Origin of the sequence: Streptomyces dysideae (assembly GCF_001514305.1) — a bacterium.
GTDB classification, from domain to species: domain Bacteria; phylum Actinomycetota; class Actinomycetes; order Streptomycetales; family Streptomycetaceae; genus Streptomyces; species Streptomyces dysideae.
Window position 1 is genome coordinate 1 of sequence record NZ_KQ949109.1, and the last position, 55,750, is coordinate 55,750.

A 55,750-nucleotide genomic window follows, 5' to 3' on the forward strand; every position below is an offset into this window, starting at 1 on the left:
GGAGGAATCGCATCCTCGTGCTCGCGGCGCGGAGCGCTGCGGTATCTCTATGTATGTCCGGCCGCGCAGGGGCCGAGTGCCGCTTCTGGCAGACCGGGGCGAGGTGTGCACGCGATGGCCCGTTCACTCGGTGGGGTGATGGGGTGAGAACGTGTGGTGGAAGGTTGTATGGGTGTGTAACGATCGCTGATCGTGAAGCTTGTGGTGCAAGTCAAACTCCTGCCGACGCCCGTGCAGGCGCCCGCACTTGAGGCGACCCTGCATGCCTGCAACGAGGCCGCCTCCTGGGTGGCAGAGGTCGCCTTCGAGCACGGGAAGTTCAAGAACTTCGCCCTGCGCAAGCACACCTACGAGCAGGTCAAGGACCGATGGCGGCTGGGGGCGCAGGCCGCCCAGCACGTGATCAAGAAGACCTGCGACGCCTACACCACCCTCAAGGCCAGCCTGAAGGCCGGAAACCTGGGCCGCCCCGGCTCCAAGCGCTACCGCCGGGCCACCGAAAAGCCTCTCGCGTTCCGGCCCCAGGGTGCCCAGCCTTACGACGACCGGATGCTCTCGTGGCAGATCGCCGATCGTACGGTGTCCATCTGGACCACCGGCGGCCGGATGAAGCAGGTGGCGTTCACCGCTTCGCCCGAGCAGCTGGCCACGCTCGCCCTGTACCGCAGGGGTGAATCGGACCTGCTGCAGCGGGACGGCATGTGGTTCCTGCTCGCGACCTGCGAGGTCCCCGAAGCAGGGCTGAACACCGATCCGGTGGACTTCCTCGGCATCGACCTGGGCATCGTGAACATCGCCACCACCAGCGACGGTCAGATCATGGCCGGGCGTGAACTCAACCGCGGCCGCCTTCGTGAGCGTGGCCTGCGCGCGAAACTACAGAAGAAGAACACCCCGTCCGCCAAGCGCCGCCTGAAGAAGCGGCGGCGCAAGGAGGCCCGGCGGGCCAGGGACATCAACCACAAGATCGCGAAGCATGTGGTGGCCGAGGCAGAACGCACCGGTCGCGGAATCGCCCTGGAAGACCTGGGCGGTATCCGTGAGCGGGTACGGCTTCGCAAGCCCCAACGGGCCACCCTCCACTCCTGGGCCTTCGCCCAGCTGGGGAACTTCATTGCGTACAAGGCCCGCAAGGCCGGGGTGCCGGTGGTGTATGTCGATCCGGCGTACACCTCCCGCACCTGCGCCGAGTGCGGGCACACAGACAAGGCGAACCGGGTGTCCCAAGCCTGGTTCGCGTGCCGGTCCTGCGGATTCGTTGATCACGCAGACCGGAACGGCTCCCGCAACATCCGCGCACGCGCATGGGAGTTGTGGCGACGCGGGGCCCAGTCAACGGCCCCCGCCCCCCGGGAACCCTCGGGTGAGGCCGGACGCAAACGACACGTCACCACCAGTGACGCCCGTTGTGCAAGCCCGGGACTTCAGCCCCGGTGTAGTTGACGGACTCCCAGGAGAGCAGCAGGCGGTCCTTGCCGTACGGGGCGAGGCGGACGTTGACGTGCTCCGTGCCCGGGGAGTTGGAGAGGCGGATCGCCTTGCCGGGGCCGGAGCTGCGGCTCTTCAGGAAGGCGACGGCCACCTGGTGGGTGCCGGTCTGCGGCTTGACCGTCCAGCCCCGGCCGGTGGAGTCGTCCGGGTTCTTCTTGGCGGAGGCGGCGCCGCGGGAGGCGAAGGCGGTGGCGTAGCGGCCGGTGGACGACTTCACGAGGTGCCGGTGCGGCTCGCGAACGTGCCGCCGCAGTAACCCGCCCAGCACTGCTCGCGCTGCACGACCGGCGCGTTGTCGGGGGCGCCGATCCCGGTCGACACGAACAGGCCCGAACGCCAGTCGTCGAAGCAGAGGGAGGTGAAGGCGCCGGCCTTCTCGGCGTGCAGGGCGATGCCCTCGTTGTGGCTGCACCCCCAGCTCCAACCGCCGCTCAGCTCGGCGCCCTTGGCGCTGACGTACGCCAGCTTGTCGCCGAAGTGCCCGTCGGCGAAGCCGCCCGCGCCGTGCACGACGAAGTACGCGCCGTACTTGGTGCCGTTCCAGGTGAGCTGGCCGTCGAGGAGCGGGGCGGTGTCGTTCGTGGCGGTGCCGGTGAGCTTGGTGCGGAAGGTCTGCTTGCCGCCCGTGTAGCGGACGATCGCGGCCGCCGTCTCCTTCCACTTGTTGGTGTCCGCGACCCGCGTCAGCAGCGCGAACCCGTCATTGTGCGCGACCAGACCGCCGACCTCCTTGGCACCCTTGACGACGGTGTCCGCACCCGACCGCTTCCCGGCCGACGTCAGCGGCGTGACATGGATGCCGTCGGATGCGGGCCAGGCCACGCGGAGCGTGCCGTTCGGCGCCACGGCCGTCGCCTTGCGCGTCCACTCACGGGTTTTGTTGTAACCGGCCGACAGATAGGGGAACTTGGCTGGCAGGCTCACCGTGGTGGAGGTGGAGGTGGAGGTGGAGGTGGAGGTGGGGGCGAGGCTGGGAGCGGCTGTGGGCGCGGCGCCCGCCGTGGCATACCAGGCGCCGACCAGGGCGGCGGTGGCAGCGAGGCCGGCGATCACGGGCTTGCGGGCGCCGCGGATACGGCGGTGGGCGGCGCGGCTCGCGGAGGGCGCGGGGGGCGTGCGTCGTGCGGTTGTCATGCCTGCTGGTCACCGCCGGGGGCCGGAAGGTTGCCGTGAAGATCGCATGACCCGGTGTACGCATCGGTTCGGCCGCTACCGAACGGTTCCGCCCCTACCGTTCCCCACATGACCGCCTTCGCCGACCTCCACCACACCGACCGGCCCCTGCTCCTCCCCAACGCCTGGGACCACGCCTCCGCGACCGCCCTCGCGGCCCGGGGCTTCCGCGCGATCGGCACGACGAGCCTCGGGGTCGCCGCGGCCGTGGGGCTGCCCGACGGGGCGTCGGCGGTCCGCGACGAGACCCTGCGGCTCGCGCTGACGCTGGGCACGGAGCCGTTCCTGCTCTCCGTCGATGCTGAGGACGGTTTCAGCGAAGATCCGGGCGAGGTGGGGGAGTTCGCTCGGGAACTGTCGGTCGTCGGGGCCGTCGGCATCAACCTGGAGGACCGCCTCGGCCCGCCCGCCCGGCACGCCGCGAAGATCACCGCGGTCAAGTCGGCGGCCCCGGACCTCTTCGTCAACGCCCGCACCGACACGTACTGGCTGGGTGACGGCGAAGGGGCGATGGCGCGCCTCGACGCCTACCAACAGGCGGGTGCGGACGGCGTGTTCGTCCCGGGCCTGACCGACCCGACCAGGATTGCTGCCCTGGTACGCCACCTCGACGTCCCCCTCAACATCCTCTACTCACCGACCGGCCCCACCGTCCCCCACCTCGCCGACCTCGGCGTACGCCGCGTCAGCCTGGGCTCGCTGCTGTACCGGCGGGCGTTGGGCGCGGCGTTGGAGACGGTGGCGGAGATCGCGGCGGGTGGGACTCCGCAGGGCAGCGCACCGTCGTACGCCGATGTCGTGGCCCTCAGTCGCCCCGCGACCTCAGCAACGACTCCGCGAGCCGCTCGGCGAACGTGACGGGATGCTCCACGGCACCGATGTGTCCGCCGGGGAGCTCGACGAAGTCGCTCTTCGTCTGCCCGGCGATGAACTCGGCGGTGCGGTGGAGGAGTTGGCCGCGTGAGTCGGCTCCGGCGGCGAGGGTGAGGTGCGCGGAGGAGAGGGCGGCGAGGTCCGGGGCGTATGACGTGAACGGGCGCAGGACGTGGGCGAGGAAGATGGCCATGGGGTTGGTCAACTCCTCGTCCCGGGACATGGGTTGGCCTTGGCCTTGGTCTTGCGGACGCTCCTCCGGCACCGTCTCCGTCAGTACGGCGCTCATATGCGTGGCAGCGGCCTGTAGCCCCGCCGCACGGTAAGTGCCGTACACCTCACCGAACATGGCCTGCCATCGCGTCCCGTCGGGCAGCACCCCCACACACGGCGGCTCGTGCACGACGACGTGCCGCAGCCGCCGCGGATGCCGGGCGAGCAGGTCGAGGGCGGGGACGCTGCCGGAGCTGGTGGCGAAGACGTACGCCGACTCGCCTTCGGGAAGCGCTTCTTGGAGCACACGGTGTGCCCCGTCGCTCCAACCCTCCACCCGCTGGTCGGCGACGGGCAGCCCGAGCCGGCCGTGCGCGAGGCCGAGCGGGTCGTAGGTGACGACGGTGAACCGGTCGGCGAGGGCGTCGGTCAACGGGCCGAGCGCCATGGGGTGTCCGGCACCGCCGGGGAGGATCAGGAGCACGGGGCCGGTGCCTTGGACGTCGTAGTGCAGGTCAGTCAACGCTGTTCTCCTCGCGGGGCCAGTTCTGGAGTGCGACGTGCAGGGCCTCGACGGCGCGGTCCCAGGACCGCTGTACGTCGCGCGGGGCGCCGAAGCCGCCGGTGGACTCCAGGGCGCAGTAGCCGTGGAAGGTGCTGCGCAACAGGCGTACGGCGTCGGTGAGATCGGGTTCCTCCAGGCCGTAGGCGCGGAGCATGCCGTAGGTGATCTCGGCGGTGCGGCGGAAGGCCGGGGCGTCGGTCACCAGTGACTGGTCGATACGGATCTGGGTCGCCGCGTACCGCCCGGGCCGCTCCAGCGCGTACTCCCGGTAGGCGCCTGCGAAGGCGGCCAGCGCGTCCTTGCCGGCGCGACCGGCGACCGCCGCGGCGATCCGGTCGATCATCTCGCCGCCCGCGAGCAGTGCGAGGCGGGTGCGCAGGTCCTGGAGGTTCTTGACGTGCGAGTACAGGCTGGCGTCCTTCACACCGAAGTGGCGGGCCAGCGCGGACAGGGTGACGTTCTCGAACCCGACCTCGTCGGCGAGGTCGGCGGCGGCCGCGACGAGGCGGTCGGCGGTGATGCCTGCGCGGGCCATGGGGTCGTCCTCCGGAAAGAGAAACCTAGGGTGTCTAGGTTACATGCTAGTGGATCAAGGTTCCGGGGCGGGAAGGATCCGCGTGGCTGTGCGAGGATGCGGCGACATCCCTCTGTATCTCTCGGAAGGTACCGCCCTGCTGTGGCGGGGCGACTTCCCCAACCCCCGTCAGCTGTTGCGGGCGATGGGGCGCCGTATCGACCGGAAACCTCCCCGGCGAGGTGACAGCCCGGCCGAGTGCTTCCACTTGTACCGCCGGGCTCGCGGTCGCCGTGCCCGCGTTCTGGGCAGGCTCCTGCCCAGCGGGTACGGGCCGACTAGTGACAGCCACCCCGGCAGGTCCACCTACGCACGGATGGTCCCGGGTGGCTCACGGCCAGGCGTGCCGCAAGCCCTCCTCGCCTTCTCCATGAGCGTCACCCGCTGTTTCCGTCACCGCCTCGCTGAACACCGCGTCGATCAGCTCCAGATCCGTGTCTGTCGTGGCCCGAGAGCGGGAGCGGGCGTACGCGATCCACAACCCCGCCGCGAGGACGACCACCGCCCACACCGCGCCCGACGCACCGCCGGCGACGCCCTCAGGGCACGCCCCGACCCGCACGGGGAGGCCCCCGTGATACGTGGGGCCCGCGCACTGCGCCGACGCGGGCGCAGACGGGCCGAGGACAAGGAGCGCAGTGGCGACTGCGAGGGCGGACAGCCGTACAAGACGGAAGCCGTGTTTCACGAGAGCCCCTTCCGCGCCGGGACCTCGGAAGTCCCTGAGGTTCCTCCCAGCCCTTTCAAGTCGATTACTTTCTCCCGGAGTTGCTGTTCGTCGGGTATGAACGAGTCGGCACCGACGCGCTCCCGGTGCCAGCGCTGCGTGGCAAGGTCGAGCTGAGCCTGCTGGAAGCGGACGAGATGCCGCAGGCCGGCCGTGCCGTCGCGGCGCCACACCCTCATTTCCAGGAGCAGGCGGCGGGCCGGGGAGAGCAGCAGCGCGACCTCGGGGCCGGTGACCGCCGCACCGCCGGACGGGCCGGACGCGGCCTCCGCGTGCAGGGCGCGGGCCAGCCCTGCCGCCTGGGCTCTGAGGCCACGCCGCAGGATCAGCACGTACAGGGCGACGAAGACGCCCGAGGTGATGACGGTCATCAGCGGGATCCCCAGCAGCAGACTCAGGGTCTCGTTGTGGGAGAACCACTCCCCCCGGCTCTGGTCGAGCCGCATCAGCACCACGTCCGTCTCGAAGTGCCCGCCCACCGCGGCGAGGAGCCCGCCGCCGACGGCCACCCACCGGTCCCTGCGCTCCGGCAGCCACCGAGCCGCGCCGAACCCGGCCCCGGCGAGCGCGCTGAACGCCACGTGCGCAGCCATCAGGCCGACCACCTGGCGGTCCCAGAACTGCGCGGGGTGGTGTTCCGGGTTGACGAACCCGAGGTAGTGGACGGTCTCGGTGAGGTTGTGGCCGAGGCCGACAGCCGCGCCGACCACCACCCCGGAGACCACGCCGTCGATGTGGCGCCGGAAGAGGAGGAAGAGAACGGCGATCCCGGCGGCCTTGCCGAACTCGGCCACGACGGCGCCGTTGAGGCAGAACAGCGTGTAGATCTCGCGGATGCTGTCCCGCGGGCGCTGGAAGTCGAGGAAGTAGCCGGCGCCGTACCTCTGGAACCAGGTGATCATGACGAGGCCGAAGCCACCGCCGATGAGCACGCCCCAGCCGAAACCGGCCAGCAGCAGCCAGCCAGGCATACGACGGTACAACTGCGCCCGGTGTACGAGGAACAGAGCCGCTCCCGTGGTGGGCAGGCAGAGCAGCAGCTGGGGCAGATTGCTGCCGAGAGCGGCGAGCGGCATCACGGCGAAGGGCAGCACAAGCGCGCCGAGGATCCCGAACTGACAGGCCCGCAGGGTGAGTCGGGGGCGCGCAGTGGCATCGAAACGCGCCATGGGTTCGGCTTGTTCGGAGCCGGTGTCGCCCGTGGGAGCGGCGGTCGCGGCCGTGGCGCGGCGACGGGTGAGCAGCAGAGCGAGCGCGAGCAGGGTCGCGACGCACCAGCCGACGACGAGCAGGACCCTGGTCACCTTGAACGGTGTCGGCTCCGGCAGCAGCCAGATCTTCACCCACGGGGACGGCGAGACGATGTCTGGCGCGGTCCAGTAGAGGATCTGCCCGACGGCGTACGCCACGGACAGCGTGAGCACGACGGCGATCGCGCTCGCCATCCCGTGCCGCGGCACGCGTGGACCCGGGGGCCGATCGGGAGGCGGCGGGAACACTCCGGGGGCGGTGAGGGTCATGAGGCACCTCCGGCCTGCGGTAGCGAGGGCATCTCCGGCAGGCTGGGGAGCGACGGGAAGTCGGTGGGGAAGCTGGGCAGCAGGTCGCTCGGCAGGGCCGTGGGGAGGTCCTCGGTGGGGATGGCGGTCGGGAGGTTGGTCGTGTAGTCGGTCGGGAGGTCGCTGGGCAGCTCGGGCATGCTGGGCAGAGAGGTCGGCAGGTCGCCCGTCGAGAAGTCGCTGGGCAACGTGGGCACGCTCTCCGGCAGTTGCATCACGGGGTCGGTGGAGACGGAGACCACCACGGCGACCGTGGCGGCCACCAGACCGCCCGCGCCGATCGCAGCCATCAGCCGGACGTAAGGCCGAGGACCACGCTCGGGTTCATCCGCGAGGCGGTCCCGGTCCCGGTCCTGCTCCTGCTCCTGTTCGTGGGTCACGGCTTCCTCTCTCGCCGAACGGCCGTGCGGCGCAGGGGACTTGCCGTACCGGCAGCGGACAGACGGCGGCTGCGCCGCCACAGCAGTACGGCGGCCAATGCGACGAGCATCACCGGCAGCAGCACCCGGGGCGCCAACACATCCCGTACGGACAGGCCGGATCCGTCGTCGGCGGCGTCGAATCCGGCTGCTGCCTGACGGGGAGTCGGGGCGCCGAGCCAGAGCGCACCGGAGCCGTCACCGCCGGTCGGCTTGGTCAACGAGGCGTCGATGTCCTTGGTCAGACCCGAGTACCGCGCGTCGAAGGAACTGTCCGAAATCTGCCGCAGCGGCACGGAGGTGAGGTCCACGCCCCCGTACACATAGGTGTACGTGTAGATGTAGTTCCCCTTGGTCACCTTGCGGGTGAAGCGGTAATCGCCCCTCGTGTAGGAGCGGACGTACTGGTCGAAGGTGTCGGTCGGCTTCCAACTCGTCCTGGTGATCCAGGAGTTGATGTCACCCTTGTCGATCAGGTCGCCGTACGTGGTCTGCCGCGCCGCGCTGAGGTCCCGGTACCACTGGGCGGCGACTCGGGCGAGATAGACGCGGCGCAGCTCGGCGTAGTACGAGCCGGTGTTCACGAGCTTCGTGAGCTTCGGCAGGACCAGGCTACGGAAGAGCGCTTCGTTGTGCGCGCGGGTCGCCTGGTCCTCTTGCGGGCAGTCGCCCGCTGCCCCCTGGCCCGCCGGGAGATCGATGTACTCGGACTCCATCCTAACCTTGAGCGGTGCCTTGAGGATGTACAGCTTGTCGCCGTCGCGCCGGACGTCCGCGGGTTCGGGCACGATCCAGACTCGCGACGTCATGCAGGTGCCCTTCCGTCGGGCGTGGTACTCCTTGCCCAGCGCCGTACCCGGGTGGATGAGCCTGCCCACGTCCTTCTTGAGCCGGAGATCCGCCTGGAGCATGATCCGCCCCACGTCCGTGCGGCCCATGTCGGCGTCGACGATGCGGTCGGGTTCGGTCGGGTTGAGGTTCACCCAGAACGTCGAGGGGTCCAGCGCCAGCCACACGAAGAAGGCGTCCGAGGTGAGCCCGGCCGCGTTGACTCCCGTCACCGGGGACGTACCGCCGGTGGTGGAGGTGGGGGCCTGGAACGAGTACTGGAGTCCGCTGCCGTCGCCGGGGTCGGAGAGGTAGCGCAGCTGGAGGGAGGAGAAGTCGATGCCGCCGGGCGCCTGGGCGAAGGGTTCCGACAGCGCCTTCACAAGGCCGCTTTCCGGTATTCCCGCCGCGCCGCCCGCTTTCGCCGCGCCGCCGTCATGGCAGTCCGCCTGCACCGCGCCGGACCGCACGGTGAACGCCGCCTGCTGGCCACGGCCGCCGGACAGCGAGGCCGACGCCGCCTGTTCGGTGCCCGGGGACGCCGGCCCGAGTCCGAGCCCCAGCTGGCAGCTGCCGCCCCCCTCGACCCCCGTCTGGAAGACGTTCTTCGTCTGCTTGGCCAGCCGTGCCCGGCGCTTCGGGTTCGCCACCTTGCGCTCGGCGATCCTCTTGCGCTCCTGTGCGAGTTCCTTCTTGTACTCCTCGTTCTTCTCCGTGGCAGGCTTGGCCGCCTGGATGCGTTCCCTCAGCTCGCTGGATGAGCCCTTGCCATCCTTGACGAGGTAGAAGACGTCCGCGCCTTTCGGAATCCGCGGAGCGCAGGTCGGGCAGGGCGAACGGTCGGTACCCACGGCGAAGACCCGGTCCGGGTTTTCGACTCCTAGGTAGCGTAACTCCCTTATGAGCATGAGCATTTCGGAATGGTTAGCCGGCACGTCACTGGACGCGTCGTTGGACTGCGGGATGACGGCGAACTTCCGGATCTGCGGGCGGTCGACGAGGCCGAGCTGCTCGTAGAGCGCGGGGTTGGTCTTGCTCAACTCGTCTACGTCGACGATCTCGTAGCCCGCGGTGTCCAGTCCCTGCAAGTCAGTGATGTCCACGAATCCGATGGCCATATTCCGCCACGGCTTGTCGTCGAGGCGCCTCGCCTCCCGGCCGACGTACAGCATCCGGCCGATGGGGGTGTCGAAAAAGTCGTCGAGCTGCGTCAACGACTGTCCGGACGGCGTCGGATCCTTGCCCTCGACGATGGCGGAACGCGCCCCCGCCCCCGGTTCCGCCGCCGCGACTTCCGGCTGCAACACAGGAGTCAGCGTCAACAGGACGGCGGTCGTCCAAGCGGACAACCCCAGCAGGACACGGCGTCCCGGACCACGGTAAATGTCAGCGGGCAGCATTGGCTGCGGCTCCTCCCCATGCCCCCGACGGATGTCGCGAAGGTCGTGTCGCGGATGGAACCAGTTCACCCGGGAGGGGTACCCGGCATTGTGCCCCCAAGCGGAGGAGTTCCAACGTGGGCATGTCATATCGCACACAAACGGTTCCCAAGTCCCGCACATGGAAGCCGAGTCACGCACGTGTGCCTACTTCCGGGCCACCCTGAGCCAACCCGGCACATCGACCTCGGCGAGAACTGTCTTGCCGGGTGGCTCGCGGTCCACCACCTCCCATCGGTCGGCTGGGAGCGTGGGTCAGTAACTGTGACTGAGCACGCTGGTTGGCCACTGGGCGCCGTAGTTGGCCATTCCGGCGCCCAGTGGCAAAGAGCACCTGTTCAGTCGAGGACCGCGGTGGCTTCGATCTCGACCAGATGGTCGGGGACGTCCAATGCCGCAACGCCTATCAGTGTGGTCGGCGGGGCCGCGGTGACCCCCAGCTTCGCGGCTGCCCGGGAGATCCCTTCCAGGAGCGGGGGCATCTTGTCGGGGGTCCAGTCGACGACGTAGAAGGTCAGTTTCGCCACGTCGTCGAAGGAGCCACCGACCTCGGCCAGGGCGGTGCCGACGTTGAGATAGCTCTGCTCGACCTGGGCGGCGAGGTCGCCTTCGCCGATCGTGACTCCCTCGGCGTCCCAGGCGACCTGCCCGGCGACAAAGACCAGCCTCGACCCGAATGCGATCGACACCTGCCGGTAGACGTCGATCTTGGGCAATCCGCTGGGGTTCACAAAGGTGATGGCCATGCTGCCTGTCTCCTCGTCCTGAGCGCCTGTGGGCTCGCGTTCGCGCCGACCCAGACGCTCACTCTCTTGTGGTTACTCAGGAACTGTAAGAGAGTGGACGCTGACGTGGAAGAACGCACTTTTCAGTGACTGGAGAACCTTATGGTGACCAAGCAGTTCACAGGCTCGCCCGAGGATGCAGACCTGGCGCGTGCGGGCTCCTTGGCGCGGGAGATCTTCTCCGACGTCGCCAACAAGTGGGCGTTCCTCATCGTCGAGGGTCTCGGTGATCGCACCCTGCGCTTCAGCGAGCTGCGGAACGAGATCGAGGGCATCAGCCACAAGATGCTCACCCAGAACCTGCGCATGCTGGAGCGCAACGGCCTGGTCGAGCGCACCGTGCACCCCACCGTCCCACCGCGGGTCGAATACACCCTCACCGAGCCGGGTCAAGCCCTGCGCGCAACGGTCGACGGAATGTGCGGCTGGACCCACCAGTACTTCGGTCACATCGAGGCCGCCCGCCGCCGCTTCGGCGCCTGACGGCTGGCGCATGCGCCGCCGTGGGCCGGCCAGCTGCTGCTGGGTTCGTGGCCCAGTCGTACGAGCAGCTCGCCGCCACCTACCAGCGCCAAGGCCAGGACGCCGATGCCGGAGCCGTCTTGGTCGCAAAGCATCGCAGTATGCGGCGCACGCTGTCGCCCCCTACTAGGTTGTGGAGCTGCTCCAGGACGCGACGGTGGGCTACGGCTACCGCCCTCTTCGTGCCGCGTGGCTGCTGCTGTGTCTCCTGGCCACCGGAACGGCTCTATTTACCGCCTTGCCACCCACCGCTGTCGGCGACGGCAAGCCACCGCCTTTCCAGCCCGCGATCTACACGCTCGACCTGCTGCTGCCCCTCGTTGATCTGGGACAGGAACGCTCCTACGGTCCGACCGGCATCATGCAGTGGAGCACCGTTGCGCTGATCGGCATGGGCTGGGACGGACACAAGGCCGCGCCATCCACGCGCAGGCGACATCGCTGATCCCCTTCACGCCGCCCGTAGCGCGAAGATCACGTCATTGTGGCGCCTATCAGTCGCCTGAGGCGTATGCCACGAACCCCGTCCAGGCGGTGGGGGAGAGGGCGAGTTGCGGGCCGGTGGTGTTCTTGGAGTCGCGGACGTGGATGGTGGTGGGGCAGGTGGCGACTTCGACGCATTGGCCGGAGTCGTCGCCGCTGTACGTCGACTTGCGCCAGGCGAGAGCCACTTCGATGCATTGGCCGGAGCTGTCGCCGCTGTAGCTGCTCTTGAACCAGTTCAGTCCAGTGGTGCTCATCATGCTCCTCGCATCCGCTCCAGCAGGCTCCGGGAGTCCTCCGGGGTCAGAGCCTGTGAGCGCAGTTTCGCATACCGCATGTGAAGCACACTGATCGTTTTCGGGTTGGTGATGAACTGGCTGTTCTCCTGCCCCTCGCAGTAGGCGAACCACTCGTTCTCGGGGGTCTCCAGGAGCTGGATGGGGCCATCCATGCTTGCGTGGGCGCCGCGCGCCGTCGGCATGATCTGGAGCTCTACATTGCGCGGTTCCGTGGCCTCCAGCAGGTGCTCGATCTGCTCCCGCATGGCGTCCACACCGCCTGTCTGTCGCCGGAGGACATGCTCCTCGACGATGAAGCTGAACGACGTGTTCGGGCGCTCTCTGAGCAGTGACTGGCGCTCCAGACGGGCCGTGACCATCGCCTCGATCTCCGAGTCCGTGAGCACGGGCACGCGCTCGCTGAAGATCGCGCGCGCATACCCCTCGGTCTGCAACAGCCCCGGCACCAACCGGCTCTCGTACGTGTACAGGCTGATCGCCAGCTCCTCCAGCTCCGCCCACTGCCGGAACCACGACGCAAGCCCTTTCTCCCGGGTGGCGTGCCTGTACACCTCCTTGAGGACGCCGAACGCGTCCAGGATCTCCTCCGCGCGTTCGACGAACCGGCGTTGTGGAAACCGCCGACCCTGCTCGATCGACGCGACCGTCGACGGCTGATAGCCGACCAGTGGCGCGTAGTCCTCCTGTGTATGCCCCGCCCGCTTGCGAAAGACCTTGTGCGCCGCCCCGAACGCCTTCAGGCTGTCGGACGGTTCGGGTTCGTTCGAAGCGTTCTCGATGTTGATGGTGCTGTCGGTCATACGGGTTACTCCCGAATGCCTTGGTCCAACCCCGCAAGTCACCCATGGTCACGGACCGTTATCGCCACTGTCCACTCCGTAACTCGTACACCTCGCAGCGTACGAGTTTCGTACCTGGCCGACTGCCGTGCCGTCCGGGACGGTTGAGGCATGCAAGGAGACATCCGGGTCCAACCACCCTTCACCGTCCGTACGTTCACACAGCTCTTCAGCTGCACCCCGCGCGGCGCCCGTCGGGCACGGCAGCTCGTCCCCAGCCGGATGGACGTGTGGGGATACGAGCACGGCGGCGAAGCCAACGAGAACGTGACCCTCGTCGTCGCCGAACTCGCCGCGAACGCCGTGCGGCACGGGCGGGTGCGAGGGCGGGGCTTCCGCGTGCGGCTCGTACTGCGCGAGGGCGTGTTGCGGGTGGAGGTCAGCGACGCCCGAGTCGACAGACTGCCCGTCCCTTCCGTCGCACCGGACGAAGGCGGGCGCGGCCTCCTGATGGTGGCCGCGCTGTCGGAGACGTGGGGCGTGGACCTCCGCCCGGGGGGCGGCGTACAAGACCGTCTGGGCGGAGGTCCCGGTGCGTACGAGCGTCAGCTGATCGGCGCGTACACCACGCCCAGCTTGTCGATCTCGGTGCCCGACCGCCCCGTGAAGCCGACGATCTGCCAACCGGCCGGCGCCGTGAACGTCTGCGTGTCGGACGTCGCCGTACCGGACGACAGCGAGCGGCCCTTGTCCGTGGTGAAGGACGCCGAGAAGATCCGCGTACGCCCGTCCTTCTGACCCTGCGTCAGCTTCACCGAGGTGAGGTGCTCGCCCGACGCGAGGGTCAGGGACGTGGCCGTGCCGCCTGTGCCGCCGTGGGTGAGGGTCGTACCGCCGTCGTGCGTCAGTGACACCGCGTCGAGGCGGGAGGCGCCGCGCAGGGTCAGGGTGCGGGGCGACACCGTGGCCGGGAGGTCGTCCGCGTCGTTGAAGGCCGTGCCGTGCGGGCCGCCGAAGAAGTCGCTTGCCTTCAGGGTGGAGTTGAGGGTGTAGGAGAAGTCGACGGTGTGCGGGAAGTGGTCGGAGAGGTTGCCGCCGGCCGAGTCGAGGAACGACGCCCACTCGTTGTTGTAGCGGGTCGCGGTGAGGCTGAGGAGCTTGCTGCCGCGGTAGAAGACCTTGTCCACGACCTCGCAGTCATTGGTGGGCGCCGTCGTGGGGCACACCAGCGCGTCCGACCCCGACGCGGGCGGCGTACCGCCCTTGACCAGCTTCACCCACGGGTCCGTCAGGCCGTTCTCGCTCACCAGCGTGCGGATGTTGTCGCCGGAGCGGGTGTAGCGGGTGTTCGTGTCGCCCATGACGATCACCGCGTTGCCGGACGAGTTCGCCTGGATGAAGTCCGACAGCTGCTCGATGTTGGCGCGCCGGGCCGCCAGCGCGTCGTCCGTCGAGTCCGCGTTGGTGTGCACGTTGTAGAGGTCGACGAACACGCCCTCGGCGAGACGTACGCGCGCCAGCGAAAAGCCCTTCGGGGTCAGGCAGTTGGTGCCGGTGCAGTTGTTCCACTTCACCCGCTCGAAGTCCTCGAAGGGGAGGTCCGAGAGGGTGTTGAGGCCGTCGCCGAAGGGCACGCCGCCACTCGTCGCGGTGCGGTACGGGTGGTTGTCGCCCGCGTACAGCGCCGCGTGGTAGTTGAAGTCCTCCTGCACGTTGACGATGTCGTACGCCCCGAGGCGCGGGGAGATCAGCGGGGTGTTCTTCTCCGGGTTGCCGGAGCTCAGGCCCTCCGGGAGGCCCGCGACGTTGTAGGTCAGTACGTTGAACGAGCCGGTGGTGGCCGCGGCCGCGGGGGTCGCGCCGGTGGTGGCGAGGCCGGTGACGGCCAGCGCGGCCGCCGCGAGGGTGCCGATCAGTCTTCTCATGGGGAGTGTCTCCGTGTGTCCGGCCGGAGGAGGCGGGGGGTGGGGAAGATGAACGGTGCTCAGGTTCAGTGGCAACCAGTGTGACGTGCAAGGGCCGTTGGGGAAACAGTGAGAGGCGTGACGATCCGACGCGTCCGGGGCGCCCGGCGGACATGCCCCGCTCGTTCACTGTTCATGTCTCGCCTCGATCCTCCACACACGCGGCGCGGATCGCGCGGCGGAAGGCAGCCGCAGAAGGCAGCGGCAACCAGGAGGCTTCGACACCTCCGTGCCCGACGAGGCCCTCACCCCCGAGCAGCAGTCACGCCGCACCCTGCTGCGCCGGGCGGGTCTGCTCGGCGCTGGGCTGGCCGCCGGGAACGTCCTCGGCGGCGCCACGACTGCCGCCGCCGCTCCCGCGTCCGCCGCCGCCACCAACGGCCGTAGGGCGAACGGCTTCCTGTGGCTGGCGGGCGTCCCAGGAGCTCACGGCCCGGGGTTGCGAGGTGCGGCGCGGCCTTCCCGACGTGGCGGGCCGTGCGGTGCGCTACCCGGGGTCCGCCGCGCTGACCGGCACGCTGACGGTCGCGGACGTGCTGTCGCGGTCCGCGATCGACCGCGTCACCGTCCTGGGCGTACCCGGCCGCCCCCGCCTGGACACACCGCTGGTGACACATGATCACGTACGCCCGCAGTGGCAGGACGGCGAGCTCGTCCTGACCGCCATGCCGGCCGTCGGCGGCACCCTCGTCCCCTTCGAGGTGCCGGAACCGACACCGTGCTGCGCGGACCACTGACGCCCTGAACTCCGAGGACACGCCCCGGCGCCCGGTCGGCGCGGCACGCCGGTCCGGGCGGCATGCTGAGCTCCGGTAGGTGGGCGACGGAGGAGGGCGTATGGAAGCGCTGGTCACGCTGGTCGGCGCGGCCGTCGTGATAATCATCCTGCGAGACGTGTTCCACACGTTGTGGCACCCCACCCGCCACGGCGGGCTCAGCAGGATCGTCATGACGGCACTGTGGCGACTGTCCGCCCATGGGATTCCGGGCCGGCGGGCGAAAGGGCTCGCCGGTCCGCTCGGCATGGTGTGCGTGGTGGCGCTGTGGGCGTGCGGGGTGGCCCTGGGATGGGCGGTGGTGTACTGGCCGCACATGCCGGAGGCCTTCGTCTTCTCCGGCGAACTGGAGCCGACCGAGCACTCCCGGCCGGTGGACGCCCTCTACATCTCCCTGGTGATCGTCGCCACCCTCGGCCTCGGCGACATCGCACCCGCGGAGGGCTGGCTGCGGATCGTCGCGCCCCTGGAGTCACTGGTCGGATTCGCGCTGCTGACCGCCACCGTCTCGTGGGTCCTCGGCGTCTTCCCCGCGCTGGCCCGGCGCCGGGCGCTGGCACTGCACATCTGCCATCTGCGCCGCGCCGGTCCCACGGCCGGGCATCTGGACTCCGACGCCGGAGCCGTCCTGCTGGACGGGCTGGCCGCCGAGTTCGCCCGGGTCACCGTGGACTTCGTCCAGTACCCGGAGTCGTACTACTTCCACGACGGACACGGCGATACCTCCCTGGCGCTCACCGTCGGCTACGCCGCCGAACTCGCCGAACGGGCGCGGCGGGCACCCCACCCGGGGGCGAGGCTCTCGGCCACCGCGCTCGACGCCGCGCTCGACGACCTCGCCGCAGTACTCGACGAGCGCTTCCTACGCACGGGGGAGAACCGGCAGACGGTTCTCGCCGCATACGCCCGCGACCATGGCGGGCGGTGAGGCTGTCGGTCCTCATACCCGTACACATCCTGAGAGTTGACTCTCAGGATTTCTGAGAGGACACTCTCACGTCATGGATTCCGGAAACCGTCTCGGCGACATGGAGATCACCGACCCGAAGGCCATGAGAGCCCTGGCGCACCCCGTGCGGCTGGCCGTCCTCGAACGCCTCCAACGGCACGGTCCCGCCACGGCCACCCAACTCTCCCCGCACGTCGGCGCCACCCCGTCCGTCACCAGCTGGCATCTGCGGCATCTCGCGGGCTTCGGCCTGGTCCGGGACGCCGAGGGCGGCACCGACCGGCGGACGCGGCGTTGGGAGGCGGTGGCGCGAGGCTTCCGGGTCCGGGTGCCGGAGGACGCGGAGGGCACCTCGGCGGCTCGGGCGCTGTCCTGGGAGATGTTCGCCCGGGCCGCGGAACTGCCCGAGCGCTGGGCGACCGAGACCGAGCCCGGCCTCGAACCCGCCTGGCGCCGGCTCTCCGGGCTGGCCAACACCCGGATCGTGGTGTCCGCCGACGAACTCGCCGCGATCGGCGACGCGGTGGAGGCCGTACTGGCGCCGTATGTGACACGGGATGCGGGGGAGCGGCCGGTGGGGAGCCGGGGGGTGCGGCTGTTGCGGTATGTGCTGCCGGAGGGCGGTGACGCGGCTGATGGGGCGGTGGACTCCGCCGAGGACTCCGACGGCTCTGGCGCGATCGCATGACGCGCCTGCGTGCGCTCGTCCCGCCGGTCTCCCTCTGGCGTGACCGGCGGTTTGTGCTCTGGTGGGCGGGGGGTGCCGTCTCGCAGCTCGGTGACCGGGTCTCCGAGCTGGCGCTGCCCCTGATCGCCATCGGTGTCCTGGACGCCTCGGCCGGTCAGGTGGCCTGGCTGACCGCGCTCGTCTGGACGCCGAACCTCCTCGCGATCGTGCTGGGCGCCTGGGTCGAACGCCGCGCGGACAAACGGCAGTTGATGATCGCCACGGATCTGGTCCGGGCGGGCGTGCTGCTGACCGTGCCGGGCGCGTATCTGTGGGGGAACCTGACGCTGGGCCAGTTGTACGGCGTCGCCCTGTTGACCGGGCTCGCGAGTGTGGTGGCCGGCTGTGCCTGGCAGCCCTTCTTCACCCGGCTGGTGCCGCGCTCCGCGTACGTCGACGCCAACAGCAAGCTCAGCGCGGCCCGTTCGGCGTCGTTGGTCGCCGGTCCCGCGCTCGGCGGCGGGCTCGTGCAGACGCTGACCGCGCCGGTCGCCGTCCTCGTCGACGCGCTGTCGTTCGTGGTGTCGGCGCTGCTGCTCGGCCGTATCAGGCTCGACGCACAGGCGCCGGCCACCCACCCCGGTACGTCACTCGTGCGCGAGGCCCGCGAAGGGCTGGCCCATGTTCTGAAGGAGCCGATCCTGCGAGCGAGCCTCGGCTGCGCGACGACCCTCAACTTCTTCACCTTCGTCTCGAGCAGCGGCCTGATCGTGCTGTTCGCCGACCGCGTCCTCGAACTCTCCCCGGGCGTCATCGGGTTGGCGATCGGCATCGGAGCGAGCGGCTCCCTGGTCGGCGCCCTGGCGGCACCGTGGCTGTCCCGCCGGATCGGCGTCGGACGCAGCATCGCCGTCGGCGCCGTCCTGTTCCCGGCACCCATCGCCCTCGCCGCCGTGGCCGCCGGACCCATATGGGCCCGTGCCGGGATCCTGGGCGCGGCCCACTTCCTCGTCGGCCTCGGCGTCATGCTGTTCGACGTCAACCTCAACTCCCTGCAGACCGCGGTGATCCCGGACGCCCTGCGCAGCCGCGTGACCGGCGCCTTCAGCACCGTCAACTACGGCGTACGCCCCCTCGGCGCGGTCGTCGGAGGAGCACTCGCCACGGCGATCGGCCTCAGGGCCACCCTCGTCACGGCCGCGGTCGGCGGAACCCTGTCCCTGCTGTGGCTGCTGCCCTCGCCCATACCGGGTGTCCGCTCCCTGGAACGCGACGTCCCGGCCGCCGCCCCCGCCGCGACCTGAGGACGAGGCTCACCGCCCGGTCGTCACACCCGGGTGGTGAGCCTCGTCCTCCGTACGGTCAGCAGCCGGTGGTCCAGGTGTGGGAGTCGCCCCGGTCGCTGGCGGCCGCGTTGTAGGTGACCTCCTCGCCGGGCTTCAGGCAGATGGTGACGCCGCCGCCCTGCCAGGCGCTGGCGTAGACCTTGACGTGGTCCTTGATGCCCGGGCCCGAGATCCCCTTGTTGGCCCACGAGCTGTCCTCGTCGGCGATGTTGCCCTCCCACCAGCCGTCGTCGCCGCTCCAGCTCACGCCCAGGCCGCCGAAGTCCGCGTCGGTGTAGGCGCAGAAATTCCCCTCGGCGCCGCCGAGGTCCGTAAGGTTGCCGGGGCGGTTCGAGGCGCACGGGGGGCGGATGACGTACGAGGCACAGCGGGCCGAGGACCAGGGCAAGCATCAACCCCCGTCCCGCACCCGCCCGTTGTGGCGGCAGCGGGACTTCGGGATCTTCTGGGCCGCGCAGACCCTCTCCGTCCTCGGCGACTCCTTCGCCCTGATCGCACTGCCCCTGCTGGTCCTCCAGGCGACGGGCTCGCTCGCCCGTATGGGCCTGCTGACGGCGGTGGGCGGGGCGGCCTCGGTGCTGGCGGCGGTGTTCGCCGGGGCGGTGGTGGACCGCGTCGACCAGATGCACGCCAAGTGGCGACGCCCGGCCCGACGTCGGCGGAGTGCCGGGAACCCGGCGGGGATGCTCAGCCGCGCGTTGGTCATCATGGGGCGGTGACGAACACCGCTGAGGCTCCCGGCTGGGACGCCATCGATGCCGCGCTCGCCCCGGTCCACCCGGGGGTCGAGCCCTTCCACGTCGGCTACGTGCCGCCCCGCGGCTTCGAGGGCGGCGCCCTCCAGGGCTGCTCCGCCTATCCGGCCGTAGGTCACTGGCACTACGTGACCTACGGGCTGAGCGAGCTCTACACCCCTGGCGAGGACGACGACCCCGAGTGGTCGGGCTGGGGCTTCGAACTCACCCTGCGGGTTCCGCGCGGCACCGAGGAGCGGCCGCCGCAGTGGCCGTACGGCATGCTCCAGGAAGTCGCCAAGTACGTGAACGGCAACTCCGTGCTCCTGGAGGAGGGACACCGGATCGACTTCCGCCAGCCGGTCACCGGCCACCCCCATCTGCCCGACGCCCCTGCCACCGCCCTGACGGTCTTCGCCTTCACCGCAGACCCCCAGCTCGGCACCATCGACACCCCCAACGGCAAGGTCGCCTTCCTCCAGGCCGTCGGAGTCACCGCGGAGGAGAAGGGCGCCATGTTCGAAAGCGACACGGCCCAGGTCCTCGGCACCCTTACGGCCGGCAACCCACTCCTGGTGACGGACCCCGCCCGGGCGCTCTGAACACCGGGCGGGGGGAGCCGCGCGGGGCGCCGTTCAGTCACCCGTTCACGCCCGCGTAGTGCCTCAGGCTCCACCGCCACAGCAGTCGCGAGCCCAGGTACGCCAGTACGCCCAGCAGGGGTGAGGCCGCCGCCAGCCAGTACGGGACGGCGGTGTCGTGGCCGGTGAGGACCGCGGCCGGGAAGTACGCGACGAACGCGAGCGGAAGGCCGAACGTCAGGAAGCCGCCCACCGCCCTGGGCAGCACGTTCAGCGGATAGCTGCCGAAGGTGCCCAGCAGTTCCTCCAGCCAGATCCCCCAGTAGTCGGCGGCCGGAAAGCGCAGCGACGCGGAGGCCACGACCGTGAACAGGGCCGCCTCCAGCAGCAGTCCGCCGAGGATCGCGACGATCAGGTACGTGATCCGTCCCGCCGTCCAGTCGAGGTCGCTGCGGGCCAGCGCGCCCACCATCAGACCCGCCGCCACCGTCAGGTCGCCGATCGCGTTGGTCGGGAAGTACTGCAGCTGGACCTGGCGGTGGACCGGCATCGGCCGCACCAGGTAGATGTCGATACGGCCCTCCTGGATGTGCCGGCCGAGGCCGTGCATCCGCCCCAGGAAGAGCACGAACAGGCCGTGCGCCAGCATCCGCGTCGCCGGGATCAGCAGCACGTCCGAGCTGTCCCAGCCGCCCATCCCGGTGAACCGGGTGAGCAGCACCGTCGCGAACACGATCACCGACACCTGCCAGATCGCACCGATCGCGATCATCAGCAGGAACTCGGAGCGGTACTCCATCTGGGCGCGGAAGTTGAGGCACGTGACGCGCCACATGATCCGTACGGCATGCATGGACATCAGCCTCCCTGGGAGATGACCCGGCGGGCGGCCCGCCGCCACAGGAACCGGGTGAACAGGGCGAGTACGACCACCCAGGCCGCCTGGATCGCCAGCTGCCCGGCCGCGTCCGACAGCGGGATGCGGCCGATGTACAGCGACAGCGGCACGCTCAGCGTCGCCTGGAAGGGCATGAACACGCTCAGCGTGACGAACCAGTCGGGGAAGAACCACAGCGGCGCGTACACCCCGGACAGCAGGTTCTGGGCGAAGATCAGGATCATGACCGCGGCGTTGTTGCGCAGCGCCCAGAAGCACCACTGGTCGGTGAGCAGCATGATGTAGTACAGGACCCACTGGCCGAGCAGCAGGCTCACCGCGAACACCCCCGCCACGGCAGCGGACCTGGGCGGTTCCACGACACCGGCCGCGAGACAGACCGCGTAGCCGGCCAGCGCCCACGCGAACCCGTACAGCTGCTCGCCTAGGGCGCGCAGGGCGTAGTAGCGCTGGGGCGGCAGCGGACGCAGGTACCAGTAGACGATCGTGCCGTAGTGCATGTGCTGGATCACGGTGTCCCGGCCCGCGAACTGGTCCAACTCCCGCAGCCGGGACGCGAGTACGGCCAGCACGGCGTAGGTCACCGCCTGGCCGCGGTCGAGTCCGGCGGTGGTGCCGGTGTGCGCGTACAGGCCCCGCCACAGGGACGCCACCAGCACCACCTGCACGGTGAGCCGGAGCAGGACGGCGGTCATCCGGGGCGGGGCGTGCAGCTCGCCGAGCGGGGTGACGCGGGCGGCGCGCCAGGCGTGCAGGACGGCCATCACACGGCTCCCGCCTGGACGTACGCGGTCCGCATCACGTCCTCCAGGTCCGCCTCGTCGATGGCGACGCCACTCACCTCGTACCGCTCGATGACCTGCTTGAGGGCCTGGTGGACGGTCGGCGCGTCGGGTCCGTCGGGCCCGAACACCACCTGCGGGCCGTCCTGCCGCAGCACCGCGATCCCCGGCAGTGCCGCGACCTCGGTGTGCGCGTCGGCGAGCGTCGCCCGCACCTGCCAGGTCGAGCCGAACTTGCGGCGGATCTCGTCGAGCGTGCCGTCCAGCACGAGCCGCCCGTGGTTGATCAGGACGACCCGCTCGGCGAGCCGCTCGACCTCGGTCATGTCGTGTGTGGTCAGCAGGACCGTACGGCCGCGCTCCTCCACCTGGTGCCTCAGGAACTCCCGCACCTGCTCCTTCACGACCACGTCCATGCCGATGGTCGGCTCGTCGAGGAAGACGACCGGCGGGTCGTGCAGCAGGGCCGCGGCCAGGTCGCAGCGCACGCGCTGGCCGAGGGAGAGGTGGCGGACCCGGGTGTCCCAGAAGGCGGACAGGTCGAGGATGTCGTCGAACTCCTTGAGGCGGGCGGTGTGTTCGGCCTTCGGCACCTCGTAGATGTCCCGCAGGATCGCGAACGACTCCCGCACCGGCAGGTCCCACCACAACTGGGTGCGCTGCCCGAACACCGCCCCGATGTTACGGGCGTTGCGCTCCCGCTCCCGGTACGGGACGACGCCCGCGACCCGGGCCTCGCCGGACGTGGGCGTGAGGATGCCGGTGAGCATCTTGATGGTGGTGGACTTGCCGGCGCCGTTCGGGCCGAGCAGAGCGAGGAGTTCACCCGCGGCGACGGAGAAGGTCACGTCGGAGACGGCGTGTTTGACGGCCCGCTCCGGGTTGACGAGAGAGCGCAGTGCGCCGGCCAGGCCGGGGCGGCGGACGGTGGTGTGGAAGGTTCGGGAGAGGCCGCGAACCTCGATGCTGACACTCAATCGATCCGTCAACTCCCTTACGATGAAAATGAGTTGAAACGAGTTGCGGCCGGTCGGCTGGGGAGCCGACCGGCCGCGGGCGACGTCCCGACAGTGTCGGAAAGTCGATCAATCGGTCAATCGATTAACTGTCTTCTCACCCGAGGGCCGAGAACACGAACGAGAACTCCGCCGGCTCCGCCCGCAGGAAGTACTGCGGCAGCGGGCCCGGCCCGCACGACTGCGAGCCGATGCCGTGCTGGCCGTGGTCGAGGTTCACCCAGACCGTGTCGTCCGGCGTGAGGTCGGTGAGGTGCTGGGCGGCGTCCAGCTGCTCGGTGGTCCAGCGGCGCGCGGTGAACCAGAACTCCGGGTCGCCCTCGATCCGCAGCCCGCCGAGCTCCACCCAGCGGACGTCGGCGCGGGCGCCGTTCTCCTGCGGGCGGAGGTAGGGCGTCTGCAGATTGTCCACAGTCGACTGCCAGCGGCTGACCGCCGACGCCATCCTGCTGTCCGGATACGCCTCACCGGGACCGCCGCCGAACCACTTCACGGCGTCCGCCTCGGGCAGCCCGAACCGGATGCCGAGCCGGGGCAGCGGCACCGCCCAGTCGCCCTCCGGCGTCACGGACACGGTCAGCTTCAGCCGGTCGCCGTCGGAGGTCCAGCGGTACGCCGTGGCGAGGCCCACCTCCCAGGCGGCGGGCGCCACCCGGGTCCGTACCGTCAGCGCGTCGTCGCTCAACTCGACGCCGTCCAGGCGGTGGCGCATACGGTGCAGCCCGTACTTGCGCCACAGGCTCCCGATACGGGTCTCGGTCTGCCAGTCCATGCCGTCGTCGTTGTCGGTGGGCGCCCGCCACACGTCCAGATGCGGCGCGGTCACCTCGACGCCGCCGATCGTCTTCAGCGCGCCGGTGCGCACGTCGAAGGAGGCCGGGCCGAGGTAGATCAGTTTCTCGCTCGCGGTGGGCCGGTCGGTCGCGGCGACGGAGGGCGCCGGACGCGCCGAGACGGGGAACTGGCCCCACGCGACCTCGTGGTCCTTCCTGCCCCACGCGGTGTCCGACGCCAGCAGCGCCCGCACCGTCCACTGCGTCTCCGCACCGCCACGCCGGTCGGCAGGCGGCTCCGGCAGCTTCACGTCGGCCGACTCGCCCGGTGCCAGCGACGGCACCGACAGCGTGCCCGCCTCGACCGTCTCGCCGTCCACCTGGTACGACCACTCGAACGCGAGCGCCGACAGGTCGGCGAAGTCGTACTTGTTGGTCACCCGTACGGTGCCGTCCGCGCCGTCGCCCTCGATACGGACCGGCTCGATGACCTTCTTGTACTCCACGAGCCCGGGGGAGGGCGTCCGGTCCGGGAAGATCAGCCCGTCGCAGACGAAGTTGCCGTCGTGCAGCTCCTCGCCGAAGTCGCCGCCGTAGGCGTAGCCCAGCTCGGGGTGCTTGATGCCGTGGTCGATCCACTCCCAGATGAAGCCGCCCTGGATCCGCTCGTACTTCTCGAACAGCTCCTGGTAGTCGGCGAGTCCGCCCGGGCCGTTGCCCATGGCGTGCCCGTACTCGCACTGGATGAAGGGGAGTTGACGCCGCTTGTGGGTGCCGCCGTCGAGTTCCTTGCCGATCTGCTCGACCTCGGCATGGTTGGCGTACATCCGCGAATAGACGTCCGTGTCCCGGCAGTTCCAGTCGCCCTCGTAGTGCACGAGCCGCGAGGCGTCCCGGCCGTGGATCCACTCGGCCATCGCCGTCAGACCGCGTCCGGTGCCCGCCTCGTTGCCGAGCGACCAGAACACGACCGACGGGTGGTTCTTGTCCCGCTCGACCATGCGGGCGGCGCGGTCCAGGAGGGCCGGGGTCCAGCGGTCGTCGTCGACGGGGTTGTCGCGCCAGGCCTGCTCGGTGAAGCCGTGGGTCTCCAGGTCGCACTCGTCGATGACCCACAGGCCGTACTCGTCGCACAGGTCCAGGAACGCCGGGTGCGGCGGGTAGTGGGAGGTGCGCACGGCGTTGAGGTTGTGCCGCTTCATCAGCAGCACGTCCTCGCGCATGGTCTCCAGGTCGAGCGTGCGGCCCTTCTCGGGGTGCCACTCGTGCCGGTTGACGCCCTTGAACAGGATCGCCCTGCCGTTGACCTTGATCAGGCCGTCCTCGAGGACGACGGTACGGAACCCGACGCGCAGCGGGACCCGCTCGCCCTCCGTCGCCAGCTCACCGTCGTACAGCTTCGGCGTCTCCGCCGACCACGGCGCGACCGCGACCGTCACCGACTCGCCGGTCGCGACATCGATGTCGAGGCCGGGCACGCTCACCCGCCCGTCGACGTCGGAGTCGACGCGCAGGGTGCCCTCGCCCGTGACGTGGTCGTAGGAGGCGTGCACGAAGAAGTCGAGCGCGCTGCCCGCCGGGCGGTGCAGCAGCGTCACGTCACGGAAGATGCCGGGCAGCCACCACTGGTCCTGGTCCTCCAGGTACGAGCCCGCCGACCACTGGTGGACCCGGACCGCGAGGACGTTGCCGGACGGCTTCAGCAGATGGCCGACCGCGAACTCGTGCGGCAGCCGGGAGCCCTTGAACTCGCCGATGTCCGTGCCGTTCAGCCAGACGCGGGCGCAGGACTCCACGCCGTCGAAGCGCAGGACGGCGCCACCGTCGGCCGGCCAGTCCGCCGGCAGGTCGAAGGTCCGCAGGTGGTCGCCGGTCGGGTTCTCCGTCGGGACGTGCGGCGGGTCGACCGGGAAGGGGTAGAGGTGGTTGGTGTAGATCGGCAGCCCGAAGGCGCCCTGGCCCTGCAGGACCCAGTGGCCGGGCACCGTGACCTCGGCCCAGTCCGCGGCGTCGTACCCGTCCCCGGCGAACGAGTCGTCCTCGGCGTCGGCGGTCGCAGACAGCCGGAAGCGCCAGCTCCCGTTCAGCGAGAGGGACGTCGCGTCCGAGGACGCGTACCAGGCGCGGGGCGGGAGGGCCCCGCTGCCGGGTGAGACGTCCTCGACGTAGTCGACGGATGGGGTGGTGCGGAAAGACATCGGTCTCCTGGTCTTGGGATAAGGAGGTGTCAGCCCTTGATGCCGGTCTGTGCGATCCCCTGGACCAGCCAGCGCTGGAGGAAGAGGAAGACGAACACCAGGGGCAGGATGGAAAAGGCGGTGGCCATGAAGATCAGATGGAAGACGACCGTCTGGTTGGTCATGTAGTTGGAGAGCGCGACCTGAACGGTCCACGAACCCGGATCCTGGCCGATGACCAGCGGCCACAGGAAGGAGTTCCAGCCGTTGATGAAGGTGATGGTCGCCATCGCCGCGAAGAAGTTCAGCGAGTTGGGCACCACGATGCGCCAGTACGCACCCCAATAGCCCAGTCCGTCCACACGCGCGGCCTCCTCCAGCTCCTTGGGGAACCCCAGGAAGTACTGCCGGAACAGGAAACAGGTGAAACCACTGAACAGCCCCGGAATGATGAGACCCCGGTACGTGTCCACCCAGCCGAGCGACGAGACCAGGACGAAGCTGGGCACGAAGGTGACGGCGGTGGGGACCATCAGGGTGCCCAGCACGGCGTAGAAGACCTTGTTGGCGTGCTTGTACGGGATACGGGCCAGCCCGTAGCCGGCCAGGGAGCACACCAGCAGGACTCCGACGGTGTGCAGGGTGGCCACGATCGCCGAGTTCCACAGGGACTGGGCGAAGGGCACCGTGTCGTCGGTGAACAGTTCGCCGATGTTGCCCCACTGGATGTCCGTGGGGAAGAACTTCCAGTTCTCTCCGGTGATCTCGGCGTCCGTGGAGAGGGCGTTGCGGATGATCAGGTAGAACGGGACCAGGAAGAGGAAACCGGCGATCCCGGTGGCGATGTAGAGGCCGGTGGAGCTCATCACGCCGCCACCGCGCCCGGCGCGGCGGGGCCTGCCTGACGACGGCGCGGATTCCCGCACCTCGGGCATCGTGGTGGTCACTTGGACTCCTCCCCCCTTCCGAAGCCCATGATCTTGCCCTGGAGCAGGGTCACGGCACAGATCAGCACGGTCAGGATGACCGCGCCCGCGCTGCCGGCGCCGTAGTCCTGGCTCTCGCCCAGGGCCTTGTGGTACAGCTCGACGAGGGGCGGACGGCCCCATGTGGTCTTCGACAGCAGGTTGTAGAACTCGTCGAAGGCCTGGTACGCGGCGATCAGCAGCAGCAGGATCACCGCGGTGGACGTGGCGCGCAGCTGGGGCAGGGTGATGTACCGGAAGGTCTGCCAGCCCGGCTTGGCGCCGTCGATGGCGGCGGCCTCGTACAGCTCGTCCGGGATGTTCTGCAGCGCCGCGATGAACAGGATCATGAAGAAGCCGGCCTGCAGCCACAGTCGCGCGGTGACGATGACCAGCCAGTACCAGGGCGGATTGGGGTCGGCCAGCCAGGCGATGTTCTCGATCCCGAACCAGCCGAGGACCGTGTTCATCAGGCCGAAGCGGACGCCGCTGAAGATGGACATCTTCCAGATCAGCGAGGCGGCCACGTAACTGCACGCGGTCGGCAGGAAGAACACCGACCGGAAGAACGCCCGCATGAAGCGCAGCCGGTTCACCAGCAGGGCCAGGCCCAGCGAGAGCGCCCAGGTGGTGGGCACGATGAACGCGGCAAAGACGGTGAAGGTGCCGAGCGAGCCGACGAAGTCGTCGTTCGTCAGCATGTACGTGTAGTTCTCGAAGCCGATGAACTTGTCGGGCGTGACGGTGAAGCGGGCCTCGAAGAAGCTGAGCCAGAGGCTCCAGAGGATCGGCGCGTAGACGAAGATCGCCAGGCCGATGAGGAACGGCCCGGTGAAGAGCCAGAAGTTGAAGGTGGGGCTGCCCCGCAGACCCCGCCGCGGCTTGGCCGGTGAGGCCTTCGCCGGGGCGGGGCGCGCGAGGTCGCGCGTCTTGGTCGTCGACATCGTCGTGGTCCGTCCCGCGGTCTATCCGAACAGCTTCTTGAGCTCGCGGTTGACGGCAATGTCGGCCTTGTCGAGGGCGGCCTCCGGGTCCATGTCCTTGCGGACGCAGTTGGCGAAGACGTCCTCGTGGGCGGTGATCATGGCCTGGGTCCAGCCGATGTTGTCGAAGTGCCCGAACTCGTTGAAGAGCCGGACGCCCTCAGCGGCGTTGCCTGTCTTGAGCTTGGTGGCGGACTCCGCGAGCGAGGTGCGCGGCGGAATGTGGAAGCCGTAGGAAGTGGCCCAGTCCTCCTGGTACTCCTTCTGGTCGATCCACAGCCACTTCACGTATTCCTTGGCGGCCTCGACGTTCTTGCCCTTGGCGTTGACGAACATCGACCAGCCGCCGTTGTAGACGGACTGCTTGCCGGAGTCGATGGTCTTCGGGAAGGGGAAGACCCCCCAGTCGTCGCCGAGCGCGTCCTGGATCCCCGGCATCGCCCACATGCCGCAGAACTGGATGGCGCACAGGCCCTGGTTGAGTGAGGAGGGGTCCCAGGACTCGGTCGGTGCGCCGAGGAGAAGGTTGCCGCTGGTGAACAGCTTGCGCATCTTCTTCAGGCCCTCGATGACGCCGTCCGTGTGGTAGGCGATCTCGTTCTTCTCGTTGAGGGTGTCGGCGCCGGCCGACCAGATCATCGGCCTGATGACGTTGTGCAGGTCGTTGCCCATGTACAGGCCCTTGACCTTGCTGGTGGTGAGCTTGGCGGCGGCCTCCATCAGCTCGTCGAGCGTGGTCGGCACCTCGACGCCCGCCTTGTCCAGCATCGACTTGCGGTAGAAGAAGAACTGCGGGTCGTCGATCATGCGGACGCCGTATATCTTCCCGTCCACCGTGTGCGACTGGATGTCCGCCGGGTTGAAGTCGTCCTTGACCGGCTCGATGATGTCGGTCAGGTCCGCCACCTGACCGCTCTTGATCATCTGGATCTGCGGGTGGAACTCGAACAGGTCGGGCGCGTTGTCGGTGAGCAGCGTCGCGAAGAGCTTGCTCTCGAAGTCGGCGCTGGTGATCCACTGCGTGGTCACGTTCGCCTCGCCGTAGGCCTTCGCGTACTTCTTGATGGCCTGCTCGGTGCCCGCCTCGCCGTAGGCGTGGAAGTACTGGGTCAGGTTCGTCCCCGAACCGCCACCGCTGCCACGGCCGTTGTTGCCGCCGCACGCGGCCAGTCCGCCGGCGGCGGTCAGGCCCAGGGCGGCCCGCAGAACGGTTCGGCGGTTCCAGTTGCTGTTGCTCAATGCCGACATGCTGACGTCCTTGTCTCGATGTGTACGGCTGCGGCTCTGTCGCTCAGCGTCAGGTGGCTCAAATGAGGTTGCGGAGCGGGACGTTAACCTTCGGCTAAGGCTTCGGCAAGGGGTTGGACGAAGTCTGTTCGAAGCGTTGTGTAGCGTTCGGAATACCGGACGTGACAAGGTGCGGGCCGCCGCACCGGCGGCCCGCACCTCCCCATCAGGTCCTACGGATCACTGCCGGAACCACGCCTGGTTGGTTCCGCCGTTGCAGGTGTACAGACCCACCTTGCTGCCGTCAGCGGTCGCCTGCCCGCCGACGTCCAGACACTGGCCCGAAGCCTCGCTGACGATCTGCCCGTTGGCGTTCAGCAGCCAGCGCTGGCCCGCGTCACCCGTGAAGGCGGCGGAGGCCGCGAGCCCCGAACTCCCGGCCGTCAGATAGCCGCCCGGGCCCTTCAGCGCACCGCGCTTGTCGTACGACCACGACTGCTCGGAACCGCCCGTGCAGGTGGCGATCGTGGTGCCCGAGGCATCCGCCGTCAGGCACTTGCCGGACTGCTTGCCCTGCCAGGCACCGGTGACCGCCGAGCTCCCGAAGGGCACCTGGTCGAAGACGTACGTCGTGATGGAGCGGGCCGGGAGCGACGCGGAGACCGTGCCGCCGCGCACCGCCGGCTTGGCGACGTTCGCCCAGTTCTCGTCGGCCGAGGTCCGCACCGCCTTGGTCGCCCACAGCGGCTTCTTGCTGTTGAACCGCAGGTCCAGCGCGGTCTCGGTGGTGTTGTGGTTGTTGACCACGACCACCCACTTGCCGTCCCGGTCGTAGGTGCTGACCTCGACCCCGTCCGGCGCGCCCGTCACGTTGTGCATGACCGACCCCGGTTTCACGAACTTGCTGTACTGGCCGAGCGCGTAGTACCGCTTGGTGAAGTAGAGCGTCTGGTTGCCGTTGGTGGCGTAGTCCGGGTCGTAGTAGATCAACCCGTCGTTCCAGCCGTCGTCGTTGCGCGCGTACGGGTCGCTGCCGATCATCTCGGAGAGCGCGACCCACCAGTGGAACGCCGAGTCGTGCGCGGTCGCGAAGTCCTTGTACATGATCCGCGAGAGGTTCAGGCCGCCGTCGATGGTCGGGTCGTACTCCTTGGCCCAGCCCGTGCCACCCTGGCCGAAGCAGCAGATCTCGGTGGACCAGGACTGCTTGCCGACCGACTTCGACGTCTCGTAGATCTTCGCCCGCTGGTCGTCACCGGGGTTGTTGTACGTGTGGTGGGCCAGCTTGGAGACGTACTGGGCCGTGTCCGGCTGTGCGATCCACTCCGGGAGCTCGCTGTTGAAGGCGACCGTGCTGCTGGACTCGTCCGCGATGATGCCGGTCCGCTGCCCGCGCTCCCGCTGCTCGGCGCCCAGCGCCCGCACGATGTCGTCGCGCTGGTCGACCGGTACCAGCATGCCCTCCTGGCCGCACTCCTCGAAGCTGTTCGTCGGCTCGTTGAAGGGGCTGATGTAGTCGAACTTCGCGCCCCGCTTGCGGAAGTGGTCGGTGACGTCCGCGATGTACTTCGCGTAGTCCTCGGTGTTCTCCGCCTTCAGGTAGCCGCCGCAGCTCTGCCCGTTGGTCTTCCACTCGGCGGGTGCGCTGTTAACGAAGGCGACCAGGTCCTCGACGCCGTACGCGGCCGCGTACTTCAGGAACGTACGGCCGCCCTTGTCCTTGCTCCAGTCGTACGTCCCGTCGTCGTTCCGGAAGTCCTCGGGGGCGCGGGACGGGGTGGTGACCGCGGTGCCGCCACCGCCGATGTTGTAGCGGTAGGTGCTCAGGTCCAGGCCGCTGGAGGAGAACAGCAGCCTCGCCACCCGGGCCTGGACCTTCGGGTCGAAGTTCTTCAGGTCGTTGACCCACCAGGCGCCGGATGCACCGATGTTGTCGATGGTCTGCGCGGCGTGGGGGGAGACCTGGGCGGCCGGGGTGTCGGCCGCGGTGGCGGGCGGGGCGGATATGAGAGGGCCGGCGACAGCCAGCGCGGCTGCGGCTGTCAGCACAGCTGACCTTCTGGGGTGGGGGTGAGACACGTGCATCCCTTCCGTCGTCATGAAGGTGGTGCGGTACGGCTCCTTGCGGGGGTGCTGCGTTTCTTTCCGTTCCTCTGCCCGACCGACTGCAGCGCGCCTTCCAGCGCGAACGTCGCCGCGCCCAGACACGCCGGGTCTGTGGGGATCGGGGAGAGGACGATCTCGGTGGCGGCCATCGGCCGCGGCAGCGCGTGCCGGGCGACGGCCTCGCGCACCTCGGCGACCAGGGGCTCGCCGAGGGCGGCCGCGACCCAGCTGCTGAGCACGACCACTTCGGGGTTGAACAGATTGACCAGGTCGGCGATGCCGGCGCCGAGGTAACGGGCGGTGTTGCGGACCACCTCGAGCGCCACCGGGTCGTGCCGGAGCAGCCCCTGGGCGAGCGCGGCGATGGTGGCCGTCTGGTCCTCGGGGTGCAGCAGCGTGCTGCCGGGGCTCAGCTCCCGCAGATTCAGCATGATTCCGGGGGCGCCCACATACGTCTCCACGCAGCCGTGGTTGCCGCAGTGGCACAGGCGTCCGTCCAGAACGATCGTGGTGTGGCCCCACTCGCCGGCACTGTTGCTCACGCCCCGGTGCAGCCCGCCGCCCAGGATGAGGCCGGCGCCCACCCCGGTCCCGAGGTTGACCACCACGGCGTTCCCGCGCCCGCGGGCGGCCCCGAACCACAGCTCGGCCACCGCGACGGCACGCAGCGGGTTGTCCAGGTAGAGCGGGTAGGCGATGTGCTCGGTGAGCAGGTCGAGCAGCGGCACGTCGTGCCAGTCCCAGTTGGGCGCGTACTCGGCGATGCCGGTCGCGCGGTCCACCTGCCCCGGCACGCTCACGCCGACGCCCAGTACCCGGGCGCCCTCGATGCCGGCCTGCGCGACCACCGAGCCGACGGCGGCGGTGACATGGCCGACCATCTGCTCGGGGCGGCTCTCGACGGGGCGGACGTTCTCCTCGGCGCGGGCCAGCACGTTCAGCGCCAGGTCGAACAGCTCGACATGGACGTACGTCTCCGCGATGTCCACGCCGATCAGCGCGCCGCCCGAGGCGTTGACGGCCACGAGGCCCCGGGGGCGGCCGCCCGCCGAGTCCTCGAAGCCGACCTCGGTGATCATGCGCAGTTCGAGCAGCTCGCCGACCAGGGTGGCGACCGTGGCGAGGCTCAGCCCGGTGGCGGCGGCCAGCTCCTGCCGGGAGGTGGGCGACGCGGCGATGATCTGGCGCAGCACCTCGTAGCGGTTCGCGGTACGGATGTCACGTGATGTGCCGCGCTTCATCGAACGCCCCTCTCTGGCAAGCGCCGGTGCGATTCCCTCGGCCGGGGGTCCGGGGGTTGTCCCCGGGAAAACACAGCACCGAGGCCAGCCCCCGTCCCTTCCATGCCCAGGCCGAGGTCGTCGTCGGCACCGGCGCGGCGCAAGGCTATGGCGTGCCGGACCTTTCGACAAGGGGTTAGGAAAGGGGGTTTACGAAGTCCGACGGTGACGACGGCCTGCAGGAAGACACTGGCTGGCTTCAGTCCCCCAGAATCTCCCGCACAAACGCGTTGGTGAACTTCCCCGCCGGATCCAGCTCCCGCGCCAGCGCCCGGAAGTCACCCAGCCGCGGATACCGCCCGCGCAGCACCTCGGCCGGCACGACGAACACCTTCCCCCAGTGCGGCCGCGCGTCGAAGTCGTCCAGCGCCGCTTCCAGCCGCCGCACCACCGGCAGGACGGCCGCCATGTCCTCGACCCAGGTGAAGTGCAGCGCCACGGTGTCCCGCCCGTAGGAGGGGCTCAGCCACTGGTCGTCGGCGGCGACCGTCCGCACCTCGCAGGTCTGCAGTACGGGGGCGACGGTCTCCCGGATACCGTCGATTGCATGCAACGCGTCGACGGCATACGACCGCGGCAGCAGATACTCCGACTGCAGCTCCGCCCCGCTGCTCGGCGTGAACTCCGCCCGGAAGTGCGGCAGCCGCTCGTGCCACGGCCCCGGCACCCCGAACTGCTCCGTGCAGTTGACCGCCGGCATCCCCGGCACCGGGTGCATCTTCTCGGTGGCCGGCGCGGCCCAGGGGAACCGGCCGAGTGGCTGATCCACTCGCCGCTTGAGCCACACCTGCCCGAAGCCCGGACCGCGCCAGTCGGTGAACAGGCTGACGCTGTACGCCGACGCCATCACCGTCTCGAACGTCTCGAAGTCCAGCCCGTCCAGCGGCAGTTCGGTGAAGACATGCTGCTCGACGTCGAAGGACGGCGCCAGGTCGAGGGTGAGGGCGGTGACGACACCGAGCGCACCGAGCGAGGTCACGGCACCGTCGAACCGGGCATCGCCCCGCCCGATGGTCACCGCCGACCCGTCGGCGACGACCAGCTCCACCTCACGTACGGCCGCGGCGAGCGCACCGTTGCCGACGCCGGACCCGTGCGTGCCGGTCGCGACCGACCCGGCCACCGAGATGTGCGGCAGGGACGCCATGTTGGGCAGCGCCAGCCCGTGCGCGTACACGGCGCGGGCGAGCTCCGCGTACCGGACGCCGCCCCCGACCCGTACCGTACGGGCCGCCGAGTCCACGTCGATCACCGGCGGAAAGCCGGCGACCGTCAGCAGGACGCCCTCGGCGCCCGGCTCGGCGATCTCGTTGAAGGAGTGCCCGCTGCCCAGCACCCGCACCTTCGCGCTCCCGGCCACGAGGGCCCCGAGAGTGCCGAGCGAGTACGGGCGGTGCAGTTCCTTGGCGGAGTAGGTGATGTTGCCCGCCCAATTGGTGACCGTCTCCGTCATCCCTGTCATCCCTGCCGTCTGTCCAGGTGGGTGCATGTCCATTGACCCTCTCATTCGCCGCCGCCTACGTTGGAAACCGCTTGCTGTCCCGCTGCTCTGCTGTCCTGTTGCCTTGCTGTCCCCAAGCCGTCGAGCGGAAGGCCACTTCGTTGCCCGAGCGTCCCCAGGCGCTGTTCGCCATGACCGCGGAGAACGTGCCGCACATCTTCCCGCCCCAGGTGCTGGCACGGCTGCGGGAGTCCGTGGACATCGATCCCGGCCTGGTGGCGGAGGACTTAACCGACGAGCGCGTCGCCGAGGCCCTCGCCCGCACCGAGATCCTCGTCACCGGCTGGGGCTGCCCCCGCCTGGACGCGGCCGTCCTGGACGCCGCCCCGAAGCTGCGCGCGGTGCTGCACTCGGCCGGCTCGGTCAAGAGCCTGGCCGGCCCCGAGCTGTGGCGGCGCGGCATCGCGGTCAGCTCGGCGGCCGGCGCCAACGCCGTGCCGGTCGCCGAGTACACGCTCGCCATGATCCTGCTCGCCGGCAAAGACCTCTTCGCCGCCCGGGACCGGCTGCGCGCCGAGCGCACCTACCCCGGCTGGGCGCTCGTCCCCGGCATCGGCAACCACGGCCGCCGCGTCGGCGTCATCGGCGCCTCCCGCATCGGCCGCCGCCTCCTCGAACTGCTGCGCCCCTTCGACCTGGTGCCGAGCCTCACCGACCCGTACGTCGGCGAGACGGAGGCCGCGGCCCTCGGCGTCCCCCTGCTGTCCCTGTCCGACCTGCTGCGCACGTCGGACATCGTGACCATCCACGCCCCCGAAACCTCCGAGACCCACCACCTGATCGGCGCCCGCGAGCTCGCCCTGATGCCTGACGGAGCGGTTCTGATCAACACCGCGCGCGGTTCCCTCCTCGACCACGACGCCCTGACCACCGAACTCCGCACCGGCCGCCTCAGCGCGATCCTCGACGTCACCGACCCTGAACCACTCCCCGCCGACTCCCCCCTCTTCGACCTCCCCAACGCCTTCATCACACCCCACCTCGCGGGCTCCCAGGGCAACGAGGTGTCCCGCCTGGGGCTTACGGTCGCGGAGGAGGCCGGGCGGCTGGTGGGGGGCGGGGCGCTGGCGTATGCGGTGGACTATGCGGCGTTGGGGCGGGAGGCGTGAGTGGCCTGACCGATGTACGCGGCAACTCATGACAGATACGTCAACACGCGCACGCGTGGGGCCCCGGCGCCGCTCACCCGGAGGCGTGGGCATACCGTGAGGAGTTGTACGCCTGAGCCGGGAGGAGACACGGATGGGCAACCGCACCGCACTGGTCGAGGATCTGATGGAGCGATTCCCGCACGTTCCGCGGGAAGCCGTCTTCAAGGAGGATCTGCTCCGGGGCGGGGTGGCTTTCGACCCGTCCGCCCTCAGCGACAACGAGGGTGGTGAGGTCAAGCCGAAGTCGTACTTCATCTTCTCCTTCGACCACGGCACCCTGCCTGAGCTCGGCGAGGCCGCGCTCAGGCGCCCGCCGGAGGAGATCATCCTCACCGGAGGACCGTACGACCTGCGCCGGACCGTGGTGTCCGTGCGCGTGAACCCGGCCTCGCCCTACCGCGTCGCCGCCGGAGAGGACGGCGTCCTCGGCCTCTACCTCGACGGCAAGCGGATCGCCGACGTCGGCGTACCGCCGATGCCCGAGTACTACCGGCACACGCTGTCCAACGGGAAGTCCGTCATGGAGGTCGCCCCGACCATCCAGTGGGGTTACCTGATCTACCTCACCGTCTTCCGGGTCTGCCAGTACTTCGGCGCCAAGGAGGAGTGCCAGTACTGCGACATCAACCACAACTGGCGTCAGCACAAGGCCGCCGGACGGCCCTACACGGGCGTCAAGGACGTGGAAGAGGTCCTCGAGGCGCTCGAGATCATCGACCGGTACGACACCGCCAAGGCCTCCACCGCCTACACCCTCACCGGCGGTGCCATCACCAAGACGGTCGCCGGACGCGACGAGGCCGACTTCTACGGCCACTACGCCAAGGCCATCGAGGAGCGCTTCCCCGGCCGGTGGATCGGCAAGGTCGTGGCACAGGCGCTGCCGCGTGACGACGTGCAGCGGTTCAAGGACTACGGCGTGCAGATCTACCACCCCAACTACGAGGTGTGGGACCGCCGACTGTTCGAGCTGTACTGCCCGGGCAAGGAGCGCTACGTCGGCCGCGACGAGTGGCACAAGCGCATCCTCGACTCCGCCGACGTGTTCGGCGCCCGCAACGTCATCCCCAACTTCGTGGCCGGCGTGGAGATGGCCGAGCCGTTCGGCTTCACCACCGTCGACGAGGCCGTCGCGTCCACCACCGAGGGCCTGCGCTTCTTCATGTCGCACGGCATCACGCCCCGCTTCACCACCTGGTGCCCCGAGCCCACGACCCCGCTCGGCAAGGCCAACCCGCAGGGCGCGCCGCTGGAGTACCACATCCGCCTGCTGGAGGCCTACCGCGCGACGATGGACGACTTCGGCCTCTCCTCGCCGCCCGGTTACGGCCCGCCCGGCCCCGGCCGCGCGGTCTTCTCGGTGAGCTCCTTCATGGACAGCCTCCCGGCGCGGGAGCCCGCGGAGTCCGCGACGGTCTGATTTTTGACGGTCTGATTGAGTCGTAGGGCGGTCGCGTCCGTACAACACACCGGAGTTGTGGGGCCGGAGTGGCAGAGTCGGTGTCATGGGACCGGCGCGGTGCGGCGGGAGCGCCTGTCATGACATCTGAACAGAGAGCTTGTCAGTTGTGTGAGTGACGTGAAAAGCTCGGGTCCTGCCGCGAGGTTCCCCCCAACTCCGTTGCCAATATGGTGAGTTGACCTTGCTTGTGGATGCAGGAGACCCATGCCCGACCTGCCGACCCCTCAGGACGCCACTGAGGCCGCGCTGCTCTCCGAGTGCTGGGACGCGGTGCTGTCGTACGCCGACCTGTGCACGGCCGGCTCCGACGCGGCCACCCAGCTTGCCACGGAGGCGTTCTCGGCCGGCATACGCGAGGTCCGCGCCGGCGAGACCGACCCCGTCAGGAGCGTAGGCCGCCGCCCGGCCCGACTGCCCCGGATCCCCCTGCTGCTGAACGCGGTACGCGACGCGGCGGCCGGTTGGGAGGCCGCCGGACAGGGCCATAGACTCGACCCCGACCTGCGCCTGTGGCTCAACTCCGACAAGGCCGCCCGCTATGCCGGAATGCCCCTGCAGCGCCCGCTCGCGCTGCGCGGACTGCGCGACATGCAGGAACCGGACGCCGCGCTGCTGTGGCTGGCCGAGGTGGAGGCGCTGCCGCTGACCGTGGTGGCCCGCCGGCTCGGTCTCGACCCGGCCACCGTGTCCGAGGAACTCGCCCAGGTCCGCGGCCTGTTCCAGGACCGCTGCCGGCGCAACCAGCAGGACACACCGATGGACGCGCAGTGCCGCAGCTACGCGCGCCTCCTCGACGCCATCACCCGCTCGCCCGCCGCCGGCATCCCGGACGACCTCTCCCGCCACCTCGCCACCTGCGTGCAGTGCGCCGATGCCGCCGCCTGTCTGCGGCTGCACAACGTCGGCCTGCCCGCCGCCCTCGCCGGCGGCGTGATCGGCTGGGGCGGCCTCGCCTACCTGGAGCGCCGCCGCAGAGCCGCCGAGGTACGGCTGGGCGCCGGCCGCCCCGACCAGGGGGACGGCCAGAGCGGACCCCCGACGGCGGCCGCGCACAAGGCGCGCGTCGTACGCAACGGCCTCCTCGTCGCAGCCGTCCTGGTCTCCGTGCTCGCCCTCGCCGTCTCGATGATGCCGGGCGGCTCCGGCGACGGCACCGTGGCGGGCGGCGACCCCTCAGACCGCCAGCCGGTCGCCGACCCCGGCTTCTCCCTGCCGTCCGTCACCACGCCGAACCCGTCGGAGTCCCCGGCCCCGTCGGCGACGCCCACCGAGGACAGGGACGGGGACGAGGACGAGGACGAGAAGGGCGACAAGGGGAAGCCGAAGAACCCCGACCCGGAACCCCAGGGCACCACCTCCTCCACGGCCGGCGGCGAACCGGCGGTCTGCAGCGTCGAGTACGACCTGGTCAACGAATGGCCCGACGGCTTCCAGGCGACCATCACGGTCACCACCGAGGAACCCCTCGACACCTGGCGCGTCGCCTGGTCCTTCAAGGACGGCCAGCGGGTCGGCCAGATGTGGGACGCGAGCTTCGCCCAGAACGGCACCCGCGTCACCGCGTCGGCCGCCGACTACAACAAGACGGTCGCCGCGGACGGCACCCTCGCCTTCGGCTTCCTCGCCTCCTGGCAGGGCAAGAACTCCCCGGGGTACGACTTCACGCTGAACGGGCACGACTGCACGAACGCGTGAGGCGCTCGGGCACGCAACGCGAGGTGTGACCGATGGCTGTCTCTGTGATGGGCGCTGCCCGCATCCTCACACAGGAGGTGAACGAGACGAACCAGGGCGAGTTCAAGGAGCAGACCGAAGTCCCGGAGGACACCGCGTGGGAGGACGACTTCGATGCGCTCCTCGTCCGCGATGCTTGGGACGACTTCGGCTACCGCACCATGTTCACGCTGTGCGTCCGCACGAGCGCCGGCTGGACCGAGGCCGGCACTGTGAAGATCGGCCAGGTGTCGATGGACAGCGACGCGTAGGCCAGCAGGTCCATTCGAGAACGGGTCGGCGCCCGGTGTCAGTGGTCGACCCCATGGGCCAGCCGGAGACAGAGCAGGCCGGTCGCGGTGGCGACGCCGACCAGTTCGTCGCTCACCGGTGCGAGTGACAGCACCTCGGTGCCCAGCCGCGCAGTGTGAACGGGATGGTCCGGGCCGGTCTCATAGCGCAGCAGGCTCTGTTCGTGCGTTGCCACCAGCACGGCGGGGTCCTGTGCGGGTCCGAGCAGCCGCAGGTCGCACACCAGCGTGCGCGGTGGGAGGCGCCAGCGGCGAGTCCGTTCCGGCTCCTCGAGGTCCTGCAGGACGACCTGCGCACTGTCCGGGAGGAAGGCGATCGCGGGCCGGCCATCCCACAGGCCGAGGTCGTAATGTCTCACAAATTCAGGTCCGCTGCCCTCACTCCCTACGGCTGGGACCTCCACTGGGCCGCCGCGTTTGCTCACAATGCCGAGCGCGGTCTCGTGCCCGGCCGCGTGCTGTGCGTCGACCGCGGGCAGTGCGACCTCGCCATGCCGAGGTGCTGCGCTGAAAATCGCTGGTGCATCGTCGGGACGGGTGGCTAGGGTCGTGTTCGTTCCTGCGGCTGCTCCGTGCCGCCGCTGTTCGCTGCGTATGACCTGGGAGGTGTTGACCGATGGCTGTCGTTGAGATGGGCGCTGCCCGCATCCGGAAGTTCATCAAGTCCACCTCCGTGGCCTCCGGCTGACCTTTCTTCTCCCGTGCCAGTGCGCGCGGTGCCGGGGCCACCCTTGTGAAGGGTCACCCCTTGTCTTTCTCTTCTCTCCTGGGTTCGTCCTCGTCTTCCTCGCATCCGCTCGTGCCGTACGGCTGGGATGCGGACCGGGAGGCCGAGTTCGCCCAGTACGCCGAGCAGGGTCTCCTGCCCGGCCGTGTCCTACGGGTCGACCGCGGCCAGTGCGACGTCATCACACCGGTCGGTACCGTCCGCGCGGACACCGAGTTCGTCGTTCCCCGCGACCCGATGAAGGTCGTGTGCACGGGGGACTGGGTCGCCGTCGACCCTGAAGGCAGCGACCCGCGCTACGTGCAGACGCTCCTTCCGCGCCGGACCGCCTTCGTGCGCTCCACCTCCTCCAAGCGGTCCGAGGGGCAGATCCTCGCCGCCAACGTCGACCACGCCATCGTCGCCGTGTCCCTGGCCGTCGAACTCGACCTCGGCCGTATCGAACGGTTCCTGGCCCTGGCCTGGGAGTCCGGGGCGCAGCCCGTGGTCGTGCTCACCAAGGCCGACCTCGTACCGGACGCGGTGACGCTCGCGCATCTCGTCCAGGACGTGGAGGCGACGGCGCCGGGAGTGCCGGTCCTCGCGCTCAGCGCCGTGCACGGCGACGGGCTCGACGTCCTCACCGCGGTCGTCTCCGGCGGTACGTCCGTGCTGCTCGGGGCGTCCGGCGCGGGCAAGTCGACCCTCGCCAACGCACTGCTCGGCGAGGACGTCATGGACGTCCAGGCCACCCGCGACGCCGACGGCAAGGGCCGCCACACGACCACCACCCGCAACCTGCTCGCGCTGCCGGGCGGCGGCGTCCTCATCGACACGCCCGGGCTGCGCGGCGTCGGCCTCTGGGACGCCGAGACCGGCGTCGGCCAGGTCTTCGCCGAGATCGAGGAACTGGCCCAGCGGTGCCGCTTCCATGACTGCGCCCACGAGAGCGAACCGGGGTGCGCGGTCCAGGCCGCGATCGACTCCGGCGAGCTCCCGGTACGCCGCCTGGAGAGCTACCGCAAGCTCATCCGGGAGAACCAGCGGATCGTCGCCAAGACGGACGCACGGCTGAGGGCGGAGATCAGGCGGGACTGGAAGAGGAAGGGGGCGGAGGGGAAGGCGGCGATGGAGGCGAAGAGGGGCCGCTGGAGCTAGCCCACGCGGCGCGGCCGCCGGGTGGTCGTGCCGTGCCGTCTGCGGGTGGTTGTGCCGGCTCGGGGCGGCGCCTGTCCTGAGGGGAGGCGCCGCCCCGCCGGCGCGGGCAAGCGCCCCCACCTCTCGGCCCGGCCCCAACGCCGTGTCCGATTTCCGCCAGCAGGGCCCCTGGACCTCGCCCAGACTGGAACCCATGACGGACGAGGACACCAGGTACGAGGCTGTGCGGAGCAGGGACGCCCGTTTCGACGGAGAGTTCTTCTTCGCCGTCGAGACGACCGGTATCTACTGCCGTCCCAGCTGCCCGGCGGTCACGCCGAAGCGGCGCAACGTACGGTTCTTCGCGACGGCCGCCGCCGCGCAGGGCTCCGGGTTCCGGGCCTGCCGGCGGTGCCGTCCGGACGCCGTACCGGGGTCGGCGGAGTGGAACGTACGGGCCGACGTGGTCGGCCGGGCGATGCGGCTGATCGGCGACGGCATCGTCGACCGCGAGGGCGTCGTCGGCCTCGCGACCCGGCTCGGCTACAGCGCACGCCAGCTGCAGCGCCAGCTCACCGCCGAACTCGGCGCCGGCCCTGTCGCGCTCGCCCGGTCCCAGCGGGCGCACACCGCGCGTGTGCTCCTGCAGACCACCGAGCTGCCGATCACGGAGATCGCGTTCGCGTCCGGGTTCGCCAGTGTGCGCCAGTTCAACGACACGATCCGGACCGTGTACGACCGCACCCCGAGCGAACTGCGAGGCGCCCACGCCGCCCACCGGCGTACGGCCGTCACCCCGGCCGCCGGAATCCCGCTGCGCCTCGCCTACCGCGGCCCCTATCACGCCGCCGCCGTCTTCGACCTCCTGGAACACGAGGCCGTCCCCGGCATCGAGGCGATGACGGGCTCACCCGGTCACCGGACGTACCGACGCACCCTCCGGCTGCCCCACGGCACCGGAATCGTCGCGGTCGACGAACGCCCCGGCACGCCGCAGCCCCGACCCGGCGCTCACACCAGCGCCCGGCCGGCCCGGAAGCCCCCGCCCGGCACCGCCTTGACGTCACGCGGCGGTGCTCATCCTGAGGCTGATCCTCCCGCCGCCACGACGACGCCCGGCGACGCCCACCCTGCCGCCGAGGTCTCGCCCGGCGCTGCTCACCCCGATGCCGGGTCGGGCACCTCCGAGGTCCCGCCCGGCGTTGCCCAGTCTGCTGCCGCGTCCGGTATCCCCAACGCCTCGCCCGGCGCTGCCCGCCCTGACGCCGCGTCCGGCACGCTCGAGCCCCCGCCGAGCGACCTCCACCCCGACACCGCGTCCGGTATCCCCAACGCCTCGCCCGGTGCTGCCCGCCCTGACGCCGCGTCCGGCACGCTCGAGCCCCCGCCGAGCGACCTCCACCCCGACACCGCGTCCGGTGTCCCCAACGCCTCGCCCGGCGCTGCCCGCCCCGCCATCCCCGGCACCTCGGAGCCCTCACCCGGCAGCACCCACCCCACCCCCGGTCCCCGCGCGCCCCGAACCCCCACCCCACCCGCACCGACCCACCCCGGCGGCTGGCTCAACGCCCGCCTGCGCCTCACCGACCCCCGCGACCTGACCACCGCCGTCCAACGCCTCCGGCGCCTCTTCGACCTCGACGCCGATCCGTACGCCGTCGACGAGCGCCTCGGCGCCGATCCCGGGCTTGCCCCGCTGGTCGCCGCCAGGCCCGGGCTGCGGTCGCCCGGTGCCGCTGATCCGGAGGAGCTGGCGGTGCGGGCGCTGGTGGGGCGGGGCGTGGCCGAGGGGCTGGTGCGGCGGTACGGTAAGGCGCTCGACGCGCCCTGCGGCAGCCTCACTCACCTGTTCCCCGAACCGGCCGTCCTCGCCGAGGCCGAGCCCGACGGCCCCCTGGGCAGCCTCACCGCCGCTCTCGCCGACGGTGCCGTACGACTCGACGCGGGCGCCGACCGGGACGACGCGCAGGACGCGCTGCTCGCCCTGCCGGGACTGGACGCCCGTACCGTCGCCGTCATCCGCACCCGCGCGCTCGGCGACCCGGACGTCGCCCCGCCCGGCGCCGGCGTCCCCGACAGCTGGCGCCCCTGGCGCTCCTATGCCGTGCAACACCTGCGTATCGCAGGGGAGTTGGAGTAACCACCATGACCACCACGATCCCGATCCACTGGACCGAGTTCGACAGCCCCCTCGGCCCCCTCCTCCTCACCGCCGACCCCGCCACCGGCGCCCTGACCTCCCTCTCCGTCCGGGGTCAGAAGGGCGGCCGCACCGTCCAGGACGGCCGGCGCCGCGACCCCGCCCTCTTCCGTGCCGCCGAGGAACAGCTCACCGCCTACTTCGCCGGTGAACTCAAGGAGTTCCGGCTGGAGTTGCGCACCGACGGCAGTGAATTCCGGGAGCGTGTGTGGGCGGCCCTCGACGACGTCCCCTACGGCGGGACCACGACCTACGGCGAGATCGCCGCGCGCATCGGCGCCTCCCGGGCCGCCGTACGCGCCGTCGGCGGGGCGATCGGCGCCAACCCGCTGCTCGTCGTCCGCCCGTGCCACCGCGTGATCGGCGCCGACGGCTCGCTGACGGGATACGCGGGCGGCCTCGAGCGCAAGGTCGAGCTGCTCACCCTGGAAGGCGCGCTCTGAGGCTCGTCAGCCCTTGTCGTCCTCCAGGCCCCAGCTGTGGATCCGCCGCGGATGGATGCGGATGACCTCCTCGCTGAAGTGCGGCCCCAGATCGTGCGGACCGGTGAGCAGCTCCGCCTCCCCGCGGATGTCGATCCCGCGCACCCGCCACGGCCGTACGCTCGCGATGTCGTCGACGACCAGGGCGACCTTCGGGTTCTTCCGCAGGTTGCGCCACTTCTTGGTGCGGCCCATGGCGTAGCCGCCGACCAGGATCGTCCCGTCGTCCTGCGGAAAGAAGCCGACCGGGTTCGCCTGCGGCTGGCCCTGGGGATCGACGGTGGCCAGCCGTCCCAGCCGCTGCGACTTCAGGTACGCACGCTCCGCCTCGCTGAATTCCGTCATGGACGTCAGCCAAGCACGCCCGCCCCGCCGGGCACATCGGCTGCGCGACCTACGGCCGTGGGCCTACGTCAGCCCCACAGCACCGCCCCCAGCCACGCCCCCGCGATCAGCAGGCACGTGAACAGCTCCGCCAGCACGCTCGACCCGCCCGAGCGCATCGCCGTCCGCAGTGCGGCCCGCGCCTCGCCGTGGCGGCCGAGACGGAGCCGTTCCTCGACGTAGATGCCGGCCATGAAGCCCGGGATCGCGCCGATCACGGGGATGAGGAAGAAGCCGAGGAGCGCCCCGAGCCCGGCGTACACGGCCATTCGGCGGGTGGCCCCGCTGTGCCGCAGTCTGCGGGGCGGCAGGGCCCAGCGCACCACCTGGGAGAGGAACAGCGCGACCGTCGCGCCGACCAGCACCCACCAGGCGACCGGCTGCGGATCCTTCAGCGCCCACCACAGCACCGCGGCCCACACGAGCCACGACCCCGGCACCCCGGGCACCAGCACTCCGCACAGGCCGAGCAGAAGGACCAGGCCGACCAGGAGGAGGTCCACCACTCCCATCTGTCCAGAGTGCCGGAGGCTCCGAGAAGGCGCAGGTCAGCCAGGTCACTGGGGTTGCTCGCGGGCCACCCAGCCCCGTTCGTACACATGCCACCCCAGTTGCAGCCGGGTCGTCACGCCGGCCAGCTCCATCAGCCGCTTCACCCGCCGCTGCACGGTCCGCAGGCCCAGGTCGAGCTGTTTGGCCACGCTCGCGTCGGTCAGTCCCGCCAGCAGCAGCGACAGCACTTCCAGGTCGGTGTCGTCGGGGGCGGACGGCTCCTCCTCGCTGACGCCTGACGATCCCAGCCGCAGCGGCAGCGCCTCCCGCCACACCGACTCGAACAGCCCGGACAGCAGCTCCAGCAGCCCGCTCGCGTGCACCACCAGCGCGGCCGGCCCCGAGGTGTGCGAGGTGAGCGGTACGAGGGCGAGGCTCCGGTCGGCGATCACCAGCTTGGTCGGCACCTGGTCCACCACCCGTACCTGCTCGTCGCGGCCGAGCGCGGCGGACAGTTCGGCGAGGCCGTGCGGCTGGTCGAGGACCGAGCGCTCCAGCACCACCCGGCAGCGGACGCCGCGGCCGGCCGCCTGCTCCTCGGCGTTGTACTCCATGCCGGTGACGGCGACCGGGCGGCCGGTGACCAGCGCGCACACTTCCTTGCTCGCGCCGAGCTGGATCTGCAGGAAGCGCTGCGACACCGCGGCCGCCCCGACCACCACCTCGACCAGGTCGTGCACGGCCGACTCGGCGGCCGCCGCCCGGTACTCCTCGGCGAGCAGAGCCGCCGTCAACTCCGCCTTCTCCAGCTCGTGCCGACGCTGGGTGAGCAGCGCGCCGAGGGCCGCCCCGGGCGGCGCGGCGACCCAGCGGCCGGGCCGGGCGGGGGACTGGGCCGCGAGTCCGTGCCGCTCCAGGCGGCGCAGCGCGCGCTCGGTGTCGTGTTCGCCGAGCGTCAGCCGCCGCGCGAGGTCGGGCACGTCGGCGGCGCCCACGGACACCAGCGCCCGGTACGCCGACTCGTGCGTCTCGTCGAGACCTATCGCTCCCAGCATCAGGCTGCGTCCCTTCCCGGAAAACCGGCCACGCGGTTCGGCCCGTGGGGGGGAAACGACCACGGCGGGAACCGCCTCGGCACATCATCGCCGTACCACCCGTCACTCTGCCAAGGTGTCGCCACCGCAGCATCAACCACCGCCCGCCTCGCCCGCTTTGGGCAGCGGGGCCGGGGAAACGCAAACTGCCCGGCGACATGTTTCGTGCGCCTGTTCGGGTCCTCACTCGATACGCCGTTCGACACGGCGTGCCGGGTCGGATTTTCCGGATGCCCCGTTTTCATCCGGCCCGTGCGGTGGACAATTAGCGGCATGAGCCAGCAGGGGGGAAAGCCCACCGGGCAAGAGGACGACTGGTGGGGGCAGCTGTACGACGACTCCACCCAGGACACGGGACCGACAGCCGCACCCGACTCCCTGGACGACCGCTTCGCGTCGGCGGCGGGGACGGTGAACGCCGAGGGCGGATCCGGGGGCCCGTCGACCTTCCCGGCGGGGCTGCCGAGGCCGCCGGGCTTCGAGGTGGAGGCGGAGGTGGAGGCGGCGGAGGCTCGGGGGCGTACGGCGCCGACGGCCGGAGGGGGGACCTCGACCGAGACGCCACCGGTCACGACGGTGCCGGCCTCCCGGATGCCTTCCGACGGAGACCGGTTGCCTCCCGACGCGGAGCAGGCGACCGACCCGCCGGCACCGACGCCCCGCACAGGCCGGCCCACCGAAGAACCCCCCACCCGGACAGCCACCCAGGTCGACCTCCCCACTCTCCCCCCGAGGCCCCTCGACTACGTCGGCTCCGGCCCACCCACCTACGACGCCGAACCCACCGCCCTCCCACCCCGCCGACCCGGACGACCTCGACGACCTGGTCGCCGACACCGTCCTCGACGGCGCCCGCTACGGCACCTGCGTCCTCCGCGCCGTATCCGTCCGCGGGGACTCCGCCCGCTACCGGGGCGAACCCCGCCGCGACTCCCTCCTCACCGCCCGCTTCGGCACCGGCGGACACGCACTCGTCCTCGTCGCGATGGCCACCGGCGCCCGCGCCACCCCCGGCGCCCATCGTGCCGCCGCCGAGGCCTGCCACTGGATCGGCCGGGCCGTGGGGCGCAGTCACGCCCGGCTTGCCGAGGACATCCGGGCGGCGCGGCGCGGCGACCTCAAGTCCGGCCTGCACCGCCTCACCGACCGCAGCCTCGGCAAACTCCGTGCCACCGCCGCCGAACAGGGCGTGGACCCGGAGGAGTACGCGGCGAGCCTGCGCTGCCTCCTCCTGCCCGCCGACCCCGACTGCCGTACGCGCGTCTTCTTCGGCGTCGGAGCGGGCGGACTGTTCCGGCTCCGGGACGGCGACTGGCAGGACATCGAACCGCGCGTCACCGACGTCACCGGCGAGCCCGTCGTCGGCTTCGGCGCACTGCCCCCCGGTGCAGGCACCGGCTCCACCGGAGCGGCTGACGCCGCGCCCCCTTTTACCGAGGGCGACCGGCTCACCATGGACCTCGGCATCACCACACCCCCGAGCCCCTACGAGCCCGCCCCCGAACCACCCCGTGAACCCTTCCGCTTCCGCGCCTCCGTGGCCCGGCCGGGTGACACGCTCCTGATGTGCACCGGCGGCCTCGCCGAACCGCTGCGCGGGGAGCAGGACCTGTGCGAGTACCTCGCCGGCCGGTGGTCCGGGGCGGCGCCGCCCGGCCTCGCGGCGTTCCTCGCGGACGCCCAGGTCAGGGTCAAGGGATACGCGGACGACCGTACGGCGGCTGCCGTCTGGGAGGTGTGAGCGGTGACCGTGCCCCGGCCTCAGCTGTAGGGAACCCACTGGCGTGCGGAGGTGTCGTAGGTGTAGCGCGGCAGCCCCTTGATGCTCGTCGTGCGGAACGGGCGGCCGTGGTCGTCGATGCGGACCGTGCCGGTGCGGCCCTGCGAGGACCAGTCCAGTTCGAGGTACCAGGCGCAGTCGCAGGTCTCGGTCCGCGCGGTCACCAGCAGGATCTCGGGGTCCTCGGCGGAGACACGGTAGGGCATCTGGATGGCCGGGATGGGCCCCTCGGCGTCGCCGCCGGCCTCCGAGTGGGCGACGGGCCGGTCGGCGTCCAGGTTCACGGAGAAGAAGCGGGGGGTGAGTGCTCCGCCGCAGCCCTGGTCCATGGAGTAGGAGCTGCCCTGCACCGGGGCGCCGCGCGTGACGACGCGGACCCGGAGCGCCTCCAGGACGACGGCCGTGGAGCTGCGCCCCTGGACCGAGATCTGCACGTTGGTGTCCCGGCCGTGCAGGGCGTCCTGTGCCGCCGCCCATGTCCCGGCGTCCTGCGCGGTCGGGGGCGGCGGGACCTGTGCCGGGGGCTTGTCGATGACGTAGTCGTGGCCGCAACCCTGGTTCCAGACCTGGGAGTTGACGGTCCAGGTGAGGGGGACGACGGGCGCGGACTCCTTCTTTCCCTGGGCCGGTCCGGAGGGGACGCCGCCCTTCCCGGTGGGCTTCGGGGTGGTTTTGTCCGACGGCTTGGCCGTCGACGGTGACCCGGTGGTGGGGGAAGGGCTGGGGGATGTGGTGCCCGGCGGCCGGTGGGAGGAGCTGCCGGGAGCCGTCGTACGGGTGGAGGGCGCGTCCTCGGCGGTGACGTCCCCGGACGGGCGGTCGGCCGGCAGGGCGGCCAGGCTGCCGAGGGTGGCGAGGAGCGCGGTGGCCACGGCCGCGGTAACCAGTAAGCGGCGGCGGAACCAGGGGCGGTGGGGATCTTCCTCCGGGTGCGGGCTCGGGGTCGGGGAGCCGTCCCCAGTGTCGTCCGGGGTGCTGGGCGTGGGCGTGGGCGTGGGGGTGCGCGGCCGTTGCCGGGCCGCCACCGCCAGGAGCCAGAGGCGGTGCAGCTCCAGCCGTTCCTCCGCCGTCGCCCCGCACAGTGCGGCGAAGCGCTCGACGGGGGCGTAGTCGAGGGGGACCGCGTCGCCGGCGCAGTAGCGGTGCAGCGTGGAGGTGTTCATGTTCAGGCGGCGGGCCAACTGGCCGTAACTGCGGTCCGTGCGTTCCTTCAGCCGCGTCAGCAGCGCGGCGAACTCGTGGACTTCGTCCTGTGGTGCCGACACTGTTTCTCCCCGTGTCCTCCCCGTCCCGGGACGGCATCCCAGGCACCCCATATACCTGCACGTCAGATGGCCTGGGATGGTTCCACCGTCGCGGATCGGGCGGCAGTGCTTGCCTCCGCCGCCTGTGACCGCTGATGCTCTTGGTGTCGCACCGACCAGAGCCGGACAGACCATCCGCCGTCGGTGACGTCGGACATCCACGCACTCTTGCACGCACTCTTCCACGGGGGACACCCATGCCCAAGCGCACCAGAGCAGGCGCGCTCACCGCACTCGTCGCCGCGGTTCTCGCGGCCGGCACCGCACTCGCCGCCGCACCGGCCGGCGCCACCACCAAGACGAGCGCGCCGAAGTTCCTCTCGGCGTCCCAACTCCCGCCGCACCCCTCGTCCTCCTGGACCGCGGGCAAGGTCACCGACGGCGTGCCCGACGAGTTCCAGTACTGCCTGGGCGAGGCCCTCCTGGCCTACGACTCCCGCTACCGCGCCTTCCACACCGACCTGGACACCGGTGCCCGGCAGCTGAACGTCGTCGTCGGCAGCACTGCCAAGGCCAAGGCTCTCGCCACCCGGCTGAACAAGGCGTTCCGGAACTGCGCGACGCGCATCGCGGTGTCCGACCCGGAGACCAAGGCCGAGTACCGGAACTACGGCACGCTCCCCGTCGAGGAGGGCGCCCGCGTCCACGGCCTGCACACCGTCACCTCCTGGGGCGCGATGGACATCCGGCTCCTCTCCGTCGGCCGGGACGGACGGACCGTCACCGTCGTGGAGTGGTCGCAGATGGGCGCCTTCAAGGACGCGCCGGTCAAGGCCTTCAAGAAGACGACCACCACGGCCGTCAACAAGCTGCACTGACCGCACGACCATCACGGAGAACGGGGGCCGCCCTCCCGCACGGGGGTCGGGCGGGCGGCCCCGCGGCCGGCCGGCACCAGCGGATTCCGGCCAGTTTCGCGAGCTCGGCGCCCGGTCCATGGGCAGCGTGCGCACCAGCTCCGGGAGGACCTCCGCGTCGAGCACCAACTGCCCCACTTCTTCGTCGAGTACGGCCGGGTCGGTAGACCGGGATCGGTAGAAGGGGCGGCCGTCGGCGGTCACGATGTCGCCCGGGTGACTGAGCCCGATGCCGTGCGGGACGACCGGGGCGGCTGCCTCCGGCGGGGACAGATGCACCGGCTCGCCTCACCTCGCCGGGGCGCGACGGTCAGGTGGCGGTTGTGCGGGTGAACGGCTTGGCAGGGCACTCCGGTGGTGTCGTACTGCAGCCCCTCGCCGGGCACATGCCACCCGGACAGGCCCGCGGCACCCGGCCGACGGCCCCCCGGTGCCTCAGGAAGACACAGTTCAGGCTTCGTCTACCCCGATCGCGGTCCGTCATCCGTGGCCGAACACCTGGGCGTTGACGATTCGACATGACTGTCGCGGGTGCGACGGGGCATGCATCCCGTGAACGTGTTCGAGGCAGGAGGGGAACCGACATCGGCACGCGGGCGGGGGTCATGAAGAGGCAGGCACGAGGAGGCGGTCCCATGGCGATCGGGGCCTTCTCGGCTCAGACAGTGGAGGACAAGGTCGCGAGCGCCATGGATCAGGCGCAGCCGTCCCAGCTCAGGCGCAGACTCGGCCGGGCGGACCTGCGGGCGGTGCCCGAGGCACGCAGGGCCCTGCGCGAGCTGTTGCGGCACTGGGGGAGGCCCGGACGATCGGAGATAGCGGAACTGCTCACCAGCGAACTCGTCACCAACGCACTCGTCCACACCGACCACGACGCGGTGCTGACCGCCACCGTCGGACCGCGTGGACTGCGAGTGGAGGTACGGGACTTTGTGGCCCGTCGGCCCAGACTGCGGGTACCGGACGCCGACGACGGTACGCACGGCAGAGGCCTGGTCCTGGTGCAGTCCCTCGCGGACGCGTGGGGCGTGAAGGCCCACGGCGTCGGGAAAGCGGTGTGGTTCGAACTCGACGCGAGTGCCGCGTGAACGGGACCGGGGTGCGACTCGATCGTCTCGATCGTTGAGTCGCACCCCGGTCCCGTCACACCCGTCCTGGATTTCCGGCCTTCGCTAGCCGAACTGCTGCTCCAGGTCCTTGAGCTTGCGCTCCAGGGAGTCGAGGCGCGGCAGGGCCATTGTGTCGTCCTCCGAAGTGAGGTCGACGGTGATCGGGTCAGAACCGCTGCGAACGGGCTGCAGAGAGGGACGCGAGCGTACGGGCAGTTGCTCCGACGTCGATATGGCAGGCTCCGCGGAGACCTGGGCGGAACCCCGCTCCAGGGCCTGGGTCTCCACCTGCCGTCCGCCGCCGCGGCCGATGAAACCGCGGTGACCTCGGCTGATGGCCTTGAGCTGGGCCCGCTCCATGCGCTCCTGCTCGCGCCGGCGCAGTCGGGCCGTCTCCTTCTGACGCGCGTCCTCGCGCACCTCGTCGACCGCCTCGTCCAGGCTGCGCACGCCTTCCAGCAGCATCAGCGACCAGGCCTTGTACGTCTCACGGGGAGCCCGCAGCCAGCGGACCACGCGGATCTGCGGCAGCGGCCTGGGCACCAGGCCCTGCTCGCGCAGCGCGGCCCGGCGGGTCTGCTTCAGCGCGCGGTCGAACAGAACGGCCGCGGACAGGGACATGCCGGCGAAGAAGTGCGGGGCACCGTCGTGGCCGAGGCCTCTGGGCGCGTGTACCCAGTTGAACCAGGCCGCGGCGCCCGCGAACGTCCACACGAGTATCCGGGAGCCGAGCGCCGCGTCACCGTGGCTGGCCTCGCGCACCGCGAGCACCGAGCAGAACATCGCCGCACCGTCCAGGCCGAACGGAACCAGGTACTCCCAGCCGCCGGACAGGTTGAGGTTCTGCTGGCCGAAGCCGACCAGGCCGTGGAAGGAGAGGGCGGCGGCCACCGCCGCGCAGCAGAACAGCAGGACGTAGGAGGCGGTGCCGTATATGGCCTCCTTGCGCCGGCGTCGCTCCTCGCTGCGCTCCCACGAGTCGTCCGCGCTCGCGTTCTCCCCGGAGGAGCGCTTGCCGCGCGCGAGCACCGCCACCGCCGCCAGCATGCCCAGGAGTAGTACGGCGCCCGGAAGCAGCCAGTTCAGCGATATGTCGGTCAGTCTCATCTGGGTCCCTTGCATTGGGATAGGGCGTAACGCCCGCCATAGTGGCCCAATCCCACCGGCCCTCAGGGGGTTTCGGGGCAAGAGGCCGCCTAAGGAGGTGCAAGGGGGTGCCCAGGGCGGCGTTCTGCTCGAACTGCCGCTTGAGCGGCGGGAGTTGAGTTCGAATAAGACTACCCGTACGAGTGGTTCCACGGAAAGTTCCTGCGACGTGTGAGGAAATTGTGAAACGCCTGTAACCGGGGCGACTGTCTCGCTCGCCGGTGATCTTAGTGGACCGCGCTCCGGTGGTGAACCAAGTAAGGCTAACCTTACCTAGGGTTGCTTAAATTTGAACTGTCCGCTTCTGGGCCTAAGGTGCTTGACGGATGAGTAACAACCCGCCGTAATGACCCGAAGTACTGACACGTCCGGAGGAGGACCCCGTGAAGCAGGGTGCGCATGGCTCCGCCGGGACGGGGGTTCCCGTTCCCGGGGTCCGGGTGCCGTCGCAGCCTCGCGCGGCGGACGTGAGCCGGGAGCGGGAACGAGAGCAGGCGCGGCTGCGTGAGCGGGGTGCGGTGACGGGTGTCACGCCTTCCGCGGCGCCGGCCGCCCGGGGTGAGCACACTCATAGTGAGCCGCCCATTCCCCGGCCTGTCGTCCAGCGGGCCTCCGTCCGCGGGCAGATCCTCGACGCGTTGCGCACCGCGCTGGTCGCGGGCGAGCTGACTCCCGGCGAGGTCTACTCCGCCCCCGCCCTCGGCGAACGCTTCGGCGTCTCCGCCACGCCGGTCCGCGAGGCCATGCAGCAGCTGGCTCTGGAGGGCGCGGTGGAGGTCGTGCCGAACCGCGGCTTCCGGGTCGTCGAGCGCGGCGCCCGTGAACTGGCCGAACTGGCCGAGGTCCGGGGCCTGATCGAGGTGCCGGTGATGCTCCGCCTCGCCCGTACCGTCCCCGGCGAGCGCTGGGCGCAACTGCGTCCGCTGGCCGAGGCGACGGCCCGCGCGGCGGCCACGGGCTGCCGGGCGACGTACGCGGAAGCGGACCGCGCCTTCCATCGCGCGGTGCTGTCCCTCTCGGGCAACGAACAGCTGACCCGGATCGCCGACGATCTCCGTCGCCGGGCCCAGTGGCCCGTGGCCGGGCGGGGGCGCGGTGATCTGCTGGCGGACGCGGCGGAACATCTGGCGCTGCTGGACGCGCTGGTCGCGCGGGATCTGGATGCGGTGCGGGTGCTGGTGGGGGCGCACTTCGCGGGGGCCTGCTGAGTGGTGGGTGCTACGCGCGTTGATCGTCCGACGATGCCTGCGGCGGCCTGTGCGGGTCATCGGGGGTGCGCGTAGCGCTGTCGGGTTCGGTGGGGGGCGGGGCCGCGCCGGGGGGTGTCCGTCCTCGGTCCGGCGCGGAATCGGTCATCGATCAAAGTGCCCGTGTTGACGCGCCAGCCGCTGCGGGCGGACACCCCCCGACACGGCCCCTTCCCGCCGTACGCGGCTGTCCCTTGTCAGGCCGTGGCCGCCGGCGGTGGGGCCAACTGGTGGGCCAGCCAGGTCGGTACGCCGCCCAGTAGGCGGAACAGGCGCCCCGCTTCCTCCCGTAGGCGTGATGCCTCCGGCTCCGTTTCCGTGTCGGCCAGGGACGCCAGTGCGGGGGCTGTGCCCACCAGATAGCCCAACTCCTCGCGGATGCGCAGCGATTCGGCGAAGCCGTGCCGGGCCTCCGCCAACTCGCCGTCGCGCAGGGCGAGTCCGGCCAGGTGACGCCAGGTGAAGGAGAGGAGGAGGAGGTCGGCGTGGGCCGTTGCGCCCGCGTGGGCGCGGCGGTAGGCCGCTCGGGCCGCTTGGGGGGAGTGCGCCAGGTTCTCCGCCAGTAGGCCTCGGCGGAAGTCGAGGACGGCCCGGCCCGGTGCGCCGGGGGGGATCAGGGCCGCTGCTCGGCCGAGTGCTGCCCGGGCCTCGTCGGCGCGGTCTCGTACGTTGTGGAGCGTTGCCGCGTACGCAAGTTGCCCGCGTTCACAAGCTGCCGCGCCCCGGTCCTCGTCGCCGTCCGCCATGGCCTCGGCGGTGCGCAGGGCGTCCTCGGCCTCTTCCCAGCCCTGTTCGGTGTACAGGCAGCGTTCCACCAGGAGTGATGCTCTTTGCAGCGCGGCGTCCGAGGTAGTTGGCTGGAGCAGGGCTGCCGCGTCGGCCCAGCATGCGCGTGAGCGCAACCGCCATACCGCGGTCTGGAGTGGATCGTCACCGGCGGTCGTTCCGTTACCAGACATGGCGGTATCCGCCACCTTGCCCTCCCCGAGCACGCCATCGAGCTGTTGAGTGGTGGCGGAATCTCAGCACGAATCGCGGGGCTGGGCCAAGGGGGTGGGTGAAGGATTTCACAAAGTCGTGGTGTGGGGGGCCCGGTTGCGCGCCCCTCCCGGACCTCAACTCATCCGCAATGCCAAGAAGAAATCAAGCTTGTCCTCCAGTCGGGAGAGGTCCCTGCTCGTCAACTGCTCGATCCGCCCGACCCGGTAGCGCAGTGTGTTGACGTGCAGGTGGAGTCGGGTCGCGCAGCGGGTCCAGGAGCCGTCGCAGTCGAGGAACGCCTCCAGGGTGGGGATCAGCTCGGCGCGGTGGCGGCGGTCGTAGTCACGGAGGGGGTCGAGGAGGCGGGCGGTGAAGGCCCGGCGTACGTCGTCCGGGACGAAGGGGAGGAGGAGTACGTGGGAGGCCAGCTCCTGGTGGCCCGCGGCGCAGACCCGGCCGGGGCGGGCCGCTGCCACTCGGCGTGCGTGGCGGGCTTCCTCCAGGGCGCCGCGCAGGCCTTCCGCCGAGTGGACCGGCGCGCTGACGCCGAGCGTGACCCGGCCGTCGCCGTCCAGGCCCGCCGACAGGGGGGCCCGTACGGTCTCCAGGAGCGCGTCGGCGAGGAGGCCGGTCTCCGTGCCGTCGTGCTCGGTCGAGACGGCGGGAAGCGGTACGAGGGCGATCGCCTCGTCGCCCGTGTGGGCCACCGCGATGCGGTCGGAGGGCTGGGGGCCCGTCGCCGAGGGGTCCACGAGGATTTCTTCGAGGAGTGACTGGGCCGCCGGGCCGGCCTCGATGCCGCCGCCCTCCCATTCGACCCGGGCCACGATCACCTGCCAGTGCGGGGCCGCTCCCAGGCCGGGCAGCAGGACCGGTGCCGCCACGCGCAGGCGCGCGGCGATCTCGGCGGGGGCCGCGCCCGTCTGGACCAGTTCCAGGACCTCCTGGGCGAGACGGCGGCGTACCGTGCGGGCCGCGTCCCGGCGGTCGCGTTCGACCGCGATCAGTTGGGTGACGCCCTGGAGGAGGTCCAGGCGCTCCTCCGGCCAGTCGCTCGCGTCGGCCTCCACGGCCAGCAGCCAGTCCGACAGGACCGATTCGCGGACGTCTCTCGAGGCCTGGGGGGAGCGGCCGCTGCTGCGGATCGGGAAGAGCGCGTACGGGGTGGTGTCGAGAGTGGCGCGGTGCGGGCCTCGGCGGCCGGTGCGGGCGGCTGCGAGGTGTTCCGCCGCCAGCTTCGCGCAGGTGTCGGCGGGGAGGCCGGGGCCCGCCTCCTTCGGGCCCGCGATCAGCCGTCCGGTGGGGGAGAGGACCCAGGCGCGCAGGTCCAGGTCGGAGCCCAGGAGGTCCAGGACAACGTCCGGGCCGCCGCCTGCCGGGCCCGATGTCATCATGCGGCGGTGGCGGTCCACCACCGCTGCCAGGTCGCCTGCACGCTCCCCCGACACCTGCCGTACGAGGTGCTCGGTGATCGTCGCGAACGCCACCGACTCGTGCACCGCGAAGAGGGGGAGGTGGTGCCGGGCGCAGGCCACGACGAGGTCGTCCGGGATGTCACCGAGTTCCGCCTCGCCGGCCGCCAGGGCCGCCACTCCGGCCTGCACCAGGATCCGTACGAACGGTTCGGAGTCCGCGGCGTCCCGGCGCCAGGCCAGGCCCGTGAGCACCAGTTCGCCGCCCGAGAGGTAGCGGCTGGGGTCCCTGAGGTCGGTGGTCATCACACCGCGCACGGTGCGGTCCAGTTCGTCCTCGCCGCCGAGCAGCCGCAGGCCCAGCGCGTCGGTGTCCAGCAGTGCGCGCAGCCGCATTCTCGTCGCCGCCGTTCTTTGTCTCGAAATCTACGATGGATCTGGCAGGGGCGTGGGGCGGTGAGCCCGGTCGGCTGTGTCCCTGGCCACAAGGGCTGTGCTCGATGTTTCCAAGGGAAAACGAGAAGGTTACTGGTGGCCTCCGTTCATACGAATCTACAAGATGCCCGCCCTGGCCAGCCAACTCCTTCATGGTTTCCGTGACTGACCCCGCTGTCGTACCGGGCTGTGTACTGGCCCTACTCCGCGTAAACAGCACATGAACGAGCCGGGCCCGCCGCACCAGATCTGGCTCAATCCGTACGACCCACGAGACGAAGAAGAGAGCCGGTCATGGACTTCCTTCGCCCCGCCAGCTGGGAGGAGGCGCTCGCCGCGAAGGCCGAGCACCCCACCGCTGTGCCGATTGCGGGCGGCACCGACGTGATGGTCGAGATCAACTTCGACCACCGGCGGCCCGAGTACCTGCTCGACCTGAACCGCGTCGGCGACCTCGAGGAGTGGGAGGTCGGCGAGGAGAGCGTGCGGCTCGGGGCCTCCGTGCCCTACACGAAGATCATGGAGAACCTGCGCGGCGAGCTGCCGGGGCTGGCCCTCGCCTCGCACACCGTCGCCTCCCCGCAGATCCGCAACCGCGGGGGCGTCGGCGGCAACCTCGGCACCGCGTCCCCGGCCGGCGACGCCCACCCCGCCCTGCTGGCGGCCGGCGCCGAGGTCGAGGCCGAGTCGGTGCGCGGGTCGCGGCTGATCCCCATCGACGAGTTCTATACAGGCGTGAAGCGCAACGCGCTGGCCGCTGATGAGCTCATTCGTGCCGTCCACATCAAGAAGGCCGACGGGCCGCAGCAGTACTCCAAGGTCGGTACGCGGAACGCCATGGTCATCGCCGTGTGTGCTTTCGGGCTCGCACTGCATCCCGAGACGCGGACCGT

At 70.5% G+C, this 55,750-nt stretch carries 50 protein-coding genes and 4 pseudogenes (1 of these 54 cut by a window edge); 23 read left to right on the top strand and 31 right to left on the bottom strand.

The genetic code is table 11. The features are described from left to right. The first annotated feature begins 192 nt into the window (after positions 1-192). Entirely contained in the window at positions 193-1,443 is a 1,251-nt protein-coding gene (locus tag AQJ91_RS37910) for an RNA-guided endonuclease InsQ/TnpB family protein (protein ID WP_067031189.1), read from the top strand. On the opposite strand, the gene AQJ91_RS56560 is transcribed toward AQJ91_RS37910, so the two are convergent. Next, positions 1,388-1,708 (bottom strand): hypothetical protein, encoded by a 321-nt coding sequence (locus AQJ91_RS56560; protein ID WP_234383284.1) that lies wholly within the window; start codon positions 1,706-1,708, stop codon positions 1,388-1,390. The genes AQJ91_RS37910 and AQJ91_RS56560 overlap by 56 nt on opposite strands. After that, on the bottom strand, positions 1,705-2,625 hold the full coding sequence (locus AQJ91_RS37915; RefSeq protein WP_234383285.1) for a hypothetical protein: 921 nt from the start codon (positions 2,623-2,625) through the stop codon (positions 1,705-1,707). Before AQJ91_RS37915 ends, AQJ91_RS56560 begins: the two co-directional genes overlap by 4 nt. Positions 2,626-2,733: 108 nt before the next feature. Here AQJ91_RS37915 and AQJ91_RS37920 point away from each other — a divergent pair, with 108 nt between their 5' ends. After that, positions 2,734-3,522 carry an isocitrate lyase/PEP mutase family protein gene (locus tag AQJ91_RS37920; protein WP_067031192.1) on the top strand — a complete coding sequence of 263 codons (789 nt, stop codon included), beginning with the start codon at positions 2,734-2,736 and terminating at the stop codon, positions 3,520-3,522. On the opposite strand, the gene AQJ91_RS37925 is transcribed toward AQJ91_RS37920, so the two are convergent. The 7 genes from AQJ91_RS37925 to AQJ91_RS37955 form a co-directional block, all read right to left on the bottom strand. After that, positions 3,470-4,273: an alpha/beta hydrolase gene (locus AQJ91_RS37925; protein WP_067031195.1), complete on the bottom strand. Its 804-nt coding sequence runs from the start codon at positions 4,271-4,273 to the stop codon at positions 3,470-3,472. The genes AQJ91_RS37920 and AQJ91_RS37925 overlap by 53 nt on opposite strands. After that, positions 4,266-4,850: a TetR-like C-terminal domain-containing protein gene (locus tag AQJ91_RS37930; RefSeq protein ID WP_067031198.1), complete on the bottom strand. Its 585-nt coding sequence runs from the start codon at positions 4,848-4,850 to the stop codon at positions 4,266-4,268. The genes AQJ91_RS37925 and AQJ91_RS37930 overlap by 8 nt, the downstream gene beginning before the upstream one ends. Positions 4,851-5,220: 370 nt before the next feature. Continuing rightward, a complete protein-coding gene (locus AQJ91_RS54800) occupies positions 5,221-5,577 on the bottom strand; it encodes a hypothetical protein (RefSeq protein WP_067031201.1) in 357 nt (118 codons plus the stop codon). Further along, a complete protein-coding gene (locus AQJ91_RS37940; RefSeq protein ID WP_159054741.1) occupies positions 5,574-7,076 on the bottom strand; it encodes a PrsW family glutamic-type intramembrane protease in 1,503 nt (500 codons plus the stop codon). Before AQJ91_RS37940 ends, AQJ91_RS54800 begins: the two co-directional genes overlap by 4 nt. A gap of 56 nt (positions 7,077-7,132) precedes the next feature. After that, entirely contained in the window at positions 7,133-7,555 is a 423-nt protein-coding gene (locus AQJ91_RS37945; protein ID WP_067031207.1) for a hypothetical protein, read from the bottom strand. Further along, positions 7,552-9,729 (bottom strand): hypothetical protein, encoded by a 2,178-nt coding sequence (locus AQJ91_RS37950; protein WP_159054742.1) that lies wholly within the window; start codon positions 9,727-9,729, stop codon positions 7,552-7,554. Before AQJ91_RS37950 ends, AQJ91_RS37945 begins: the two co-directional genes overlap by 4 nt. Before the next feature lie 470 nt (positions 9,730-10,199). Next, positions 10,200-10,607, bottom strand: coding sequence for a RidA family protein (locus tag AQJ91_RS37955; RefSeq protein ID WP_067031213.1), 408 nt, complete (start codon positions 10,605-10,607; stop codon positions 10,200-10,202). Positions 10,608-10,748: 141 nt separating this feature from the next. On the opposite strand from AQJ91_RS37955, the gene AQJ91_RS37960 reads away from it, so the two are divergent. Both AQJ91_RS37960 and AQJ91_RS37965 read left to right on the top strand, forming a co-directional pair. Then, the gene (locus AQJ91_RS37960; protein ID WP_067031216.1) at positions 10,749-11,129 is read left to right on the top strand and encodes a winged helix-turn-helix transcriptional regulator; all 381 of its coding nucleotides are present in this window, start codon (positions 10,749-10,751) and stop codon (positions 11,127-11,129) included. Between the two features lie 172 nt (positions 11,130-11,301). Then, entirely contained in the window at positions 11,302-11,613 is a 312-nt protein-coding gene (locus AQJ91_RS37965) for a hypothetical protein (protein WP_067031220.1), read from the top strand. Positions 11,614-11,662: 49 nt separating this feature from the next. Here the strand turns inward: AQJ91_RS37965 and AQJ91_RS37970 are convergent, their stop codons facing one another. Both AQJ91_RS37970 and AQJ91_RS37975 read right to left on the bottom strand, forming a co-directional pair. Continuing rightward, positions 11,663-11,908 (bottom strand): DUF397 domain-containing protein, encoded by a 246-nt coding sequence (locus AQJ91_RS37970; RefSeq protein ID WP_067031223.1) that lies wholly within the window; start codon positions 11,906-11,908, stop codon positions 11,663-11,665. After that, positions 11,908-12,750, bottom strand: a complete 843-nt coding sequence (locus AQJ91_RS37975) for a helix-turn-helix domain-containing protein (RefSeq protein ID WP_067031226.1) — start codon at positions 12,748-12,750, stop codon at positions 11,908-11,910. The genes AQJ91_RS37970 and AQJ91_RS37975 overlap by 1 nt, the downstream gene beginning before the upstream one ends. Before the next feature lie 261 nt (positions 12,751-13,011). On the opposite strand from AQJ91_RS37975, the pseudogene AQJ91_RS56575 reads away from it, so the two are divergent. Then, positions 13,012-13,230: pseudogene (locus tag AQJ91_RS56575) on the top strand (ATP-binding protein); the annotation flags it as partial. A 104-nt stretch (positions 13,231-13,334) separates the two neighbouring features. Here AQJ91_RS56575 and AQJ91_RS37980 read toward each other — a convergent pair. Beyond that, on the bottom strand, positions 13,335-14,654 hold the full coding sequence (locus AQJ91_RS37980) for a jacalin-like lectin (RefSeq protein WP_067031229.1): 1,320 nt from the start codon (positions 14,652-14,654) through the stop codon (positions 13,335-13,337). A gap of 452 nt (positions 14,655-15,106) precedes the next feature. On the opposite strand from AQJ91_RS37980, the pseudogene AQJ91_RS37985 reads away from it, so the two are divergent. The 4 genes and pseudogenes from AQJ91_RS37985 to AQJ91_RS38000 form a co-directional block, all read left to right on the top strand. Further along, positions 15,107-15,430 (top strand): annotated as a pseudogene (locus tag AQJ91_RS37985) (hypothetical protein); the annotation flags it as partial. A 100-nt stretch (positions 15,431-15,530) separates the two neighbouring features. Beyond that, positions 15,531-16,397, top strand: coding sequence for a potassium channel family protein (locus AQJ91_RS37990; RefSeq protein ID WP_067031232.1), 867 nt, complete (start codon positions 15,531-15,533; stop codon positions 16,395-16,397). Positions 16,398-16,470: 73 nt separating this feature from the next. Beyond that, complete coding sequence (locus AQJ91_RS37995; RefSeq protein ID WP_067031235.1) at positions 16,471-17,106, top strand: ArsR/SmtB family transcription factor; 636 nt, start codon at positions 16,471-16,473, stop codon at positions 17,104-17,106. Further along, on the top strand, positions 17,103-18,389 hold the full coding sequence (locus AQJ91_RS38000; RefSeq protein ID WP_067031238.1) for an MFS transporter: 1,287 nt from the start codon (positions 17,103-17,105) through the stop codon (positions 18,387-18,389). Before AQJ91_RS37995 ends, AQJ91_RS38000 begins: the two co-directional genes overlap by 4 nt. Positions 18,390-18,447: 58 nt before the next feature. Here the strand turns inward: AQJ91_RS38000 and AQJ91_RS38005 are convergent, their stop codons facing one another. After that, on the bottom strand, positions 18,448-18,783 hold the full coding sequence (locus tag AQJ91_RS38005) for a peptidase inhibitor family I36 protein (RefSeq protein WP_067031443.1): 336 nt from the start codon (positions 18,781-18,783) through the stop codon (positions 18,448-18,450). Between AQJ91_RS38005 and AQJ91_RS38010 the strand changes: the two are divergent. Continuing rightward, positions 18,782-19,054 (top strand): annotated as a pseudogene (locus tag AQJ91_RS38010) (MFS transporter); the annotation flags it as partial. The gene AQJ91_RS38005 and the pseudogene AQJ91_RS38010 sit on opposite strands and share 2 nt — an antisense overlap. Positions 19,055-19,146: 92 nt before the next feature. After that, complete coding sequence (locus AQJ91_RS38015) at positions 19,147-19,767, top strand: suppressor of fused domain protein (protein WP_067031245.1); 621 nt, start codon at positions 19,147-19,149, stop codon at positions 19,765-19,767. Positions 19,768-19,804: 37 nt separating this feature from the next. Here the strand turns inward: AQJ91_RS38015 and AQJ91_RS38020 are convergent, their stop codons facing one another. The 10 genes from AQJ91_RS38020 to AQJ91_RS38065 all read right to left on the bottom strand — a co-directional run bounded on the left by AQJ91_RS38020 (position 19,805) and on the right by AQJ91_RS38065 (position 33,406). Further along, on the bottom strand, positions 19,805-20,599 hold the full coding sequence (locus AQJ91_RS38020; protein ID WP_067031446.1) for an ABC transporter permease: 795 nt from the start codon (positions 20,597-20,599) through the stop codon (positions 19,805-19,807). Between the two features lie 5 nt (positions 20,600-20,604). Next, on the bottom strand, positions 20,605-21,408 hold the full coding sequence (locus AQJ91_RS38025) for an ABC transporter permease (RefSeq protein ID WP_067031248.1): 804 nt from the start codon (positions 21,406-21,408) through the stop codon (positions 20,605-20,607). Then, entirely contained in the window at positions 21,408-22,403 is a 996-nt protein-coding gene (locus AQJ91_RS38030; protein ID WP_067031251.1) for an ABC transporter ATP-binding protein, read from the bottom strand. Before AQJ91_RS38030 ends, AQJ91_RS38025 begins: the two co-directional genes overlap by 1 nt. Before the next feature lie 136 nt (positions 22,404-22,539). Next, positions 22,540-25,413: a glycoside hydrolase family 2 TIM barrel-domain containing protein gene (locus tag AQJ91_RS38035; RefSeq protein WP_067031254.1), complete on the bottom strand. Its 2,874-nt coding sequence runs from the start codon at positions 25,411-25,413 to the stop codon at positions 22,540-22,542. A 29-nt stretch (positions 25,414-25,442) separates the two neighbouring features. Next, positions 25,443-26,327, bottom strand: a complete 885-nt coding sequence (locus AQJ91_RS38040) for a carbohydrate ABC transporter permease (protein ID WP_067031449.1) — start codon at positions 26,325-26,327, stop codon at positions 25,443-25,445. 8 nt (positions 26,328-26,335) lie between these two features. After that, positions 26,336-27,301, bottom strand: coding sequence for a carbohydrate ABC transporter permease (locus AQJ91_RS38045; protein WP_067031257.1), 966 nt, complete (start codon positions 27,299-27,301; stop codon positions 26,336-26,338). 21 nt (positions 27,302-27,322) lie between these two features. Then, a complete protein-coding gene (locus tag AQJ91_RS38050) occupies positions 27,323-28,588 on the bottom strand; it encodes an ABC transporter substrate-binding protein (RefSeq protein ID WP_067031260.1) in 1,266 nt (421 codons plus the stop codon). 219 nt (positions 28,589-28,807) lie between these two features. Next, positions 28,808-30,652, bottom strand: a complete 1,845-nt coding sequence (locus tag AQJ91_RS38055; protein ID WP_079085540.1) for a glycoside hydrolase — start codon at positions 30,650-30,652, stop codon at positions 28,808-28,810. Positions 30,653-30,663: 11 nt separating this feature from the next. Further along, entirely contained in the window at positions 30,664-31,914 is a 1,251-nt protein-coding gene (locus tag AQJ91_RS38060) for an ROK family transcriptional regulator (RefSeq protein ID WP_067031265.1), read from the bottom strand. Between the two features lie 238 nt (positions 31,915-32,152). After that, entirely contained in the window at positions 32,153-33,406 is a 1,254-nt protein-coding gene (locus tag AQJ91_RS38065) for a D-arabinono-1,4-lactone oxidase (RefSeq protein ID WP_067031268.1), read from the bottom strand. Between the two features lie 149 nt (positions 33,407-33,555). Here AQJ91_RS38065 and AQJ91_RS38070 point away from each other — a divergent pair, with 149 nt between their 5' ends. The 4 genes from AQJ91_RS38070 to AQJ91_RS38085 all read left to right on the top strand — a co-directional run bounded on the left by AQJ91_RS38070 (position 33,556) and on the right by AQJ91_RS38085 (position 38,052). Next, positions 33,556-34,563 (top strand): hydroxyacid dehydrogenase, encoded by a 1,008-nt coding sequence (locus tag AQJ91_RS38070; RefSeq protein ID WP_067031271.1) that lies wholly within the window; start codon positions 33,556-33,558, stop codon positions 34,561-34,563. Between the two features lie 133 nt (positions 34,564-34,696). After that, complete coding sequence (locus AQJ91_RS38075) at positions 34,697-36,025, top strand: radical SAM protein (RefSeq protein ID WP_067031274.1); 1,329 nt, start codon at positions 34,697-34,699, stop codon at positions 36,023-36,025. A 246-nt stretch (positions 36,026-36,271) separates the two neighbouring features. After that, the gene (locus tag AQJ91_RS38080) at positions 36,272-37,762 is read left to right on the top strand and encodes a cellulose-binding domain-containing protein (protein WP_067031277.1); all 1,491 of its coding nucleotides are present in this window, start codon (positions 36,272-36,274) and stop codon (positions 37,760-37,762) included. A 32-nt stretch (positions 37,763-37,794) separates the two neighbouring features. Further along, the gene (locus AQJ91_RS38085) at positions 37,795-38,052 is read left to right on the top strand and encodes a hypothetical protein (RefSeq protein ID WP_159054743.1); all 258 of its coding nucleotides are present in this window, start codon (positions 37,795-37,797) and stop codon (positions 38,050-38,052) included. Positions 38,053-38,090: 38 nt separating this feature from the next. Here the strand turns inward: AQJ91_RS38085 and AQJ91_RS54040 are convergent, their stop codons facing one another. After that, a complete protein-coding gene (locus AQJ91_RS54040) occupies positions 38,091-38,450 on the bottom strand; it encodes a hypothetical protein (protein ID WP_067031283.1) in 360 nt (119 codons plus the stop codon). Positions 38,451-38,839: 389 nt separating this feature from the next. Here AQJ91_RS54040 and rsgA point away from each other — a divergent pair, with 389 nt between their 5' ends. The 3 genes from rsgA (at position 38,840) to AQJ91_RS38110 (ending at position 42,577) form a co-directional block, all read left to right on the top strand. Then, on the top strand, positions 38,840-39,955 hold the full coding sequence (rsgA, locus tag AQJ91_RS38095) for a ribosome small subunit-dependent GTPase A (RefSeq protein WP_199848128.1): 1,116 nt from the start codon (positions 38,840-38,842) through the stop codon (positions 39,953-39,955). Positions 39,956-40,148: 193 nt separating this feature from the next. After that, a complete protein-coding gene (locus AQJ91_RS50870; RefSeq protein ID WP_079085530.1) occupies positions 40,149-42,074 on the top strand; it encodes a DNA-3-methyladenine glycosylase 2 family protein in 1,926 nt (641 codons plus the stop codon). Between the two features lie 5 nt (positions 42,075-42,079). Continuing rightward, positions 42,080-42,577, top strand: a complete 498-nt coding sequence (locus AQJ91_RS38110; RefSeq protein ID WP_067031286.1) for a methylated-DNA--[protein]-cysteine S-methyltransferase — start codon at positions 42,080-42,082, stop codon at positions 42,575-42,577. 6 nt (positions 42,578-42,583) lie between these two features. Here the strand turns inward: AQJ91_RS38110 and AQJ91_RS38115 are convergent, their stop codons facing one another. The 3 genes from AQJ91_RS38115 to AQJ91_RS38125 all read right to left on the bottom strand — a co-directional run bounded on the left by AQJ91_RS38115 (position 42,584) and on the right by AQJ91_RS38125 (position 44,547). Next, complete coding sequence (locus AQJ91_RS38115; protein WP_067031289.1) at positions 42,584-42,961, bottom strand: PPOX class F420-dependent oxidoreductase; 378 nt, start codon at positions 42,959-42,961, stop codon at positions 42,584-42,586. A 68-nt stretch (positions 42,962-43,029) separates the two neighbouring features. Then, positions 43,030-43,512, bottom strand: a complete 483-nt coding sequence (locus tag AQJ91_RS38120; RefSeq protein WP_067031292.1) for a DUF456 domain-containing protein — start codon at positions 43,510-43,512, stop codon at positions 43,030-43,032. A 45-nt stretch (positions 43,513-43,557) separates the two neighbouring features. Then, positions 43,558-44,547 carry a helix-turn-helix domain-containing protein gene (locus tag AQJ91_RS38125; RefSeq protein ID WP_067031294.1) on the bottom strand — a complete coding sequence of 330 codons (990 nt, stop codon included), beginning with the start codon at positions 44,545-44,547 and terminating at the stop codon, positions 43,558-43,560. A gap of 312 nt (positions 44,548-44,859) precedes the next feature. On the opposite strand from AQJ91_RS38125, the pseudogene AQJ91_RS38130 reads away from it, so the two are divergent. Next, a pseudogene (locus AQJ91_RS38130) lies at positions 44,860-46,327 on the top strand (protein phosphatase 2C domain-containing protein). A gap of 20 nt (positions 46,328-46,347) precedes the next feature. On the opposite strand, the gene AQJ91_RS38135 reads toward AQJ91_RS38130, so the two are convergent. Further along, a complete protein-coding gene (locus AQJ91_RS38135) occupies positions 46,348-47,682 on the bottom strand; it encodes a helix-turn-helix domain-containing protein (RefSeq protein WP_067031297.1) in 1,335 nt (444 codons plus the stop codon). A 185-nt stretch (positions 47,683-47,867) separates the two neighbouring features. Here AQJ91_RS38135 and AQJ91_RS38140 point away from each other — a divergent pair, with 185 nt between their 5' ends. Together AQJ91_RS38140 and AQJ91_RS38145 are read left to right on the top strand one after the other, a co-directional pair. Continuing rightward, positions 47,868-48,488 carry a hypothetical protein gene (locus AQJ91_RS38140; protein ID WP_067031300.1) on the top strand — a complete coding sequence of 207 codons (621 nt, stop codon included), beginning with the start codon at positions 47,868-47,870 and terminating at the stop codon, positions 48,486-48,488. A 674-nt stretch (positions 48,489-49,162) separates the two neighbouring features. Then, entirely contained in the window at positions 49,163-49,615 is a 453-nt protein-coding gene (locus tag AQJ91_RS38145; protein WP_234383286.1) for an ATP-binding protein, read from the top strand. 84 nt (positions 49,616-49,699) lie between these two features. On the opposite strand, the gene AQJ91_RS38150 is transcribed toward AQJ91_RS38145, so the two are convergent. Beyond that, positions 49,700-50,743 (bottom strand): DUF2637 domain-containing protein, encoded by a 1,044-nt coding sequence (locus AQJ91_RS38150; RefSeq protein ID WP_067031304.1) that lies wholly within the window; start codon positions 50,741-50,743, stop codon positions 49,700-49,702. Positions 50,744-51,165: 422 nt separating this feature from the next. Between AQJ91_RS38150 and AQJ91_RS38155 the strand changes: the two genes are divergently transcribed. Continuing rightward, entirely contained in the window at positions 51,166-51,990 is an 825-nt protein-coding gene (locus AQJ91_RS38155) for a GntR family transcriptional regulator (protein WP_067031307.1), read from the top strand. A gap of 236 nt (positions 51,991-52,226) precedes the next feature. On the opposite strand, the gene AQJ91_RS38160 is transcribed toward AQJ91_RS38155, so the two are convergent. Both AQJ91_RS38160 and AQJ91_RS38165 read right to left on the bottom strand, forming a co-directional pair. Next, a complete protein-coding gene (locus AQJ91_RS38160) occupies positions 52,227-52,988 on the bottom strand; it encodes a hypothetical protein (RefSeq protein WP_199848130.1) in 762 nt (253 codons plus the stop codon). 156 nt (positions 52,989-53,144) lie between these two features. Continuing rightward, a complete protein-coding gene (locus AQJ91_RS38165; RefSeq protein ID WP_067031310.1) occupies positions 53,145-54,818 on the bottom strand; it encodes a PucR family transcriptional regulator in 1,674 nt (557 codons plus the stop codon). Positions 54,819-55,151: 333 nt separating this feature from the next. On the opposite strand from AQJ91_RS38165, the gene AQJ91_RS38170 reads away from it, so the two are divergent. Beyond that, positions 55,152-55,750 carry the 5' portion of an FAD binding domain-containing protein gene (locus AQJ91_RS38170; protein WP_067031313.1) on the top strand. 301 nt of this gene lie beyond the right edge of the window, so 599 of the gene's 900 nt are visible here — the first part of the coding sequence; it begins with the start codon at positions 55,152-55,154; its stop codon lies off the right edge, out of view.

What these genes read in the sequence shown, in the direction of transcription:
- AQJ91_RS37920 (WP_067031192.1), top strand. Translation starts at nt 2,734, where the DNA reads ATGACCGCCTTCGCCGACCTCCACCACACCGACCGGCCCCTGCTCCTC.
- AQJ91_RS38055 (WP_079085540.1), bottom strand. Translation starts at nt 30,652, where the DNA reads ATGCACGTGTCTCACCCCCACCCCAGAAGGTCAGCTGTGCTGACAGCC.
- AQJ91_RS38060 (WP_067031265.1), bottom strand. Translation starts at nt 31,914, where the DNA reads ATGAAGCGCGGCACATCACGTGACATCCGTACCGCGAACCGCTACGAG.
- AQJ91_RS38085 (WP_159054743.1), top strand. Translation starts at nt 37,795, where the DNA reads ATGGCTGTCTCTGTGATGGGCGCTGCCCGCATCCTCACACAGGAGGTG.
- AQJ91_RS38150 (WP_067031304.1), bottom strand. Translation starts at nt 50,743, where the DNA reads ATGAGACTGACCGACATATCGCTGAACTGGCTGCTTCCGGGCGCCGTA.
- AQJ91_RS38035 (WP_067031254.1), bottom strand. Translation starts at nt 25,413, where the DNA reads ATGTCTTTCCGCACCACCCCATCCGTCGACTACGTCGAGGACGTCTCA.
- AQJ91_RS38075 (WP_067031274.1), top strand. Translation starts at nt 34,697, where the DNA reads ATGGGCAACCGCACCGCACTGGTCGAGGATCTGATGGAGCGATTCCCG.
- AQJ91_RS38135 (WP_067031297.1), bottom strand. Translation starts at nt 47,682, where the DNA reads ATGGGGTGCCTGGGATGCCGTCCCGGGACGGGGAGGACACGGGGAGAA.
- AQJ91_RS37955 (WP_067031213.1), bottom strand. Translation starts at nt 10,607, where the DNA reads ATGGCCATCACCTTTGTGAACCCCAGCGGATTGCCCAAGATCGACGTC.
- AQJ91_RS38065 (WP_067031268.1), bottom strand. Translation starts at nt 33,406, where the DNA reads ATGACGGAGACGGTCACCAATTGGGCGGGCAACATCACCTACTCCGCC.
- AQJ91_RS38145 (WP_234383286.1), top strand. Translation starts at nt 49,163, where the DNA reads ATGGCGATCGGGGCCTTCTCGGCTCAGACAGTGGAGGACAAGGTCGCG.
- AQJ91_RS38140 (WP_067031300.1), top strand. Translation starts at nt 47,868, where the DNA reads ATGCCCAAGCGCACCAGAGCAGGCGCGCTCACCGCACTCGTCGCCGCG.
- AQJ91_RS50870 (WP_079085530.1), top strand. Translation starts at nt 40,149, where the DNA reads ATGACGGACGAGGACACCAGGTACGAGGCTGTGCGGAGCAGGGACGCC.
- AQJ91_RS38020 (WP_067031446.1), bottom strand. Translation starts at nt 20,599, where the DNA reads ATGCATGCCGTACGGATCATGTGGCGCGTCACGTGCCTCAACTTCCGC.
- AQJ91_RS38160 (WP_199848130.1), bottom strand. Translation starts at nt 52,988, where the DNA reads ATGTCTGGTAACGGAACGACCGCCGGTGACGATCCACTCCAGACCGCG.
- AQJ91_RS38165 (WP_067031310.1), bottom strand. Translation starts at nt 54,818, where the DNA reads ATGCGGCTGCGCGCACTGCTGGACACCGACGCGCTGGGCCTGCGGCTG.
- AQJ91_RS37915 (WP_234383285.1), bottom strand. Translation starts at nt 2,625, where the DNA reads ATGACAACCGCACGACGCACGCCCCCCGCGCCCTCCGCGAGCCGCGCC.
- AQJ91_RS37990 (WP_067031232.1), top strand. Translation starts at nt 15,531, where the DNA reads ATGGAAGCGCTGGTCACGCTGGTCGGCGCGGCCGTCGTGATAATCATC.
- AQJ91_RS38120 (WP_067031292.1), bottom strand. Translation starts at nt 43,512, where the DNA reads ATGGGAGTGGTGGACCTCCTCCTGGTCGGCCTGGTCCTTCTGCTCGGC.
- AQJ91_RS37980 (WP_067031229.1), bottom strand. Translation starts at nt 14,654, where the DNA reads ATGAGAAGACTGATCGGCACCCTCGCGGCGGCCGCGCTGGCCGTCACC.
- AQJ91_RS38080 (WP_067031277.1), top strand. Translation starts at nt 36,272, where the DNA reads ATGCCCGACCTGCCGACCCCTCAGGACGCCACTGAGGCCGCGCTGCTC.
- AQJ91_RS37960 (WP_067031216.1), top strand. Translation starts at nt 10,749, where the DNA reads ATGGTGACCAAGCAGTTCACAGGCTCGCCCGAGGATGCAGACCTGGCG.
- AQJ91_RS38040 (WP_067031449.1), bottom strand. Translation starts at nt 26,327, where the DNA reads ATGCCCGAGGTGCGGGAATCCGCGCCGTCGTCAGGCAGGCCCCGCCGC.
- AQJ91_RS38025 (WP_067031248.1), bottom strand. Translation starts at nt 21,408, where the DNA reads ATGGCCGTCCTGCACGCCTGGCGCGCCGCCCGCGTCACCCCGCTCGGC.
- AQJ91_RS37970 (WP_067031223.1), bottom strand. Translation starts at nt 11,908, where the DNA reads ATGAGCACCACTGGACTGAACTGGTTCAAGAGCAGCTACAGCGGCGAC.
- AQJ91_RS38050 (WP_067031260.1), bottom strand. Translation starts at nt 28,588, where the DNA reads ATGTCGGCATTGAGCAACAGCAACTGGAACCGCCGAACCGTTCTGCGG.
- AQJ91_RS38125 (WP_067031294.1), bottom strand. Translation starts at nt 44,547, where the DNA reads ATGCTGGGAGCGATAGGTCTCGACGAGACGCACGAGTCGGCGTACCGG.
- AQJ91_RS37930 (WP_067031198.1), bottom strand. Translation starts at nt 4,850, where the DNA reads ATGGCCCGCGCAGGCATCACCGCCGACCGCCTCGTCGCGGCCGCCGCC.
- AQJ91_RS37975 (WP_067031226.1), bottom strand. Translation starts at nt 12,750, where the DNA reads ATGACCGACAGCACCATCAACATCGAGAACGCTTCGAACGAACCCGAA.
- AQJ91_RS38000 (WP_067031238.1), top strand. Translation starts at nt 17,103, where the DNA reads ATGACGCGCCTGCGTGCGCTCGTCCCGCCGGTCTCCCTCTGGCGTGAC.
- AQJ91_RS38110 (WP_067031286.1), top strand. Translation starts at nt 42,080, where the DNA reads ATGACCACCACGATCCCGATCCACTGGACCGAGTTCGACAGCCCCCTC.
- AQJ91_RS37995 (WP_067031235.1), top strand. Translation starts at nt 16,471, where the DNA reads ATGGATTCCGGAAACCGTCTCGGCGACATGGAGATCACCGACCCGAAG.
- AQJ91_RS38045 (WP_067031257.1), bottom strand. Translation starts at nt 27,301, where the DNA reads ATGTCGACGACCAAGACGCGCGACCTCGCGCGCCCCGCCCCGGCGAAG.
- AQJ91_RS38115 (WP_067031289.1), bottom strand. Translation starts at nt 42,961, where the DNA reads ATGACGGAATTCAGCGAGGCGGAGCGTGCGTACCTGAAGTCGCAGCGG.